Source organism: Streptomyces sp. NPDC001970 (assembly GCF_053594115.1).
Genome location: NZ_JBSFDW010000054.1, coordinates 1 through 42843, shown reverse-complemented (window position 1 = coordinate 42843; position 42843 = coordinate 1). Strand labels below are relative to the sequence as shown.

General features: G+C 68.9%; 41 protein-coding genes and 11 pseudogenes. 27 read left to right on the top strand and 25 right to left on the bottom strand.

From position 1 onward, the window contains the following. Positions 1–338: 338 nt before the first annotated feature. Positions 339–497 (bottom strand): annotated as a pseudogene (locus ACWCP0_RS38580) (IS701 family transposase); the annotation flags it as partial. A gap of 75 nt (positions 498–572) precedes the next feature. Between ACWCP0_RS38580 and ACWCP0_RS38575 the strand changes: the two are divergent. From ACWCP0_RS38575 to ACWCP0_RS38545, 7 genes and pseudogenes are all read left to right on the top strand, one after another. After that, the gene (locus ACWCP0_RS38575) at positions 573–812 is read left to right on the top strand and encodes a hypothetical protein (protein ID WP_451083396.1); all 240 of its coding nucleotides are present in this window, start codon (positions 573–575) and stop codon (positions 810–812) included. Positions 813–1030: 218 nt separating this feature from the next. After that, on the top strand, positions 1031–1729 hold the full coding sequence (locus ACWCP0_RS38570; protein WP_451083392.1) for a hypothetical protein: 699 nt from the start codon (positions 1031–1033) through the stop codon (positions 1727–1729). A gap of 158 nt (positions 1730–1887) precedes the next feature. Then, positions 1888–2130, top strand: coding sequence for a hypothetical protein (locus ACWCP0_RS38565; RefSeq protein ID WP_451083391.1), 243 nt, complete (start codon positions 1888–1890; stop codon positions 2128–2130). Positions 2131–2563: 433 nt separating this feature from the next. Further along, positions 2564–3495 (top strand): annotated as a pseudogene (locus ACWCP0_RS38560) (IS630 family transposase). A gap of 74 nt (positions 3496–3569) precedes the next feature. After that, a complete protein-coding gene (locus ACWCP0_RS38555) occupies positions 3570–3932 on the top strand; it encodes a hypothetical protein (RefSeq protein ID WP_451083390.1) in 363 nt (120 codons plus the stop codon). Positions 3933–4064: 132 nt separating this feature from the next. Beyond that, entirely contained in the window at positions 4065–4820 is a 756-nt protein-coding gene (locus ACWCP0_RS38550; protein ID WP_451083389.1) for a DinB family protein, read from the top strand. Positions 4821–4987: 167 nt separating this feature from the next. Further along, positions 4988–5335: a DUF7336 domain-containing protein gene (locus ACWCP0_RS38545; RefSeq protein WP_451083395.1), complete on the top strand. Its 348-nt coding sequence runs from the start codon at positions 4988–4990 to the stop codon at positions 5333–5335. On the opposite strand, the pseudogene ACWCP0_RS38540 reads toward ACWCP0_RS38545, so the two are convergent. Next, positions 5288–5428: pseudogene (locus ACWCP0_RS38540) on the bottom strand (IS5/IS1182 family transposase); the annotation flags it as partial. The gene ACWCP0_RS38545 and the pseudogene ACWCP0_RS38540 overlap by 48 nt on opposite strands. Positions 5429–5771: 343 nt before the next feature. Here ACWCP0_RS38540 and ACWCP0_RS38535 point away from each other — a divergent pair. Then, positions 5772–5975 (top strand): cold-shock protein, encoded by a 204-nt coding sequence (locus ACWCP0_RS38535; RefSeq protein WP_351236887.1) that lies wholly within the window; start codon positions 5772–5774, stop codon positions 5973–5975. Between the two features lie 100 nt (positions 5976–6075). On the opposite strand, the gene ACWCP0_RS38530 is transcribed toward ACWCP0_RS38535, so the two are convergent. Continuing rightward, the gene (locus tag ACWCP0_RS38530) at positions 6076–6243 is read right to left on the bottom strand and encodes a hypothetical protein (RefSeq protein WP_451083388.1); all 168 of its coding nucleotides are present in this window, start codon (positions 6241–6243) and stop codon (positions 6076–6078) included. Positions 6244–6389: 146 nt separating this feature from the next. Between ACWCP0_RS38530 and ACWCP0_RS38525 the strand changes: the two genes are divergently transcribed. Beyond that, on the top strand, positions 6390–7148 hold the full coding sequence (locus ACWCP0_RS38525) for a hypothetical protein (protein WP_451083387.1): 759 nt from the start codon (positions 6390–6392) through the stop codon (positions 7146–7148). Positions 7149–7747: 599 nt separating this feature from the next. Here the strand turns inward: ACWCP0_RS38525 and ACWCP0_RS38520 are convergent. From ACWCP0_RS38520 to ACWCP0_RS38485, 8 genes are all read right to left on the bottom strand, one after another. Beyond that, on the bottom strand, positions 7748–9199 hold the full coding sequence (locus ACWCP0_RS38520; protein ID WP_451083386.1) for an aldehyde dehydrogenase: 1452 nt from the start codon (positions 9197–9199) through the stop codon (positions 7748–7750). Between the two features lie 103 nt (positions 9200–9302). After that, positions 9303–10826, bottom strand: coding sequence for a GMC family oxidoreductase (locus ACWCP0_RS38515; RefSeq protein WP_451083385.1), 1524 nt, complete (start codon positions 10824–10826; stop codon positions 9303–9305). Positions 10827–11046: 220 nt separating this feature from the next. Further along, positions 11047–11880 (bottom strand): ABC transporter permease, encoded by an 834-nt coding sequence (locus ACWCP0_RS38510; RefSeq protein ID WP_451083384.1) that lies wholly within the window; start codon positions 11878–11880, stop codon positions 11047–11049. Then, a complete protein-coding gene (locus ACWCP0_RS38505) occupies positions 11877–12719 on the bottom strand; it encodes an ABC transporter ATP-binding protein (protein WP_451083383.1) in 843 nt (280 codons plus the stop codon). The genes ACWCP0_RS38510 and ACWCP0_RS38505 overlap by 4 nt, the downstream gene beginning before the upstream one ends. Next, complete coding sequence (locus tag ACWCP0_RS38500; RefSeq protein ID WP_451083382.1) at positions 12716–13792, bottom strand: ABC transporter substrate-binding protein; 1077 nt, start codon at positions 13790–13792, stop codon at positions 12716–12718. Before ACWCP0_RS38500 ends, ACWCP0_RS38505 begins: the two co-directional genes overlap by 4 nt. A 10-nt stretch (positions 13793–13802) precedes the next feature. Then, positions 13803–14177 carry a cupin domain-containing protein gene (locus ACWCP0_RS38495; RefSeq protein ID WP_451083381.1) on the bottom strand — a complete coding sequence of 125 codons (375 nt, stop codon included), beginning with the start codon at positions 14175–14177 and terminating at the stop codon, positions 13803–13805. Next, complete coding sequence (locus ACWCP0_RS38490) at positions 14174–14740, bottom strand: flavin reductase family protein (protein WP_385425152.1); 567 nt, start codon at positions 14738–14740, stop codon at positions 14174–14176. Before ACWCP0_RS38490 ends, ACWCP0_RS38495 begins: the two co-directional genes overlap by 4 nt. Continuing rightward, on the bottom strand, positions 14737–15525 hold the full coding sequence (locus ACWCP0_RS38485) for an IclR family transcriptional regulator (RefSeq protein WP_451083380.1): 789 nt from the start codon (positions 15523–15525) through the stop codon (positions 14737–14739). The genes ACWCP0_RS38490 and ACWCP0_RS38485 overlap by 4 nt, the downstream gene beginning before the upstream one ends. A 573-nt stretch (positions 15526–16098) precedes the next feature. On the opposite strand from ACWCP0_RS38485, the gene ACWCP0_RS38480 reads away from it, so the two are divergent. Together ACWCP0_RS38480 and ACWCP0_RS38475 are read left to right on the top strand one after the other, a co-directional pair. Next, positions 16099–17076: a PDR/VanB family oxidoreductase gene (locus ACWCP0_RS38480; RefSeq protein ID WP_451083379.1), complete on the top strand. Its 978-nt coding sequence runs from the start codon at positions 16099–16101 to the stop codon at positions 17074–17076. Positions 17077–17148: 72 nt separating this feature from the next. Further along, positions 17149–17526, top strand: coding sequence for a hypothetical protein (locus tag ACWCP0_RS38475; protein ID WP_451083378.1), 378 nt, complete (start codon positions 17149–17151; stop codon positions 17524–17526). A 295-nt stretch (positions 17527–17821) separates the two neighbouring features. On the opposite strand, the gene ACWCP0_RS38470 is transcribed toward ACWCP0_RS38475, so the two are convergent. Genes ACWCP0_RS38470 through ACWCP0_RS38460 form a run of 3 tightly spaced genes read right to left on the bottom strand, consistent with a single transcriptional unit; the run spans position 17822 to position 21695 of the window. Continuing rightward, positions 17822–18883 (bottom strand): carbon-nitrogen hydrolase family protein, encoded by a 1062-nt coding sequence (locus tag ACWCP0_RS38470; RefSeq protein ID WP_451083377.1) that lies wholly within the window; start codon positions 18881–18883, stop codon positions 17822–17824. Beyond that, on the bottom strand, positions 18880–21234 hold the full coding sequence (locus tag ACWCP0_RS38465; protein WP_451083376.1) for an oxidoreductase: 2355 nt from the start codon (positions 21232–21234) through the stop codon (positions 18880–18882). Before ACWCP0_RS38465 ends, ACWCP0_RS38470 begins: the two co-directional genes overlap by 4 nt. After that, entirely contained in the window at positions 21234–21695 is a 462-nt protein-coding gene (locus ACWCP0_RS38460) for an acyl-CoA thioesterase (protein WP_451083375.1), read from the bottom strand. Before ACWCP0_RS38460 ends, ACWCP0_RS38465 begins: the two co-directional genes overlap by 1 nt. A gap of 90 nt (positions 21696–21785) precedes the next feature. Between ACWCP0_RS38460 and ACWCP0_RS38455 the strand changes: the two genes are divergently transcribed. From ACWCP0_RS38455 to ACWCP0_RS38430, 6 genes are all read left to right on the top strand, one after another. Further along, positions 21786–22898 carry a cupin domain-containing protein gene (locus ACWCP0_RS38455; protein WP_451083374.1) on the top strand — a complete coding sequence of 371 codons (1113 nt, stop codon included), beginning with the start codon at positions 21786–21788 and terminating at the stop codon, positions 22896–22898. Positions 22899–22930: 32 nt separating this feature from the next. Then, positions 22931–23848, top strand: coding sequence for a fumarylacetoacetate hydrolase family protein (locus ACWCP0_RS38450; protein WP_451083373.1), 918 nt, complete (start codon positions 22931–22933; stop codon positions 23846–23848). Then, on the top strand, positions 23845–24630 hold the full coding sequence (locus ACWCP0_RS38445; protein WP_451083372.1) for a maleate cis-trans isomerase family protein: 786 nt from the start codon (positions 23845–23847) through the stop codon (positions 24628–24630). The genes ACWCP0_RS38450 and ACWCP0_RS38445 overlap by 4 nt, the downstream gene beginning before the upstream one ends. A gap of 101 nt (positions 24631–24731) precedes the next feature. Next, on the top strand, positions 24732–26348 hold the full coding sequence (locus ACWCP0_RS38440; RefSeq protein WP_451083371.1) for an AMP-binding protein: 1617 nt from the start codon (positions 24732–24734) through the stop codon (positions 26346–26348). 20 nt (positions 26349–26368) lie between these two features. Continuing rightward, positions 26369–27247, top strand: a complete 879-nt coding sequence (locus ACWCP0_RS38435; protein ID WP_451083370.1) for a PaaX family transcriptional regulator — start codon at positions 26369–26371, stop codon at positions 27245–27247. Between the two features lie 54 nt (positions 27248–27301). Then, positions 27302–27448 carry a hypothetical protein gene (locus ACWCP0_RS38430; protein WP_451083369.1) on the top strand — a complete coding sequence of 49 codons (147 nt, stop codon included), beginning with the start codon at positions 27302–27304 and terminating at the stop codon, positions 27446–27448. Between the two features lie 574 nt (positions 27449–28022). Here the strand turns inward: ACWCP0_RS38430 and ACWCP0_RS38425 are convergent. The 3 genes and pseudogenes from ACWCP0_RS38425 to ACWCP0_RS38415 all read right to left on the bottom strand — a co-directional run. Next, a pseudogene (locus tag ACWCP0_RS38425) lies at positions 28023–28297 on the bottom strand (hypothetical protein); the annotation flags it as partial. 180 nt (positions 28298–28477) lie between these two features. Continuing rightward, positions 28478–29167: pseudogene (locus ACWCP0_RS38420) on the bottom strand (nucleotidyl transferase AbiEii/AbiGii toxin family protein). A 2-nt stretch (positions 29168–29169) separates the two neighbouring features. After that, complete coding sequence (locus tag ACWCP0_RS38415; RefSeq protein ID WP_451083368.1) at positions 29170–29424, bottom strand: hypothetical protein; 255 nt, start codon at positions 29422–29424, stop codon at positions 29170–29172. A gap of 652 nt (positions 29425–30076) precedes the next feature. Here ACWCP0_RS38415 and ACWCP0_RS38410 point away from each other — a divergent pair. Further along, positions 30077–30451, top strand: a complete 375-nt coding sequence (locus ACWCP0_RS38410) for a hypothetical protein (protein WP_451083367.1) — start codon at positions 30077–30079, stop codon at positions 30449–30451. Between the two features lie 423 nt (positions 30452–30874). Here the strand turns inward: ACWCP0_RS38410 and ACWCP0_RS38405 are convergent, their stop codons facing one another. Then, entirely contained in the window at positions 30875–31150 is a 276-nt protein-coding gene (locus tag ACWCP0_RS38405; protein ID WP_451083366.1) for a hypothetical protein, read from the bottom strand. Positions 31151–31262: 112 nt separating this feature from the next. Here ACWCP0_RS38405 and ACWCP0_RS38400 point away from each other — a divergent pair, with 112 nt between their 5' ends. Further along, complete coding sequence (locus tag ACWCP0_RS38400) at positions 31263–31544, top strand: transposase (RefSeq protein ID WP_451083365.1); 282 nt, start codon at positions 31263–31265, stop codon at positions 31542–31544. Positions 31545–31624: 80 nt separating this feature from the next. On the opposite strand, the pseudogene ACWCP0_RS38395 reads toward ACWCP0_RS38400, so the two are convergent. After that, a pseudogene (locus ACWCP0_RS38395) lies at positions 31625–31947 on the bottom strand (transposase); the annotation flags it as partial. A 309-nt stretch (positions 31948–32256) separates the two neighbouring features. On the opposite strand from ACWCP0_RS38395, the gene ACWCP0_RS38390 reads away from it, so the two are divergent. The 4 genes and pseudogenes from ACWCP0_RS38390 (at position 32257) to ACWCP0_RS38375 (ending at position 35437) form a co-directional block, all read left to right on the top strand. Then, the gene (locus ACWCP0_RS38390; RefSeq protein ID WP_451083364.1) at positions 32257–32742 is read left to right on the top strand and encodes a DUF2975 domain-containing protein; all 486 of its coding nucleotides are present in this window, start codon (positions 32257–32259) and stop codon (positions 32740–32742) included. Further along, on the top strand, positions 32742–32963 hold the full coding sequence (locus tag ACWCP0_RS38385) for a helix-turn-helix domain-containing protein (protein WP_010981499.1): 222 nt from the start codon (positions 32742–32744) through the stop codon (positions 32961–32963). The genes ACWCP0_RS38390 and ACWCP0_RS38385 overlap by 1 nt, the downstream gene beginning before the upstream one ends. A gap of 457 nt (positions 32964–33420) precedes the next feature. Then, a pseudogene (locus tag ACWCP0_RS38380) lies at positions 33421–33536 on the top strand (IS6 family transposase); the annotation flags it as partial. Between the two features lie 461 nt (positions 33537–33997). Further along, a complete protein-coding gene (locus ACWCP0_RS38375) occupies positions 33998–35437 on the top strand; it encodes a dihydrolipoyl dehydrogenase family protein (protein WP_451083363.1) in 1440 nt (479 codons plus the stop codon). A gap of 81 nt (positions 35438–35518) precedes the next feature. On the opposite strand, the gene ACWCP0_RS38370 is transcribed toward ACWCP0_RS38375, so the two are convergent. Both ACWCP0_RS38370 and ACWCP0_RS38365 read right to left on the bottom strand, forming a co-directional pair. Further along, positions 35519–36427, bottom strand: coding sequence for a LysR family transcriptional regulator (locus ACWCP0_RS38370; protein ID WP_451083394.1), 909 nt, complete (start codon positions 36425–36427; stop codon positions 35519–35521). A gap of 53 nt (positions 36428–36480) precedes the next feature. After that, positions 36481–37101, bottom strand: a complete 621-nt coding sequence (locus ACWCP0_RS38365; protein WP_451083362.1) for a DUF7691 family protein — start codon at positions 37099–37101, stop codon at positions 36481–36483. Positions 37102–37237: 136 nt separating this feature from the next. On the opposite strand from ACWCP0_RS38365, the pseudogene ACWCP0_RS38360 reads away from it, so the two are divergent. Then, positions 37238–38402: pseudogene (locus ACWCP0_RS38360) on the top strand (PP2C family protein-serine/threonine phosphatase); the annotation flags it as partial. A 275-nt stretch (positions 38403–38677) separates the two neighbouring features. Here ACWCP0_RS38360 and ACWCP0_RS38355 read toward each other — a convergent pair. The 3 genes and pseudogenes from ACWCP0_RS38355 to ACWCP0_RS38345 form a co-directional block, all read right to left on the bottom strand. Continuing rightward, a complete protein-coding gene (locus tag ACWCP0_RS38355; RefSeq protein WP_451083361.1) occupies positions 38678–38809 on the bottom strand; it encodes a hypothetical protein in 132 nt (43 codons plus the stop codon). 51 nt (positions 38810–38860) lie between these two features. Continuing rightward, positions 38861–38941: pseudogene (locus tag ACWCP0_RS38350) on the bottom strand (RidA family protein); the annotation flags it as partial. Positions 38942–38960: 19 nt separating this feature from the next. Next, a complete protein-coding gene (locus tag ACWCP0_RS38345; protein ID WP_451083360.1) occupies positions 38961–39410 on the bottom strand; it encodes a winged helix-turn-helix transcriptional regulator in 450 nt (149 codons plus the stop codon). Between the two features lie 111 nt (positions 39411–39521). Here ACWCP0_RS38345 and ACWCP0_RS38340 point away from each other — a divergent pair, with 111 nt between their 5' ends. Both ACWCP0_RS38340 and ACWCP0_RS38335 read left to right on the top strand, forming a co-directional pair. Next, positions 39522–40250: a DsbA family oxidoreductase gene (locus tag ACWCP0_RS38340; RefSeq protein WP_451083393.1), complete on the top strand. Its 729-nt coding sequence runs from the start codon at positions 39522–39524 to the stop codon at positions 40248–40250. Positions 40251–40340: 90 nt separating this feature from the next. After that, positions 40341–40985 (top strand): FMN-dependent NADH-azoreductase, encoded by a 645-nt coding sequence (locus ACWCP0_RS38335; protein ID WP_451083359.1) that lies wholly within the window; start codon positions 40341–40343, stop codon positions 40983–40985. A 113-nt stretch (positions 40986–41098) separates the two neighbouring features. Here the strand turns inward: ACWCP0_RS38335 and ACWCP0_RS38330 are convergent. Continuing rightward, positions 41099–41509: pseudogene (locus ACWCP0_RS38330) on the bottom strand (transposase); the annotation flags it as partial. A gap of 817 nt (positions 41510–42326) precedes the next feature. Here ACWCP0_RS38330 and ACWCP0_RS38325 point away from each other — a divergent pair. Further along, positions 42327–42843, top strand: a pseudogene (locus ACWCP0_RS38325) (RNA-guided endonuclease TnpB family protein); the annotation flags it as partial.

Below are 42843 nucleotides of genomic sequence, written 5' to 3'. Positions count from 1 at the left end.
CGAGACGGCCAAGCCCTACCGCTGGACCTACGAGGGCACCCCGCTCAAGGCAGCCTGATCAACACCCTCCACGAACTTCCGCGGAGCAGCACTAGTACTCCAGTGCGACTTCGTGATCTATGTGCGGGGTGCACGGTGAGCGGTCGTCGGTAGTGGCTTCGCCGAGCGGTGGCCTGGTGGCACCTGCGCCAGTTTGACCAGTTCAGCAGCCTGGTGGGGGACGTCGGTGGGGGGAACGGGGCTGCGAGCAAGTAGCGGATCTCCGGGATGGTCAGGTGTATCGGCTCGAGGCTGCGGGCAGGGCGGTTCGGGTCGGCGGGCCGGGCCGGGGCTGTGCCGGCGGCGACGACGGCCAGGAAGGCCAGTGCGAGCATGGCGAGGGTTATGTGCCGGTGCCATGCCGTCCAGTGCCTCACTTGGTCGTGGTCCAGACCGACTTGGCCCTTGGCGGCCTCGAAGCATTCTTCGACGCTCCAGCGGGTGCCGGCCACGCGAAGACGGCGGCCTCTTCGAGCCGCATGAGCTGGGCGGCCCCACTGAGCTGCTCGGCGTGGCCGGTGTAGGTGGCCATGATGCGTTCGTCGATCCGGCGCTGGCCCGCCGGGTCGGGCTCGGTACGCCGCAGCTGGGTCGAGAGAGCCGATGTGGTTGTGGGGATCGGCGCGGTAGTGGTCGGCGGCGCGCTCGAGCAGCGGGCGCAGCAGCGGATGGTTCTTCTTGTTCGCCAGCAGCGGTTCCGTCAGCGCAAAGACGACACCGGGGGCGGGCTCGGTCCAGCCGAGCGCGGTGTCGGCGATTCCGCCGCACGGTGACGGGCCGTCAAGAAGCTGACGCTCGCGGATCCGTGCGCGGAGTCCGGGCAGCGCGGGAGCCGTTCGCGCGCGTGGTGCGTCCCCTTGTGCAACGGTGCGAGGAGGATTGCGTGTCACAGAGCGGGACCGCGAGGCGGACAAGACTTCGGCTGGCGAGGCAGCGACCGGGACCGGACCGGGTGCGGGCGCGGGAGCTAGTCGAGGAGCCGGAGGTCGGCGTGAGGTTCGGGCGGCTGAACCTCCTCGGGGTGGGTGCGGTCGTCACGATCGTGGTGTCCCTCGGCGGCCTGGTGGCGACGGGAGTCGGCACGATCTGGGGCGCCTTGGTGGCGGCGGACCAGTTGGAGCAGTCCAAAGAGCAGAACGAGGACAAGCAGCGCGCGCACGCATCGCGTGTCTCGTACTGGATCACCGGGAGAGTGGCGGGCGACACCCGGATCCATGTGATGAACCGGTCTCCGGATCCCGTGGACCACGTGCGGATCCACTTCACGGCCGGGGAACTCTCCGAGTACGAAGACGGGCGCCTGCCCGGCCACAAGGATGTGATGTTCTTCGTCGTGCTGCCCAATCTGCCGCCGTGCACGGAGACGGTCATCGACGGCAAGTCCCTCCAGTACGAGGAGGGCGAGACCACTGAGAAGCCAGGAATGTCGGAACCTCTGCGCTCCGACCACGCCAGCCCGGACTTGTACAACGACCTGCCCGGCGGCACGTATCTCCAGCTGCGAGGCCTGAACTTCGTGGACCGCAACGGACTGCCCTGGACCAGGATGGACGGCAAGCTGACCCAGGAGAATCGCCGGCCTGACTCCCTGGGAGGAGCGTGGACGGGAGTTGTGGTGGGCGAGGCCAAGGTGGTGGGCGAGCCCAAGATGCGGGCCGTCGAGGCCTGCGGCGACGACGCCAAGAGCTGACGCCCGCCCTGGCATGACGGGGGCCGGCGGCTGCAGGTCGGGCATGCCTGCGCCGCCGGGCCCACTGCCGTGTGTGGGCTGCCGGGCGGCGGGTGTGCTGTGGCTCGTAGGATCGCGCTCCGGCCGCGCAGGGGTGGTGGCCTGGGAGGGGCGGGGCGATGTGGGACGGGATCGAGTTGTGGCTGCGGAAGGTCGGCGGGACGCTGTTGGTCGGGCTGCTCGTGACGGGGTGGGGGCTGGCGAAGGTGCGGTGGTGGCTGCCGTTGCGGGTGGCGTTCTTCCTGGCCGGCGTCGGGCTCGTGGTGGCGTGCGTGGTCGAGACGTGGAGGCTGGTGCGCAGCCCGGAGTCGGCCGAGGCGCAGTTGGATCGCCTGGGAGCGCAGCGGGAAGCAGGCGACTGACAGGCAGCTTCTCCACGGGCACGCCCGCTTGGCGGCCGGCGTGTTCGACGAAGCCGTTTGGGCTGCACTCGGTTGCTTCCGTGCCGCCGAGGAGCAGCGCGCCGACCGGAGGGGCCGGAACAGACCCGGCGGCGTCGGGCAGCAGGGTCGGCCACAGTGAGCGGAGACCGCCTTCGGCCGGCGGACAGGCGGCATCGGCGTGGGCGGCGCATGCGAAGGCGAGCGGGAGGTTCGTGGTGCCCGCCAGGGCGATGACCGTGAAAGCGGCCGCGGACAAGGCGGCGCCCAGGTGGCAGGGCAACGGCAGGCCGCGTAGGTCGGCCAGGCGTCCGAGCACGGGCAGGCCGAGGGCGGGCGTGACGCCGTAGATGGTGGCGAGCAGGCTCGCGGTGGCCAGGGAGTGGCCGTCGCTTGGGCGGCGAGAAGCAGGGCGATGGGCACGATGCCGAGCGGCAGGCGTGAGGCGACCAAGGAGAACAGGAGGCGGGAGCAATATCGGTGCTGCAGCACGGCCCGGAAGGATGGCGGGGTGCGTGGCGCCGGTGGCGCGGGCGGGCCACGCATCTGTCCACTCGCGCACGGCTGGGCTGATCAGCGGTGGACGTTGGCCCGCGTGAAGACCCTGATCGGTCGGATGTTCCACGTCTCCTACACCGTGGAGGGCACGTGGCGATTGTTGAAGCGGCACGGATGGTCGTGGCAGCAGCCAACACGGCGAGCGATCGAGCGCGATGACGATGCGGTGGCCCTGTGGAAGAAGGAGGTCTGGCCGCGGGAAAGAGCATCGCGGCGGCCTGCGACGGATGGATCGTCTTCGAGGACGAGGCCGGTCAGTCGCTGACGCCGCCGCGAGCCAGGACCTGGGGCCGCAGGGGCTGCACCCCGGTGGTCCGCGTACGCGGCCGGGGCTCGGGCCGGGTATCGATGGCGGGCATGACCTGCTACAAGCCCGGCGAGCGGTCCCGGCTCTTCTACTCCGTCCGCGAGTACACCGGACGCAGGGACCAGCCCAAGGGCTTCGGCTGGCGCGACTTCCGCGACCTGCTGATCCGCGCCCGCATTCAGCTCGGCGGCCCGATCGTCCTGGTTTGGGACATCGTCCGCTTGCACCTGGCCAAGCCCCTGCGGGAGTTCATCGAAGCGAACGCGGACTGGCTCACGGTCTTCCAGCTGCCTACCTACGCGCCCGACCTGAACCCGCAAGAAGGTATCTGGTCGCTGGTCAAGCGCGACATCGGCAACCTCGCCGCCACTGACCTCAGCCAGATCACCCGCGCCGTGAAGCGCAAGCTCACGATGCTGCAGTACCAACCGGAGGTCATCGACGGCTGCCTCGCTGGCACCGGCCTGGTCCTGGACGCGTGACACGCCGGCCGGCTGAACGGCGATAGGTCGGGCGCGTTCAAAGCCAAATGTCGCTGGTCAGATACGGTGATGGGATGACCGAGAGCCTGCCTGCCGACGTGGCCGACGTGCTTGCGGCAGTCCTGAACACGGACAATCCGGTTCATGCCGCGCTCCGAAGGCAGGTTCCGCAGCTCAGCGTTCGAGCGCGCTGCACATGCCGGTGCGGTACCGCCTACTTCGAACTCGACACCAGCGAGGTGGAGCCCGCGCCCACCGGCCCCAGCACGGTCGTGGCGGCCGAAGCGCAGCTCGTCACCGAAGCCGGCGAGTGCCCCGGTGAGGTCCTGGTCTTCACGCAGGGCGGCTACCTGTCGTGGCTGGAAGTCTGTTCATGGAGCGACGACATCGAAGTGACACTGGCCGCCGCGCGTCACTGGCTGCAGACACGCTCTTGATCTCGAAAGGCCAGCGTTCAGCGGTCTCCGCGGCACCACCGACATCACGAGTTCAAGTTCAGTAGCCGGCACCCGCCTTACGTTTGCGTCCGGACCTCACGCGCCACCCGATCGATCTGGGACAATGGCGCGATGGCGGTGGAGTACACCCATACCGATGCGTTCCGCGGTGCAACCTTCAGGGACGCGGATCTCACCGGCGCGACGTTCCGCGACTGCGACTTGACCCAGGTCAGGATTGTCGGTTCGGAGGTCACCGACCTCCGGGTCTCCGGGCACGGCGGACGGGTCGGCAGGGTCGTCGTCGACGACGTCGACGTCACCGCCTTCGTGGGTGCCGAACTCGACCGGCGACACCCGGAGCGCGTGCAGCTGCGGGCGATGAGAACAGCCGACGACTACCGCGCTATGTGGGACACCGTCGAACGCCTCTGGTCGGACACCATTGCCCGGGCCGAGCGGCTGCCGGAAACCGCACGCCACGAACGAGTCGACGATGAGTGGTCCTTCGCCGAGACGCTGCGCCATCTCGTCTTCGCCGTCGACACATGGGTGGGTCGGATGATCGTTGCCGAGCCAATGCCGCACCACCGGTTCGGCCTGCCGCCTACGGACCATCCCAGCGCGGGCGCGCCGGAGCTGGGCATCGACCTCGAGGCCCGTCCGTCGTACGCCGAGGTGATGGCGGTGTACGCCGGCCGCAGGGCACGGATGCGCCGCGTCGTTGGGGCCGTGACCGACACCGAGCTGGAACGGATCCGCACCGCTGTGCCGGCGCCTGCCTGGGGCCTGGAGTCGCACTCGGTCGGCGACTGCCTTCGTGTGGTGATGGAAGAACATTGCGAACACTGTCGCTACGCAATGCGCGACCTCGCGCTGCTCTCGTAACGCAGTTAAGGCAAGGGGCCGCCCGGCCCGCCGCCGGACATCCCCACACGCAAGACTTTCAGTGATCTTCTAGGAGCTCTCGTTCGGATCTTGGTGGGGCATGCTCGGGCTGAAGTGATCGGGTGGGCGCGAGGCATGAAGGTGCTCGGAGGTAGCCTGCATCGGTGATGGTCTATCTGCTGTGGCACATCGGACATCAGAATGAAGCCGGTGTGGATGGGACCACTCTGCATGCTGATGGTGGGAGTGTGTTCATCGACGAGCGGGACGGTGACGATGCCAAGCTGCTCGGCGTCTATTCCTCCCCGGCCAAGGCCGAGGAGCGAATCCGTCGAGCGCGGCTCCTGCCAGGCTTCGCTGACGAACCGGAGTGCTTCGTCATCGATGACTACATGCTCGACGAGGACGAATGGACAGACGGTTTCGAGCCCGAGTTCCCCTTTGTCCGTGTCGCTCCGCCCCCGAGCTCACCGAGCCGACCACATGAAGATGCCTGCGATGTGCAGCCCAGCTAGGTAGATGGTCGCGGTCTTGTCGTACCGGGTGGCGAGGCCGCGCCATTGCTTCAAGCGGTTGATGCACCGTTCGACGGTGTTGCGCTGCTTGTATGTCGACGTTCGCGTAATGACGTCGGACACATGCACTCACCTCCTCGGCTGGGTACCCCAACCTGCCGCCGGCCCGCCGCCAGAAGTCGACGCGTGCCCTGGGGGCCCCGCACCACGGAAACGACCCGACAACCAGACGCTTTTGGCATCCACCACACGGAACGGCGACGACCCGGGCACGCGGCCGTGTAGCGTCGCTTCCAGCTGTCGTGGTTCCGAAGTCCTTTCCGCCCGTGAGCACGTGCACGGGCGGTTTTGCTGTTCAGCATCGCTGAGGACCCGGCGATCACCTCAGGCTTCCGCACGGTGCGGTAGCCGACATCGAGTCCCTTGGAGGGCGTGCATGGCCAGCGGAACCGTGAAGTGGTTCAACGCGGAGAAGGGCTTCGGCTTCATCCAGCAGGACGGCGGAGGCCCCGACGTCTTCGCCCACTACTCCAACATCAACAGCACCGGCTTCCGTGAACTGCGGGAGGGCCAGCAGGTGACGTTCGACGTCACCCAGGGGCAGAAGGGCCCGCAGGCGGAGAACATCACCCCCGCGTGAGCCAGACGCCTGTCCGTCCCCGCACGGGCGGGGACGGACAGGATTCGCGCCCGAACCCGGCGCGCTGCTTCACCCCTTGCGTGCCGGGCCGCGCACCCGGCTACAGCGCAGCCGCAGCCTTCTCCTCGGCCGGCGCGCTCTCGGCAGCAGGGCCGGGCACCGAGACTGTGCCGGTGTCGCTCTCGGACGCCGTGTAGAACACGTCTGTGCCCTGCTTGGTGCGCTCGGCCAGGCTCTTGGTGATGAGGGTGTTCAGTGCGTTGCGCACCAGCTTGGGGTTGGTGACCGCGCGCGCCAACCTTGCCCGTTTGCCACTGAAGCTTGACGACCACGTGGTCCGCGCCATCGAAGGTGGACAGGGTTGTCCCCTAACCTGGCGGCGCATGATGATGACACCGTGACCCGGGGGGATGCATGGACTCGTTGTCTTTAGTCTCGGCGGTCGTCGCCGTCTGCGGTGCGGCGGTTGCCGCGCTCTTCAGCTATTGGCAGCAACGCCGCCTGCGGTCATGGGAGCAACGCAACTACATGGACCGGTACGGGGCCTCCCTAGCGTGGGCCGCGTTCGATCTGCAGACCAGGCTCTACAACATCCTGCACGGCCACGTCGTCGACCTGGACTCCTCGCGCGGCGCCGGCTTCCTGACATCCTTCCTCACGCGGGGCACCGATCGCGAGGCCGACTTCGTGCGGCGCAGCACGGTCTTCGTGCTCGCCGAATACCTGGGCTGGGTGGAGATCCTGCGCCGTGACATCCAGTTCCTCGACCTTGGCCGGAGCCGCGTCAACACGCAGATCATGCTGCAGATCTCACAGATCGGCGCGAGCCTGGCCAGGATCGACACGGTGAGCAATGAGCTGCGCCTGTTCCGCGTCCAGCAGCGAGCTATCGGCGAACTGATGGTCCATCCCGATGGTGAGCCGGGTCGGCGCCGCTGCCTGGGCTACGCGGAGTTCTGCGCGAAGCTGGAGCACGACAACGGCTTCGCCGAGTGGTTCTCCGTCCTGCTGGCGGACATGGACCGGCTCGCTGCGGACACCGCCCCGGCCATCACTCGGCTGCAGGATCTGCAGACGCAGTTGGTCACGCTGATCGACCTGCTGGATCCGAAGAGGGCACGCTTCCCGCAGTTCCGGCTCGCCTTCGACCGCGACAGCCACACCCTGGGGTGAGCGCCGCGCCCACTGGCGCGACGCTCACGTGACAGGCTCGCACCCGCCTGACCTGGAAGGTCAAGGTCCGATGGCACGAACCCTGTAGTGGCCAATCTTCGATGGCAATCAGTGAATCTTCGCTGCCGACGTTGGTGAAGTCGGCGGTCAGCATCTGGGCGGCATACTGCTCCGGCTCGACGTGGCCGCCGACCGCGTGGCGCTCCAGCTGTTCGTAGGCCTCGTCGTCGACCTCGATACGGATTTCCCTGGCCATGCCCCACGATATCGGCAGCAGCCTGCGCGGGGGAGGGCAGGTCTGTGAACCGGACTCGCAGCGCGCGGGAGGCGCACGGGTGGGTTGGCAGACCCTCCACCACGCCCTCGACAACCCCCAACGACATCCGCGCCTACCGCGTCCGTGACGCGCGGCGCCGGGCTGCGCGCGAGGCTGCCGCCGAAGCGGCGGAGAAGGAGCGCCAGGAGCAGCTGCGCCAGCTGCAGGTGGCGGCGCGGCGTGATGAGGAGGAAAGGGCGGCTTTTCCGGGGCCAGCGTCTGCCCTGGTGTTCTGGTCCAAGGCGGTCGCCTTGGACCAGAACACCAGGGCCTGTGGGGTCGATCAGGATACTGCGTTGTAGATGGACTTGGATTGCAGGTAGGCGGTCAGGCCCTCTGGGCCGAGTTCCCGGCCGAGACCGCTCTGCTTGTACCCGCCGAACGGTGCGAGCGGGTCGATCTGGTAGCCGTTGACGCCGATCGTGCCGGTCTGGATGCGGCGGGCGGTAGCGGTGCCGCGTTCGGCGTCGGCGGTGTAGACCGCGCCGCCGAGTCCGTAGGCGGAGTCGTTGGCCAGAGCCACCGCTTCGTCGTCGCTGTCGAAGGGAATGACCGCGAGCACGGGGCCGAAGATCTCCTCCTGGGCGATCCGCATCCCGTTCTCGACGCCAACGAAGACCGTGGGCTCGACGTAGTAGCCCTTGGGCAGGTGGGCCGGGCGGCCGCCGCCCATGAGCAGCTTCGCGCCCTCGTCGAGGCCGGATCGGATGTATCCCTCGACACGATCGCGTTGGCGCTCGATCGCCAGCGGCCCGAACGTGGTGGTGGGATCGAACGGGTCGCCGGTCACAAGCCGGGCAAGGGTGTCGCGCAGGCCATCGCACACGTCGTCGTAACGGTCGCGGGCCACCAGGATCCTGGTGCTGAGCTTGCAGCTCTGGCCCGATCCGGCGAGGCTGACGTCGACGACCTGGGCGAGGAAGACGTCCAGGTCGGCGTCGTCGAGGACGACGGACGCCGACTTGCCGCCGAGCTCGAAGGTCCCCGGCTTCATGGCCTGGCCGCACTGGGCGGCGATCGCCCGGCCCGCCACCGTCGACCCGGTGAAGGCGACCTTGTTGACGCCTTCGTGGGCGACCAGGGCGGCACCGGTCTCGCGCCCGCCGGTGACGATGTTGACGACCCCGGCGGGCAGTGCGGCGGCTTCAGCCGCATCGGCGATGAATGCCGTGCTGAGCGACGTCTCCGGTGCCGGCTTGAGCACGGCCGTGCAACCGGCGAGCAGCGCGGGGGCGATTTTCATGTAGGCCAGGTTCAGTGGACCGTTCCACGGCAGGATCAGGCCGGCCACGCCGATCGGCTCCCGTCGTACGAGTGTGGTGCCGCGGGCCTCCTCGAGCGGGAAGGTCTCGGCCAGCGAGGCGTAGTACCGCAGGATCCCGGACGCGGCCCCGACCAGCTCGGCGCTGGTGGTGAGCACCACGCCGTTCTCGGTGGTGACGAGTCGGGCGGCCTGGTCGGCCCGCTGGTCGAGGCGGTCGGCCATCGCCACCAGGAACGAGGCCCGCTGGACCGGGGTGAGCGCGGCCCAGTCCGGCAGTGAGGCCCGCGCCGCCCGCACCGCGGAGTCGACGTCCTCGGAGTCGCCGTCAGGGGTGGACCCGATGACCCCCTCGGTCGCCGGGTTGACTTCGTGGATGCGGTCCCGGCTGTGGCTCGGCCGCCAGGCTCCGTCCACGTACATGGTTGAGCGGTCGGTGTCGATTTCCAACGGCGTGAGGCTGCTCTCAGTCATCGATTCCATTCCTTGCTGCGGGAGTGGGGAGTGCAGGGGGTCGGGGATCGGGTCGTGCCCGTGGTGGTGCCGGTGGTGGTGCCGGGGGCCGTGTGCGGGGCGTTCACTGTTCCGCTCTGAGCCACGCCGCGACGCGCTCGCCGATGACGACGCAGGTGAGGTGGGTGTTGGCACGGGGGATGTCCGGCATGACGGAGGCATCGGCCACACGCAGCCCTTCGATGCCGCGCACCCGGCACCGCTGGTCCACGACCGCCTCCGGGTCGCTGTCCGGTCCCATGCGCGCGCTGCCCGCCAGGTGGACGTAGTGCGAGACCGTGCGCAGGACCTGCTCGGCCGCGCTGTCGGCGTCCGCGAACCGCGCGTTCAGGTCCACCACGGGCAGCACCCGGCCGTCGTCGAAGGTCGCGCGACCGTCGTGGTGGGCAGCCAGTTCGGGGGAGGCGGCGAGGGCGCACAGGTGCCGCAGTCCCTCGGTGAGTCTGCGGATGTCCTCGGGGTCGGAGGCGAGGTTCAGCCGGATGTCGGGGGCGGTGTGCGGGGAGCGGCCGGCCAGCCGCAGTACGCCGCTGGAACGCGGCCGCATCAGGCTGGTGGCCAGGCGGAGGGCGGGCTGCGCGACCTGGTGGATCAGCAGGGTCTGCATGTCGTTGCGATCCGCGGATCCGGGGGCGGTCCACTGCAGCACCGTCTCCCAGTACGGTGCCGCCGCGTGTGCGGGTCCGTCCGTGGCCGTCAGGTTGACTGCGAGCTGCGCGTGGTCGAGCAGATTTGCCCCGACCCCGGGCAGGTCCGCCGCCACATCGATGCCGAGCGCGGACAGTTCCCCGGCCGGTCCGATGCCGGAGCGCAGCAGGATGGCCGGGGATGCCGCCGCACCAGCGGCAAGGGTTATCCGGCGGCCCGCCGCCTGCTCGCGGAAGCCGTCGCGCTCGAACTCGACCCCGGTTGCGCGGGTGCCGTTCAGCACGACGCGGTCGGTGACGCAGCCGGTCTTGATGGTGAGGTTGGGCCGGGAGCGGGCCCCGTTCAGATAGGCGAGCGATGTGGACATGCGCATCCCGTCGCGCTCATTGGCCGGGCCCGGCCCCGCGCCGGTGGAGTGGGGAGCGTTGTGGTCCGCCGTGAAGGGGTGTCCCAGCGTCAGGCAGGCGCGCAGGAACGCGGCGTGTACGGGGACGAGGCGGTCCTCGGCAGTGCGGTGGATCGGTGTGGGGCCGCCGGTGCCGTGGAACGCGGGATCGCCGCACGGGTCGTCCTCGATCTGCCGGAAGACGGGCAGGAGCGCGTCCCAGCCCCACTCGTCGTTGCCCTTGACAGCCCACTCGTCGTAGTCCTCGGGAAGACCACGCAGCGCGAGTGCGGCGTTCACCGCCGACGATCCTCCGGTCAGCCGGCCCCGCGGATACGGTGCGCGTCGGCCGGGCACGACTTCGGCCGTGTAGCCCCAGTCGTGGTCGAAGGGCACCCGGCGGGTCGCGAGGACGCCGGCGGGGGTCTGCCGCTCCGTCGGATAGTCCGGGCCGGCCTCGATCAGCAGGACTTGGCGGTCGGGGTCCTCCGAGAGGCGTGCGGCCAGCACGGCGCCCGCCGAGCCGGCCCCGATCACGATGTCGTCATAGACCATGTAACTTCCCTTCGGAAATCGCGGCCGGCCCGGACGGTCCAGCGCGCTTGTCGGTGCGGGCAAACGGCACGGGCGGGGACCAGGGGTGACGCGGAGTCACCGCAAGCGCCGGGCCTCGAAGGCCGATGTGCGGCATGCGGCGTCGCCGGGCATCCGTGAGCCGGTCGAGGGGAGGCGGCGGTGACCCGGCCGGGTGGCCTGGTCGGACGCTGGGGGCTGCTCAGCGCTGGCGACGCTGCCAGGGAACGGCGAAACGTTCCAGCAGGCTGACGCCTCCGTAAGCGAGCGCTCCGAGGAAGCCTGCGACCGCCATGACGGCCAGGCAGTCCTGGAGCGAGAGGATCTGCCAGGCGTGCCAGATGAGGTAGCCGAGCCCCTTGTTCGCGGCGAGGAACTCCACGGCCGTGGTCGACGTGAGGGCGAGTCCCACTGAGACCCTGAGCGCACCGAAGATCGCGGGCAGAACGGCGGGGAGGGTGATCCGCCGGTACAGGTCGAGTGTGCCCGTGTTGAAACTGGCGGCGACGTCGCGGTGGATCGGGTCGATGGAACGCACTGCGCCCATGGTGCTGATCGCTATGGCGAAGAAGGGAGCCAGGGTGATCTCGAGGACATTGGCTCGTTCGTTGAGACCGACCAGGATGAGGATGAGCGGGAACATGGCGATCCTGGGCAGTGGGTAGAGCAGGGCGATCACCGGGTTGAGGATCCGGTGGGCCGTGGTGAACAGGCCCGTGGTGAGACCGACGAGGATTCCTGCCGTGACGCCGATGGTCAGGCCGGCGAGGAACCGCAGGACAGTCGCCTCCAGGTGCGACAGCAGCCCTTCGTGGAGGAAGAGTTCGACCATGCGAGTGCCGACCGCGGTGGGTGGCGGGAGCACGCGTGCGTCGATGAGGCCGAGCCGGGCCGATGCCTCCCACAGGAGCAGCAGCACCAATGGGCTGGCCGCCGCCGACAGAAGGCGGCCTGTGCGCGAGGGACGGCTCGGCGTCCGGCCCGCGCGTGCCGCAGCGCCAGAGGCTTCGGCGGGCTTGGGGGCCAGGGTGGTCATGAGGCCTCCTGACCGGTTCCGCCGCGTAGGGAGACGACCTCTTCGCGCAGCGAGTCCCAGATCGTCTGGCGCAGTTCCACGAAGCGGTGGTCGTTGCGCAGGTCGATGGCGTTGCGGGGACGCGGCAGAGTGATGTCCACGACGGACTTGATGCGCCCGGGGCGCCGCGAGAGCACGACGACACGGTCACCGAGGGTGATGGCCTCGTCGAGCGAGTGGGTGATGAACACGACCGTCTTGCGTGTGCCGTCCCAGATGCGCAACAGGTCGTCCTGGAGGATGAGCTTCGTCTGCTCGTCGAGGTTGGCGAACGGTTCGTCCATCAGGAGCACTGCCGGGTCGTTGGCGAACGCCCTCGCGATGTTGACGCGTTGCTGCATGCCCCCGGACAGTTGTGCGGGGTAGGCCGACTCGAACCGGGACAGGCCGAGCGCCGCCACGAATCGCCGTGCTGTGTCCAGCCGTACCGCCTTCTTCACGCGCCGTACGGTGAGTCCGTACGCCACGTTCTCGAGTACGGTCATCCACGGGAACACGCCCTGGTTCTGGAACACCATGGAACGCAGCGGGCTGCGGCCGGCGTCCAGCGTCCAGCGCACCTCGCCGGTGGTCGGCTGCTCGAGGCCGGCGAGGATGCGCAGCAGGGTGGTCTTCCCGCAGCCGCTGGGGCCGACGATGCACAGGAACTCACCGGCCGTCACGGTCAGGTTGAGGCTGTCGAGGGCGGTCACCTCGTCACGTCCGTAGGCGAACGATTTGCGGACGTCGGCAATCTCGATGCCGTCCGTCGTGGTCCTGGTCTCGGGAGCGGCGTCCGCCAGCTGCTGACGGGCCGTCACCGCGAGCCGCCTGTTGCCGTACTGAGGGCTGTGGTGTCGACGAGTTCGCCGACCGGAATCTCGCGGGGGACCAGCTTCTCCCCGGACCAGAAGTCCTGGACCTTGGCCAGGCCCTTCTCGTCGACGGCCCCGTCGGGGGTGTAGTACATCAGCCCTCCTACCGCGTTGAGGGTTTCTTGCTTCTGCTTGGTCCACTTCGCCGCCAGCGCCAGGAGCTCCGGCGTCCATGAGCCGTGCGAGGCGTTCACCTCCTTGACCGCGCGCAGGTACGCGCCAAGCACCTTGCGGGCGTCGTCCGGGCGTTCGGCGGCGAACTTTTCGGACGCCGCGAGGAACGTCTCCTGGTACCAGGGGACGACGGAGTTGTATCCGAGCCACCGGACGCCGAGGCCCTCGACCTCGGCCAGGGTGGCGGCCGGCTCGCTGATCACCGTCGCCTCGACCGTGCGGTTGCGCAGGAACTCCACCGAGTCGACGGGGGTCCGCGCCCGGTGCTCCAGCTTTACATCCGCCGGCTCGACGCCGGCGCTCAGCAGGGTCTGCCGCATCAGGAAGTCGGCGGGATTGCCCTCTGCGGACCCGTCCACCCTGCGGCCCTCCAGGTCCTTCGGGCTGCGTATCTCGCCCGTGTCCCAACGGTCCTTGCGGACCACCAGCACGGAGCCGTCACGGTAGCCCTTCCGCGGTGCGGTCAGGTTCGCGAGCAGTTTGATCCTGAAGCCCTGGTCGTACTGGTTGAAGAGCGAGGGGCCGGAGACGGCCGGGCTCAGGTCGATGTCGCCTCGGGCCAGCAGGGGGATCTGGTTGTTCGCGGACCCCTGGTAGGTCGTGAGTTCGACGTTCACGCCGGCGTCGCGGAAGTACCCCCGGTCGATGGCGAGCATGATCGGCAGGTACTGGAGCTGGGCCGGGTTCAGGGCCAGTTTCACGGTGGGCCGGGAGCCTGACTCGGGGGCGGAGTCCGCCGTCCCGCAGGCGGATACCGTCGCGACCGCCGTCGTCATCAGCAGGGCAAAGGCGATCGGGCCGGCGTGGCGGTTGCGTGCGACAGGTGTGCTGCGTCCAGTGAACACGATGGCCCTCCTACCTCTCGAATCTGCTGCCGGCCACGTACGGCGGGTCGTAGATGACCAGGAAGACGAGGTCGTCCTCGCCGGTGTTCACGAAGCTGTGGACCTTGCCCTTGGGCACCTTCACGATCGTCCCGGGCACCAGGTCCGCGGTCTCGTCGGCGACCTGTACGGTGCCGGTGCCGCGGATGAAGTAGAACGCGTGGTTGTAGGGGTCCCGGTGCGGCTTCGAGCTGCCGCCCGGGCCGATGAGGCCCAACTGCGCGCTGTAGAGGTCCGTGTAGTCCTTGTCGATCACGCTCTCGCTGAACGCGAAGCCGACGCCGGGGACACGGGGGTTGTCGAGCTTGTTCCAGACGATGTCATCGGGTTGGAGTATGTGGCTCACCGCTTCGTCCTTTCGGGCCGGGGCACGTCGGCCGCACCGATCGGCGCACCGAGCTGGTGATAGGTCGAGTTGTGGCAGACGAGGGGCGCGGCGCTCTCGATGGCGGCGGCGCCGTGGTCCCGTACGTGGCCGACGAAGATGGTGTGGTCCCCGCCCTCGTACTCGGCCCACTTGGCGCAGACCATCCACACGAGGGCGCCCTGGATCACCGGGCAGCCCAGCCGGCGGGTCATGGGTACGTCGAGCTTTGCGGGACTCCACGGCCGTCTGGCGTAGAAGTCCGCGATCGGACCCTGGTCCGCGCTGAGGACGCTGATGCCGAAGGTCCCGTCCGACTGGGCGAGCAGCCGGTGCATCCTGCCGGGCTTGTTGACGCTGACGGAGCAGAGTTGCGGCTTGAGCGACACCGAGGTGAAAGAACTCGCCGTCATGCCGTAGACGCCGTCCCCGTCGGCGACCGTCACCACGGCGACACCGCTGGGGAAATGGCGCAAGGACGTGCGGAATCTCAAGAGTTCCTGCTCGTCGGGTTCGTTGGCTTCCGAGGGTGCCTGTACTGTCATGATCCTCTCCCATCAAGGTTCCACTCCCGGTCGTGCGGGGTGGCGAGCAGCGTGCCGTAGTAGTTGCTGATGGCCGCGCCCACTTCGATCAGGCGGGGAGCGATGGACATTGCGCGGTCGGCCGGGAACCGGGTAGGAGGCCCGCCGATGCCCAGGGCGCCGACGGCCTGTTCGATGCCGGCCCGCACCGGAACGGCGATGGTGCAGACATTGGCCTGGGGATCGGCGACGATCGCGAACCCCTGCGCCCGGACGGTGGCGAGCACATCCTCGATGACAGCGGGATCGCCGGGCGAACCGGCGTTCGCCGCCGACTCCATGGCGATGTCGATGCGCTGCTGCCGCGGCAGCCAGGCGATCAGGCACTGGCCCAGCGAGGAGGAGAGCGCCGGAGTCCGGTCGCCGATTCCGATGCGCGGCTGCACCAGGTGGCGGGCCGGAATCCATTCCACGTGCATCACATGCGCGCCGTCGAGGACACCGAGCGCGATGGTCTCCCCTACTTCGGCGGCGAGCTCCTGCATGTGAGGCTTGGCGAGTTCCCGCAGCCGCAGTCGGCGCAACGGGGCCTGGCCCCACTGGAAGAGCCGCAGTCCCACCCGGTAGGAGCGGTCGGCCGGATCCTGCTCGACGACGCCGGCCTCCGACAGAGCGCCCAGCAGCCGCTGCACCGTCGAAGGCGCCAGCTCGAGCTCGCGTGCGAGCTCGTTCACGCCTGCCGTGCCGGATCGCGACAGCTTCTCCAGCACGGCCATGGCTCTGGCGACCGATTGAACTCCTGACAAGACCTCAACCTCCATTCCACGATGCGGCATGGCCGTCCCGACAGATAGAATATTACGCAGGCGTGACGGTCGTCGCAATACCTCTATGCGGTTGTCGCGAGGCAAACTTGCTTCCTCCGTGCGGCGCCCGCCTGGCGGGCAGGGGTTGTGGTGGCCGGCTTGCAGTGAGAGCGGAAGTCGGGGTCCCGGGCGGGATGTAGCGCATTCTTGACTGTCGCCATCAAGGCCGCATACTTGGCTCATCGGGTCGCGCGGGAGCCGTTCGCCGCAGTGTCGGCGGATGCACGGCTCACGCTCTGCGGGACGTCGGTCCCTCCCGCCGGGACGACTTCCCCGAGTTGCCGGCCGGAGTTCACACTCACCCGGCTCGATGATCCGAACCTCACCACCCTCACCGCCGTTGCGCTCTCACGCGTCCGCGCACGGATCCCGGGCGACGCCGCAGATGCCGTGGCTCCCCGCGCGCAATGCCATGGGGACCACAGCCCGTAGGCAGTGGCATACAGAGGGCCTGCTCGCCATGGAGAGACGTCTCTCCCGGCATCAAGCCCGCACTCATCGAGGAGTTGACCAATGACCGACGGGACAGATACGCGACGGATCCGAGTCCGCGTCGCCGATCGGCGAGAGGCCGCGGACGATGTCGTCCTCCTGCGCCTGGAGCCGATGGACGGCAAGCTCCCGGACTGGGAGGCGGGTGCACATCTTGACCTGGAGCTCCCCTCAGGACTGACGCGGCAGTACTCCCTGTGCGGCGACCCCCGGGACACTCGGGCGTACACCGTGTGCGTGCAGTGCGAGCACCAGGGACGCGGAGGCTCCCTCGAGGTCCATCGCGCACTGCGGACCGGAGTCGAACTGTCCGTGCGTGCGCCGCGTAACCACTTCCCGCTCGTGCCGGCGACGTCTTTCGTCTTCGTCGCGGGCGGCATAGGCATCACACCGATCAAAGCGATGATCGACGAGGTGGACCGCAGGGGAGCGCAGTGGCGCCTCGTGTACGGCGGGCGCGGCCGCAGTGCGATGGCCTTCGCCGGTGAACTCGCCGCCCACGGCCCCGGTCGGGTCCACCTGGTCCCTCAAGACGAGGAAGGGCTGATCGACGTCGCCGGCCTCGTGGCCACCGTGGAGGACGGAGCCCATGTCTTTTGCTGCGGCCCCACCGGGCTGTTGGCCGCGGTGACCGAGGCGTGCACCGCTGAAGGGCTGTCGGACCGCCTGCACATCGAGCGGTTCAGGGCCACCGAAGAGCCGCAGACGGGCCTCCGCGCCGGGGCGGCCGATGTGGGGTTCGAGGTCGAGATGCGCGCATCCGGCGTGACGGTCCAGGTCGGTGCCGGGCAGAGCATCCTGGAGGTCGTCCGCACGGTGCGCGACGACATAGACTTCTCCTGCCAGGAGGGCTACTGCGGCACCTGCGAGACCAGGGTGCTGGCGGGGAAGCCCGAGCACCGCGGGAGCCTGATGTCGCCCGAGGAGCACGATGAGGAGGGAACCATGCTGATCTGCGTGGGACGCTCCCGGTCGGAACGTCTGGCACTGGACCTTTGAGACTGGCGGCCCTCATGCCGGACATCCGCCGCGACGTCTCGGTCTGAAGGCCGCACTCGGCTGCCGCCGGCGGTGCACATCGAACGAGCCCCGGTCTGCGTACCGGGCGATATCGACGCCTACGCCGTCACCGTCGGCACCGTGGCCGGGATGCTCGTCGACATCGACATCGACATCGACATCGACATCGACATCGGCATCGGCTTCCGCTTTCGACGGGCGTCGTCGCCGGCGCCGGTCGCGTCCCGGCGGCTGGCGGGCACCGAAGCCGCGCCACGCCCGGCGACGCCCGACCTGTTGTTCGCGGCCTTCTCCGCGTCCCGGCCCGCCGGATCACCGCGCATCGCGCCGGCCCTGTCTCACCTCCGCCCACAGCTTCTCGAACTCCTCCGAGAAGACTCACCGTGTGCGGCTGGTCCTGTTGCCTTTGAGGGTCCTCCGCGGGCCTGACCACTTTCGGCTCGTCGGCCTCGAAGTACGGCCACGACCATTGTCCTTGACGCGGAGCCAGACCTTGGCAAGCTGGGTGTGCGGACCGTGTCGCGTCGGACCGCGGGACGTGTCTGCGGACCGTGACTGTGCGCAGGCGCCGGCAGAGCAGTGGCGCGGCCCGCGCATGAAGCGGCTGTCGCCGCGTGGGACTGGTGCCTGTTCCCGTCCGGCTCGGGGCGGAAACAGGCACCAGGACCGCGAACGGGAGACGGTCGCGCTGCGACCGCTGACCGCGCGCCTGGCCCCCCGTCCTTCAGCTGGACTCCGGCTCCTGCGGAACCCGCGGATCGCCGCCAGTCTCCAGGCCGAAGGGCGCGACCGATTCCGCAACCGGGTACGGTTCCTGGACCAGCGGCCGCAGCGGCGACGTGTTGTGGTGCAGGCGGAAGACGTCGAAGCGGTTGTAGTGGCCGATGATGTCATGCATCTGCTTGGGCTGGATGCACTTGGCGAGATCGACCTGCCCGTAGACGATGCCCTCCTCGTCGACGAGGGGCTCCGTCACCGGCTGCCCGTCCGGACCGAAGATGCCGGAGAGGGCGCTGCGCGGCCGGCGCATCATCTTCGCGATCTCGGCGCTGTCGCCCGCGGCCACCTCGATCATCTCGTCCGTGATCGTCGAACAGGACACGATCGAGAAGATTTTCCCCTCGAAGCTGTGCGCCGCGGTGCGAATGGCGATGGCCTGCGACATGTCGTAGTCCGCCGGCGCGACCGGCAGCGAGATGTAGTTCGCGACATGGACGAGCTCTCCCTGCGCCAGCAGAGCGAAACGAGCGAGGGTGTTGGTGTTCTCCCCGCAGGCCAGGACCCCGAGGGGACCGACAGGTGTCTGGTGCACCTGCACGGAACTGCCGTCCCCGCCCGTCCAGGTGAGCTTCTCCGCCCAGGTGGGCACCAGCTTGCGGTGCACCCCGAGGAGTGAGCCGTCCGGACCGATGGTGAGCACCGTGTTGTACAGGACGCCCAGACTGTGCGCGCCGCGTTCGTTCACGCCGATGACGACCGTGGTTTGCGTGGCTGCCGCGGCGGCCCGGAGCGTGTCGACGTGGGGGCCCGGGACGTCGATCGCTGACCGGTACAGCTGCTCGTACCAGGGTGAGCCCTGTACGGGGTTGAGCGTCCAGTTCCAGTAGGGATAGCCGGGGACGAACACCTCGGGGAAGGCGATCAGCCGGGCACCGTTGCCGGCCGCCTCGTGGATCAGCGCCACGGCCTTGTCCACCGTGGCGGAGGTGTCGAGATATACGGGCGCCGCCTGGACCGCGGCGGCGGTGAACGGCGTCAGATCCTCCAGGACGCGCTGCATGCTCATGATGATGGGGTCCTCTCTGAAGCGGCCGGGCGCCAGCGCTGGTGGATGTCGGGTATCGGCTCGGGACGGAGGGTGAGAAGGGGACGCTGCCGGCCGACCAGAGGCGGGGGAGTGCTGCCGGGCCGCAGGTGGTGCGGCCAGCGCGCGGCGGGGCCGGTGTACTGTGCGGCCGCGGCCGCGTGCAGCGTCCAGGCGGGGTCGTGCAGCTGGGCACGTCCGAGCGCGACCAGGTCCGCGCGGCCCGCCAGGATGGTGGTGTCGACGTCGTCGTACGAGGAGTACCCGCCGACGGCGATGGTCGGCACACCGGTTGCGGCACGGATACGCGCTGCGAACGGCGTCTGGTAGGTGCGGCCGTACGCGGGACGCTCCCACGGCACGACTTCGCCGCTGGAGACGTCGATCGCGTCCGCGCCGTGCGCGTGCAGTTCGGCCGCGATCGTGACGGCGTTCTCTACGGCCGTCCCGCCCTCGGCCCAGTCGACCGCGGAGATCCGCACGATCAAGGGCTTGTGGTGCGGCCAGCTCTCCCGTACGCGGTCCACGACGTGCAGCGGGAACGCCAGCCTGCCGCCGAGGTCGCCTCCGTGGCGGTCGTCGCGGTGGTTCGTCAGCGGGGACAGGAACGACGAGAGCAGGAAACCGTGTCCCGCCTGGATCTCCAGGACGTCGAAGCCGGCGGCATCGGCGCGCACGGCCGCGGCCGCGAACTCCTCGGCGACACGCTCGAGGTCCGCTTCGGACATGACGTGGGGGGCGGGGTGATCGGCCCAGGCGTCGTCGGAGGGACCTTCGGTGCGCCATGCGCCGTCGGTCAGCGCCCTGCCCAGCGGTCCGCGGTCCGGCACCTCGGTGGAGCCCTTGCGACCGCTGTGGCTGAGCTGGACCCCGATCGCCGCTCCGCTGTGGCTGTGCACCAGATCGGTGATCCGGCGCCAGGCCGAGGTGTGCGCGTCGTCCCACAGGCCCGGGCAGCGTGGCGTCACCCGCCCGCGCGGGCTGACCGCCGTCATGCCCGTGAGGATCAGGCCGGCGCCGCCGAAGGCCGCACTGCCCAGGTGGATCAGTTCGGTGTCGCCGACCGTGCCGTCGGCGTCCGCCGCGTAGGAGGCGACGGGCGCGGCCACCACGCGATTGCGCAGTTCGAGGCGGCCCAGCCGGAAAGGCTGTAGCAGGGGAGGCGCGGTGTCCCGGCGACCGAACCAGCGCTCCAGCCGAGCCGCGTAATCGGCATCACGGGAGCGCAGATTGTCATGCGTGACGCGGCGGCTGCGGGTGAGCAGATTGAAGGCGAACTGCTCTGGCTCCTGGCCGACCGAATGCTGGATCGCCTCGAACCACTCGAGGCTTGCCTGCGCTGCGCGTTGGGTGGACTCGACGACGGGCCTGCGGTCACGCTCGTAGGCCTCGAGCATGCCGGGCAGATCGTCGCCGTCCGCCTCCAGTGCGGTGACCAGGGCGAGCGCGTCCTCCATGGCGAGCTTGGTGCCGGAGCCGATGGAGAAGTGAGCGGTGTGCGCGGCGTCGCCGAGCAGCACGATGTTGCCGTGCCGCCAGGTGCGGTTGCGTACCGTGGTGAACTGCACCCACTTGGAGTTGTTGGTGAGCAACCGCTGCCCGCCGAGGTGGTCCGCCAGCAGTTCCGCGCACCGGGCCACACTGGCGTGGTCGCTCTCGCCCGGGCCGAAGCCGTGGGCCGCGAGGACGTCGAATCCGGCCGCCCGCCACGTCTCCTCGCCGACCTCGACGATGAAGGTGGAGCGGTCGGAGCTGAAGGGGTAGGCGTGGACCTGCAGCGGACCGTGCGGCGTTTCCGCCACGATGAAGGTGAAGGCTTCCAGCGCCCGGTCGGTCGCCAGCCACATGTACCGGCAGGACCGCACGTCCAGTGAGGGCTGGAAGACGTCGGCGAACTTGGCGCGGGTCGCGGAGTTGACGCCGTCGGCGGCGATCACCAGGTCGTACTGGCCCGACAGCTCGTCGGCGGGCGGTGCCTGGGTGCGAAAGCGCACGTCGATGCCGAGGTCCGAGCACTGCTGCTGCAGGATCTGCAGCAGCCGCTTGCGGGAGATGGCGGCGAATCCGTGCCCGCCGGACGTCTGGACCCGGCCGCGGTAGTGGATGTCGATGTCGCTCCAGCGGGCGAACTCTGCTTCCACGGCGGCGAAGATGGTGGGATCGGCTCTCGCGATGCCGTCCAGGGTCTCGTCGGAGAACACGACGCCGAAGCCGAAGGTGTCGTCGGGGGCGTTGCGCTCCCAGACGGTGATCTCCCGGGACGGGTCGAGCTGTTTGGCCAGGGCGGCGAAGTACAGGCCGGCCGGTCCCCCGCCGATGACGGCGATGCGCATCACTTCGTCCTCTCGGCAGTGGTGGTGAGGTGTTCGCCCAGTGCCTTTCGCACTTGCTCGGGCCACGGGGTGGCCGCGGGCGCGTCCGGTTCGGCGTGGGCGACGACGAGGGTTCCCTCCGCGGCCATGCCCTCGCGGCCGCGGACTTCGAAGGCGTACGTCAGCGATGTGCGGCCCAACGTGACGACGCGCAGCCGGGTGGTCACCGTCTCGCCGAACCAGAGCCGCGCGCGGTAGTTGACTTCGTGGCGCACCCGGGGAGTCCGGCCGAAGAGCCAGTCCAGACCGCGGCCCCGCAGCAGTTCGGCTTCTGCCGCCTCGACCCAGCGCAAGACGGCGGAATGGTGCTGATGGCCTGAGGCGTCGGTGTCGTGCCATTCAACCCGGTGGGTGACGAGGACTTCCGTAAGCGGGGAGGGTCCTGACTGCGTGGCGGGCAGTTCCGGATCCAGTGCGTTCATCTCTTCCTCCAGCCTCTTGACACCGGCGAACGTATATCGTGATTATGACGGACGTCAAGAATGCGGAATATCGCAAGGAGGCCGGTGACCATGACGTACAGCGACGACATCCTGGGCCGTGCACGAGTGGGCGAGACGCCAGAGCTGAAGGCGTATTACCACCGGCTCGCCGACTACGAGGCCGGAGCGCTGTGGACGGTCGCGAACGAGATCGAGCCGTGGTACCCGCAGCCGAAGTCGGTTCCCACGCACTGGTCGTACGCGGACCTGCGCCCTCTGGTGCTCGAATCCCTGGACCTGGTCAGGGCCGACGATGCGGGCCGCCGTGTCGTCATGCTGGTCAACCCGGGCCGCAAGGACATCTCCGCGGCCGTCGGCATGCTCTACACCGGACTCCAGGTCATGGGGCCCGGCGAATCCATGACCGCACATCGCCACCAGGCAGCCGCACTCCGCTTCGTGGTCGAGGGCCAGGGAGCCTGGACCGTTGTCGACGGACAGAAGCTCAAGGTCGGCCCGCGCGACTTCGCCATCACGCCCAACTGGACGTGGCACGAGCACGGGAACGAATCCGACGACGCCCCCGTCATCTGGCAGGACGGCCTGGACATCCCCTTGGTCAACGCGCACGACGCCGGCTTCTACGAGGTGCACCCGAACCTCCATCAGGAGCGCGGGCGGGTCGTGAACTCCTCACTGCTCACCTACGGCGCCGGCGAGCTGCGCCCCTACGGCTTCGCCGACGGCTGGACCAAGCCGTACTCACCGCTCCTCGCCTACCCCTGGGAGCAGGCACACTCGGCGCTGCTCAACGCGGCCAAGGCCACCGACGGCTCCCCCTACGACGGCGTCATCCTCGAGTACAGCAATCCCCTCACCGGTGGACCGGTGATGCCCACGCTCGGCGCACACCTGCAAATGCTGCGTCCCGGCGAGGCCACACAATCGCACCGGCACACCGGCTCGGTGGTCTACAACGTCGCCAAGGGCAAAGGCCATTCGGTCATCGCCGGACGGCGCTTCGACTGGAGGGAGGGCGACATCTTCTGCGTCCCCTCCTGGGCCTGGCACGAGCACGCCAACGCCAGCGGGAGCGAGGATGCGGTCCTCTTCTCCTTCAACGACTTCCCCGTGATGCGCTCCCTCGCCTTCTGGCGCGAGGAGGCGTACACGGACAACGACGGCCACCAGCCCACGACCTGACCCCCGTGCACACACCACGAGAAGGAGGACACATGCTGCTGGTCAGCTACACCCGGGACGGCGATCCCGTCGGCCGACTCGGCGTACAGAGCGGCGACACCGTCATCGACGTGGCAGGACTCGCCTCCGAAGCCTGCGCAGACCTCCCGGGCCTCGGCGCCGCCCCCACGTCCGTGCTCGACCTCATCCAGGCGGGACCCGACGCGCTCGCCACCCTGGGCCGCCTGCTGACCTTGCCCGTACCGCAGACGGCACAGCACCCCTTGACCGAGGTGACACTGGAGGCGCCGCTGCGCCCGGGCAAGATCATCGGCGTCGGTCTCAACTACACGGAGCACGTCGCGGAGTCCGCGCGGACCCTCGACACCGACAAGGAACTTCCGCAACGGCCCGTGCTGTTCAGCAAGCCGGCCACCGCCGTCACCGGCCCCGGCAAGCCGATCCTGCACAACGCGGATCTGACGTCCCAGCTCGACTGGGAATGCGAACTCGCCGTGGTCATCGGCAGAACAGCCAAGTCGGTCCGGCCCGAGGACGCCCTTCGGTACGTGTTCGGCTACAGCATCATCAACGACATCAGCGCCCGCGACCAGCGACGATCCGGACAGTGGTTCTACTCCAAGGGGCAGGACTCCTATGCGCCGTTCGGTCCCGCGATCCGCACCGCCGACGACATCGCCGATCCGCACGATCTCGATCTGTCCCTGCGCGTCAACGGCGAAGTGAAGCAGAAGGGCAACACCCGGCACATGCTGTTCCGCATTCCCGACCTCATCGCCGACATCAGCGCAGGAGTGACGCTGGAGCCCGGTGATGTCATCGCCACCGGTTCACCGGCCGGAGTCGGCGCGAGCTTCACGCCGCAGCAGTTCCTCACCCCCGGCGACGTGGTCGAGGCGACCATCGAGTCCCTCGGCACCCTGCGCAACCCGGTGGTGGACGCACGATGAACCAACGAGCCCGCACCTTCCGCATCGGACAGATCGTGCCGAGCTCCAACGTCACGATGGAGACCGAGATACCCGCACTGTTCCGGGCCCGTGAGTCGGTCGCACCGGAGCGGTTCACCTTCCACTCCAGCCGCATGCGCATGAAGCACGTGGTCAAGGAGGAACTGGCCGCGATGGACGCCGACTCCGGCCGGTGCGCGGCCGAGCTGTCGGACGCCCGCGTCGACGTACTGGGATACGCCTGTCTCGTCGCGATCATGAGCATGGGCCACGGCTACCACCGCGCCTCCGAAGACAAACTGACCGCGATCACCCAGGACAACGGCGCGCCCGCACCGGTCGTCACCAGCGCCGGCGCGCTGGTCGGCGCACTGCACACCATGAAGGCCCGCTCGATCACCCTTGTCGCGCCCTACCTGAAGCCGCTCACCCGGACCGTCGTGGACTACATCCGCAACGAGGGCATCGAGGTGGGCGACCACACGGCGCTGGAGATCCCCGACAACCTGGACGTCGCCGCCCACGACCCGCGCGCCCTCATCCCCATCGTCCGCACCCTGGACCACAGCGATGCCGACGCCGTCGTGCTCTCGGCCTGTGTGCAGATGCCGTCACTCGAATCCGTGGAGATCGTCGAGCAGGAACTGGGCAAGCCCGTGCTCTCCGCCTCGATCGCGACGGCCCACCAGATGATGCGGGCTCTCGGCCTGCCGGCCATCGCCCCCGGCGCGGGCCACCTGCTGTCCGGGGCTTACCAGGATGCGCCGCCGCCGTCCCGCTGAGCCGCACCACGCTGAACGTGCACCACGGCTGCCGCTTCCCCGGCGGCGGCCCGACACTTTCTCCTCGCGTCCCCGGACACTCCCTGGAAGGGAGCCCCGCCATGCAGCTCTCACCGTCCGCGCACCGCGACACGTTCTGCCGCGACCACCTGCCCCCCGTGTCGCAGTGGCCGGAATTCCGTTTCGATCTCGCTGAACTGCAGTATCCCGAGCGTCTCAACTGCGCCGAAGTGCTCCTCGACGAGACGATTCGGCGGTACGGGGCGGACCGTCCCGCTCTGCGCACGCCGGACGAGACCTGGACCTACGGCGATCTGCAGCGGCACACCAACCGGATCGCTCAGGTGCTCGCCGAGGACCTGGGCCTCGTACCCGGCAGCCGTGTCCTGCTCCGAGGCCCGAACACCCCTTATCTGGTCGCCTGCTGGCTCGCCGTCGTCAAGGCGGGCGGAGTAGTCGTGACCACCGTCCCGCTGCTGCGCGCCAAGGAACTGGTATCGCTGATCGAGCTGACCCGGCCCACGCTCGCCGTGTGCGACCACCGATTCGCGGACGAGATGCGCGCGGCGGCCGGTGACGCTCTTTCCGTCCTGTACTACGGCAATGACGGTGATCCGGCCGACCTCACCGTTCGGGCGTCGGGCAAGAATGGGCAGTACACCGCCGTCGACACGGCCGCCGATGATGTCGTCCTGCTGGGGCCCACGTCCGGTACGACGGGCCGGCCCAAGGCCACCATGCACTTCCACCGGGATGTGCTGGCCAATGCCGACACCTTCTCCCGCCACACTCTCAAGCCCACGCCGGACGACGTGTTCACCGGCACCCCGCCGCTCGGCTTCACCTTCGGCCTCGGCGGTCTGGTCGTCTTCCCCCTCAGAGCAGGCGCCTCGGCACTGCTGCTGGAACGGACTGCTCCCGCCGATCTCGCGGACGCGGTCGCCGAACACGGTGCCACTGTCCTTTTCACCGCCCCCACGGCCTACAAGGCCATCCTCAACGCAGGCCGGGCCGACTCCTTGAAGAACCTCCGCCGGTGCGTGTCAGCCGGCGAGCATCTTCCGCTGCCGGTGTGGCAGGAGTTCGAGCAGGCGACCGGGATACGCATCATCAACGGCATCGGCGGTACCGAGATGCTGCACATCTTCATCTCGGCGGCCGACGACGACATCCGTCCCGGCTCCACCGGCCGGGTGGTCCCGGGCTTCCGCGCCACCATCCTGGACGCGGACGGCAGACCCGTGCCTGACGGAACCCCCGGTCGGCTCGCCGTCCAGGGCCCGACCGGCTGCCGCTACCTGTCCGACGAACGACAGATGGTCTACGTCCGGCACGGATGGAACATCACCGGTGACGTCTACACACGGGACGCCGACGGGTACTACTGGTTCCAGGCGCGCAACGACGACATGATCATCTCCTCCGGCTACAACATCGCCGCCCCGGAGGTCGAAGAGGCGCTGCTCGCCCACCCGGACGTCGCCGAGGCGGCCGTCGTCGGTGACCCCGACCCCCAGCGAGGATCCCTCGTTCACGCCTTCGTCGTTTTGAGGGAGGGCATCGAGGCGGGCGACGGGAAAGCGACCGAACTCCAGGCGTTCGTGAAGAGCACCATCGCCCCCTACAAGTACCCGCGGGCCGTCACCTTCTGCGCCGAGCTGCCCAAGACGGCCACCGGCAAGATCCAGCGTTTCCGACTGCGTACGAAGGCGAACTGAACGGTTGGTACGGTGGTCGGATGACCAGTACATCCGTGGCCGGTGAACTGTCGGGCGAGGGCACCCTTGCGCAGACAGACCAAGGGACGGCGTCCGTTTCCCCGCGAACCTTCATCGTCACGGTGTACGGACTCTACGGCCGACGGCACGACGGTTGGCTCTCCATTGCCTCATTGATCGCCCTGCTCGGCGACCTGGGAGTCGACGAGCAGGCCGTTCGCTCCTCCATCAGTCGACTCAAGCGGCGCGGCATCCTGGAAGCGCGTCGCCAAGACGGTCTCGCAGGCTACGAACTCTCCCCGGAAGCACGCGAGATCCTCCAGGAAGGAGACGAACGGATCTTCCGGCGGGAGCGCCCCTCTCTGGCCGACGGGTGGGTGGTCGCGGTCTTCTCCGTGCCGGAGTCGGAGCGCAGCAAGCGACACCAGCTCCGCTCACGCCTGTCCGGCATGGGCTTCGGCGCGGTCGCGCCAGGGGTGTGGATCGCACCGGCCCATCTGTACGAGAGCACCACGGCCATGCTGGGACGCCTCGGTCTGACGGAGTACGCCGACCTCCTGCGCTCCGATTACCTGGCGTTCACAGCGCTTCCCGAGAAGGTGCGACAGTGGTGGGATCTGGACGAGCTGGACCTGCGGTACAAGACCTTCATCGCCGCCCAGCAGCCCGTTCTGGAGCGATGGCAGCAGCAGCCGCAGGCCGATGACGCCACGGCATTCGCCGACTACATCCGCGCGCTGACCAGCTGGCGCAGGCTTCCCTACCTGGACCCGGGCCTTCCCACCGAAGTGCTACCCCAGCACTGGGCGGGCCTGCGGGCCGCCCATGTCTTCTTCGCACTGCAGACCGAGCTCGAGGGCCGCGCCCACGCGCACGTCGCTCGCACTCTCAAACCGTGACCTTGCCCTTGCCGACAACCTCATCTGTGCAGCTCAGGCCGCATGTTGGTACTCGTGGATGTGCACAGTGCGGGTGCGCACCTCCATGACGAACAGGGCATGCTGGCGCTGCAGGCCGACCGTGTCCACATGGAACAGGTCGGTGGCCAGCAGTCCATCTGCCTGAGCCTTGAGGACGCGGACCACTTGCCGCGCGCCTGATGGCGGCGCGGCGCCGGTCCGAGGCCGGCTGCGCGTACGATCCGCCGGACTGTCGACGCGCTGACCTTGTGCCCCCCAGGCGCCGCAACTCGCCGTGCACACGCCGGAAGCCCCACCGCGAGTTCTCGGCTGCGAGCCGGATGCGCAGGTCGCGCAGGTCGTCGGGTACGGGTGGGCGTCCCGCGGACGGCGGCTGCGTCCACTTTTCCTTGACCAGACGGTGGTGGCAGGCGAGTAGGGTGCGCGGGGAGACGATGCGGTGGCCGCGCAGTGCCCGGGGAGTAGCCTGGCCAGGGCGGCGAGCAGTGCCCGGTTCGGCCAGCTCGGTTTCGGTGCGGCGACCTGGCGGCGCAGCACTGCGACCTCATGCCTCAAGATCAGCATTTCCACCTCCTTCGCTGCGGAGGATCGACACAGCAGAACAAGCCACGCGAAGATCCGCGTGGCGACCAGATAGAGCATCCGTACGAGCACACCTACCGATGGTGCCGTACCGCCGCCGAGACGAGATGTCCCAGGTCACGGGCTGTGCAGCCATTTTGGAGCCGTACGGGCCTGATCAACGAGTACAGATACGCAGAATGAACCTGCGGTGCCAGGCCAGTAGTGTCCCGGCGTGATCGGGAAGACTTCGCGCCAGCGGCGACGGGGTATCAGGCTGGAAAGTGCGGCCAGCCAGAACCGGTCCCCGGGCTCGTAGCGGACCGGGCCAGCGATCTGACGGCGCAGCACCGCGTTTTCATGCCGGAGTACAAGCAACTCGGCGTCCTTGGCGGTGTCGCGGCCCAGCAGCACCCCAGGGACGGACAACAACCGGCGGACCACCTTGTACAGCAGCGAAACCATCACGCGGACATGGTCCCGGCCGAGACCGCTGTACCATCCCGACCTGCGGCGATGACGTACGAGCCCCACAAGGTATGTGGCATGACCAGCCGCGATGAGTTTCCGAACGGCACACGTTCGCTGCGAGCCAGCCGGCCGGGAGCCTGGCACGGCGTCGCCCGGCGTGTACAGCGGCCCCTCCGCTCAGAGAGCGTACGGGGCGTCGTCGCCGTCGGCGTGGGTGCCTTCGGCGAGGCGCTGGGCGAGGTCGTCGAGCCACTCCTGGGCCCATGCGCGCAGGGCGGTGATCTGTTCGGTGGTGAGGCCGTAGGTGGTGAACTCCGTGTCGCTGACCCAATTCCAGGGTTTCGAGGCGGTCGTGGAGTTCGGTGAGGTCGAATTCGTCGGGGTGGCGGGCGCCGAGGTTTTCCAGGTCGGCCGGCGGTGTAGAGGTTGCGGGCGGCGTGGACGTCGATGAAGTCGCGGGGCAGTCCCGGTCGGCGAGCGCGCGGACCTTGGTACCGATCAGGTTCTCCAGCGCGAGTACAGGGCCGACGTCGAGGACGACGGGCGGCCGCCACAGGGCTTCCTTGAGTACGTCGACTTCGCAGGCGTGGCCGCTGGTGGGGTCGGCGGCCAGGAAGCGGGCTTTGAGCGGCTGGATGTCGATGACGGTGATGTCCCAGCCGCGGGCGGTTAGCCCGCCGGTGAGCGTGGTGATGATCTCTTGCATCGGGGCTGGGTGGACGGTGGCGAAGTCCAGTCCTGGCTGGGCTGGTGTACCAGCCCGTGCGCCTGCACGGCGTAGCCGCCCATCAGCGCCAGCCCGTATCCGCTCCCCAGCTCCAGGGCATCGGTGAGCAGCCGCCGGTGGTGCGAGGGGACCTCGTCCAGATTCACGCTGCTGCAGCCGCCGATGCCGTCGTGGCCGTCATGCGCAGCTGGGGGAAGGCGTTCTCCCAGGCGGTGCGGACGCCGCGGCCGATCATGCGGCGCAGCCGGGGCCAGTGCTCCGTGTCGCACGTGACGCGGTCTTCGTACGGGACGGGCGCTTCATCACCTCGGCCGGTATCACCACCGGCATTGACCTGGCGCTGTCCCTGGTCGAAGCCGGCTTCGGCGCGGACATCGCGCGCGCCGCGGCCAAGCACCTTTTCGTGTTCATGGCCCGCCCGGGCGGCAGCCCCAGTTCTCGGTGCGGCAGAGCGCAAGCAAGGTACGGCGCGGACTCCGCTTCGATCTTGGCGGCTGAGAGGTCCGACTCTGCCTCTCGGAGGTCCAAACCTGCCCGCCCAGCGCTGGCTCGGCTACCGGACAGCGCCGTTGCCCTGGGGCAACGGCGCTGGGAGCAGTCATGTGTTTCGGTCACCACGTCCTCGTGGTGGCGGTGAGGGCACCGTGGGCTGCCTGAGCGCGTGAGAGGTCCCCGCCGAACGCCCCGGCATGAGCGGCTAGGAGTCGGTGAGCTCTGCCTCAGTCGAGCTGGCGAGTTCGAGCCGCGCCGCATCCCGATCGCGCCGTCGGGCGCCGCGCGTACGACGGGATCGACGCAGCGGGTCCGATGCCGGGGACAAAGCGGGTCCGTGCGACTCCGCTCCGTGGGGAAGGGGACCTCGCGCATGCACCGTCGCCATCCGGTTCCGTCGGCCGGACATCCGCCACGACACGGATCGCGCTGTGCACATCCTCGTCACGAACCCCACACATCTCGATCAGATGTTGGCTAGTATCTGGCCACGCCGAACCAACGCCGCCTGGCCCAACATGCCGACAGGACACAGCAGTTCGAGGGGGAGGAACTCCATGAAGGCCGTCACACGAGCCGTGGCTCTCACGATCGCCACCACCGCCGTCGTCGCCCTGGGAAGCACCGGCACCGCTCATGCCCTGCAGCGCACCTGCGCCGTCAACGGCGCCTACTGGTGGCTGCCGGACACCTGTCACACATACAGCGTCGCCGCCAACCCGTCCGGCCACTTCGTCGACATCGGCATCTGGCCGTACCAGGGGTGCAAGTTCAGCTGGAAGGTGCGCGACATCGCCAACAACGTGGTCGTGCGTGCCGGCCAGACCGGCAATCACAACGAACGCATCTACGGCCTCTACGGCTACTACAAACTCGAAGCCACCAAGATAGGCAACGGCTGCGGCGGCGACGTCAGCATCGACAACACCTGACCGCTTCGCGCGACGACGTCGTGCACGACCGAGGTGGAGTGCGCACACGGAAGGGTGTGCTCTCCGCCTCGGGGAACCGCGGCTCCGGCACACCGGGACCGCAACGTGCCGTGCCCGCCGGGCGGTGAGGGCGAGCCACGAGCCCGAGGAAGTCGAGGACGGTACCGGCGCGGGATGCGGGCCAAGGAGGTCTGCGGGGCGGTCGGGCTGGAGCCGGACAGCCACCACCGCTCACGAGAGAGCGCGGTCCCGATGACGGCCACACTCACCACGAGCGGCCAGGCCTCGCGGCGCCACCGTCCTCGGCGCTGGCGCCGGGATCCTCGCCCAGTTCCTCCTCTGCTGACAGCATGACGCCTCCTCTCGCCTACGGGCAGGAGGGGACGCTTTCGTCATCCCGGGGGCAGGTCCGGTCGGATGCTGCTACGCGCCGGGGCCCCACGTGATGACCGCGTCAGATCGGTAGGCGGCGAGCCCGCTGCTGGGGCGGTCGAAGTCCAGGTAGAAGTACTCGCCGTCCGGGACGTTGGTGTCCGGCGTCCCCCATGTGTTGGCAGAGATCCAGATACCCGGGGTGTCACACCATTCCTCGCTGTAGCAGACGGCCACATGGGTGCTGACATTGGGCTTGACATTGATGTCGTTGCAGCGGGATGTGGTGGGGCCAGCCCAGTCGGGAACTGCCGGCCAATCGTTCACGGGGGACGTCTTGTAGCTTATGGCGCCGCCGTAACAGGTCACCTGGGCTCCGGCAGGTGCTGCAGTAGGGCGTGTATCGAAAGTGGATCTTGATGTGAAATGATCTTGGTTCGTGACACGTGGAGATCTGACGGACGAGCAGTGGGCTGTGCTGGAGCCGCTGCTGCCGACGGGCAAGAAGCCGGGTCGACCGCCGATATGGACCCGGCGGCAGCTGATCGACGGCATACGGTTCCGCTTCCGCACCGGCATCCCCTGGCGGGACGTGCCCGAGCAGCACGGGCCGTGGGCCCGGGTGTACGACCTGTTCCGCCGCTGGCAGCGTGACGGCACCTGGCAGCGGATCCTCACCCGGCTCCAGGCCCGCGCAGAGGCGAAGGACCTGATCACCTGAGACCTCAACGTCGACTCCACCGTCTGCCGGGCCCACCAGCACGCCGCAGGGGCGAGGAAAAAGTGCCCCCATGGTTCTCGTCAAGCGGTAGCCGAGGTGGGTGGCTGGTAGAAGGTGCCGTCGTGGAGCATGGCGAAGAGGACGTGGATGCGGCGCCGGGCGAGGCAGATGATCGCGGCGATGGGTGTTTGCCTTCCCGTCGTCTTCTGTCGTAGTAGGCGCGTGAGTCCGGTTGTGACAGGGATGCGAAGGCGGCGAGATGGAACGCCCGTTTGAGCTGTCGGTTGCCTCGCCGGGATGGCTGTTCGCCGCGGATGGACGAGCCGGATTGGCGGGTGGCGGGTGCAAGCCCCGCGTAGGCGGCCAGGTGCCCAGCGGTGGCGAAACCGCTTCCATCGCCGACATCGAACCGGGCCTACCTGCGACGCCGCGGTATCCGCTGCACCATCCCGGACAAGGCCGACCAGGCCCGCAACCGCAAGAAACGGGGGCTCTCGCGCAGGGCTTCGGCGTAGTCGGGTGGCGTCCGATTTGTGCTCAAGCGAGGCCGACTTCGACAAGATCAAGACGGCTCGCGCAACCGCCATGCCATGGGAGGGGGCGGCGGCGTCCCGTCACGGTGCGAACCCGCCGGCGCACCCGCCGCCCCAGCTCTTGCTTCACCTATCGAGAGTCGATAGATTCCCATCGTAAGTCGATGGAAGGATGGATCATGGGAAAGCTGACAGTGGGTGCGCTGCGCGCCGTGCTCGCGGTGGTGCTCGCCGGCACCGTGTTCGTACAGGCATTGATGGTGTGGGCGTTGGCCACCGACCCGGAGGACGGGTCGCTCCCTCTGACCCCGCTGCGCGTGATCACGATCCTGGGCATGGTGTCGGCCCAGGTAGCCCTGGTCTGCGTATGGCGGCTGGTGGCGATGGTGCGACGCGGAACCGTGTTCTCCCACGCCGCCTTCCGGTACGTGGACGTCGTGATCGGCGCGATCGTGGCGGCTGCCCTGTTGTGGTTCGCGGTCACGGTCCTCAATGCGCCGGGCCAGCGGGACGACCCGGGCGTCACCGTCATCATGGGCGGGGTTGGCGTGGCCATCCTGGGGGTCGCGCTCATCGTGCTCGTGCTGCGGATACTGCTCGCCCAGGCCGTCGCGCGCGACGTCGAAGCGGCGCAGATGCAGGCCGAGTTGGACGAGGTGATCTGATGCCGATCGCCGTCGACATCGACGTGATGCTGGCCAGGCGGAAGATGTCCGTGGGCGAGCTCGCGGACCGCGTAGGGATCACGCCCGCCAACCTGGCGGTACTCAAGAACGGCCGCGCCAAGGCGGTACGCTTCGCGACGCTCGCCGCGCTCTGCGAGGTGCTCAAGTGCCAGCCGGGCGACCTGCTGCGCTGGGAGGCCGAGGACGCCGCCGGCGGATGACGTGCCCCAGGGCGGACGTGAAAACGCCTGGCACCACCGGACCCTTGACACGGCACGTGGACCGCATGGACGTGGATCGCCGATCTCCCGCAGCACCGTCCCGACCCCGTTGGGCAGATTCCGGTTGACCTGCACCGCACCGTCCCTGTCGACGATCGTGCGAACGTGCCCCCACCGCAAGCCCCGTCCTTCCAGCGCGGAAGGGCGGGGTTCGTCGTTGGGCGGGCTGCCAGGGCGAGGCGCCCCTCCAGCGTGGCTGGTGTGCATTCTGAGGAACGGCCCCGTCCTTTCGTTCTCGCCGGGCATTGTTGGGGCTGCTATACCGAGGCGGGTTGCGTCCTGAGGAGTGGTGTAGCGGGTAACGTCGCGTGGGCACTGTCAACTTGGTTGGTGAGCCGAGTACCTGGGACGATGCTCAGGTCTTCTGCGGGGTCGAGGAGCTGATGCCCGCCCGCGGGTGATCGTCTCGCACGAGACGATCCGGCAGTGGTGCGCGAAGTTCGGCCCGGCCTATGCCCGCGAGCTGCGGCGGTGCCGGCCGAGGCCGGCGACACGTGGCACCTGGACGAGGTCAGCCCAGCTCAGCCACCTGAAGCGAAACGGGGAGGTTGGTAGCGGTTACCTTCGCCGCCTTCAGCTCCTCTTTGGGCGTGGCAAATCGGCGCAGACATCACCGTCGCCTGTTTGACGGGTGGCGCATCAAGCGCCGGGCCGGCACTTGCTCAACTGGGACAGATCGGGTTGCGGAGCCCGAATCTATGAAGGTGAATGGTCTCCGACATCGAAACCACCCGCGCGGAGTTCGCCATGCGGTCACCTTCAGGCAACGGTTGGGCGTTTCAGGCCATCTGCCCTATCGAACTGCAGTCATCCGGTGAAGTCGCAGCTCCCGGCGGGGCTGACGGCCTTCGGTCCCCCCGGCCGGCCGGAACGGCCGAGCACCGCGGCCGCGGGGAGGTGGGCCTGGACAACCGCGCGCGCCCTCCCCTGAGAATCCAAGCCCGCGAAACCCGAGAAAGACGCAGGAAACAGCTGTGAACGACACCCACCGCACCTACGACGTCGTCGTCATCGGTGCGGGCCCCGTGGGCGAGAACGTGGCCGACCGGACCCGTGCTGCGGGGCTCAGTAGCGTCATCGTGGAGCGCGAGCTGCTCGGCGGCGAGTGTTCGTTCTGGGCGTGCGAGCCCAGCAAGGCGCTGCTGCGGCCGGTGCTGGCACGCGCCGACGCCCTCCGCGTACCGGGACTGAGGCGGGCGGTGGACGGGCCATTGGACGTGGCAGCCGTCCTCGCGCACCGCGACGACATCGTCAGGCGCTGGCAGGACGACAACCACGTCGCCTGGCTGGAGTCGGTCTCTGTCGACCTCGTACGCGGCCACGGCCGCCTCGACGGACCCCGCCAGGTGGTGGTGAGCACCCCCGACGGCGAGACCGTGCGGCTCAGTGCCCGCCACGCGGTCGCCGTCTGCACCGGCACTGGCCCAGCAATGCCGGACCTCCCCCATCTGGACGACATTCGTCCCTGGACCAACCGTGAGGCGACCAGCGCCGACCGTGTGCCCGGTCGTCTCGTCGTGGTCGGCGGCGGCGTGGTGGCCGTCGAAATGGCCACCGCCTGGCGCGCCCTCGGCGCTCAGGTGACCATGCTGGTCCGCGGCAGCGGGCTGATTCCCCGCATGGAGCCGTTCGCTGGCGAGATGGTCGCGGACGCGTTGCGTGAGGCGGGCGTCGACCTGCGCTTCGGAGCCTCCGTCACGGCCGTGACACGGGAGGAAGGAGCCGACGGGGAGGCACGCATCACCCTGGCGGACGGCGGGCAGCTGACCGCCGACGAGATTCTGTTCGCGACCGGCCGGGCCCCGAGTACCGGCGACATCGGCCTGGAGACCGTCGGTCTCGCTCCCGGCGACTGGCTGACCGTCGACGACACCTTCCGGGTCAGCGCCGTCACGGACGGATGGCTCTACGCCGTCGGCGATGTCAACCACCGCGCCCTGCTGACGCACCAGGGCAAGTACCAGGCTCGGATCGCGGGCGCCGTGATCGCGGCCCGCGCCCACGGTGAACCAGTGGACGACAGCAAATGGGGCGCACACGTCGCCACCGCCGACAGCGAAGCCGTGCCGCAGGTGATCTTCACCGACCCCGAGGTCGCCGCCGTCGGCCTGACCACACGGGAAGCGGAGCGCACCGGGCGCCGGGTCAAGGTGGTGGACTACGACATCGCCCGCGTCGACGGCGCCGTCCAGTACGCGAAGGGGTACCGCGGCAAGGCTCGCATGCTGGTCGACACCGACCGCGGCACCGTGGCCGGGGTCACCTTCGTCGGCCCAGGCGTCGCAGAACTGCTGCACTCGGCAACCATCGCGGTCACCACCGAGGCGCCGGTCGAACGACTCTGGCACGCCGTCCCCGCCTTCCCGACGATCAGCGAGGTCTGGCTACGGCTGCTGGAAACCTACCGTGGGTAGGCGAGCGGTTCGCAGCACAGCCCGAGGTCGTTTTCTCCCGCCTTCATCCCCTATGTGCGCGAGTCCGGCGGCCGCACCTGGCTAATCTCCCGCTCCTCGGGATGCCGTGTCGCGCCCGGCCAGTGCGGCCTCTCCGGTCACGGTGAGAGCCGTGACCAATTCCTCCAGGTCGGCTCCAAGAGGGGTGTCGCAGTCCCAGACGGCCTCATAGGCGACCTCGACGGGTGCCCCGGCCTGGAGGAGGGGGCGGCAGCTCGTGTGCTCGTGTGTGATCTTGGAGCGAGGCAGGAGTGCTGCACCCAGGCCCATCGCCACCCACTCGTCCACCGCCCGGAAGCTGGCGGCTTCGCCAGGGTAGGCACGCAGCGCCACGTCGTGGCTGTGGAAGAGTTCGGTGGTGAAGGTGGTCAGTCCGCAGGTGCTCGGTCCGGGGATGTAGGCGGCGTCCGCTCCGGCCTTGAGTTCGACCGGGCTGTCGTCCCCGGAGGCGGCGGGGTCGATCACGACCACCGGTTCACGGGCGATGATGCGGTGCCGCAGGGTGGGCATGCCGGGCACGGCGGGGACGAGCACGATGTCCAGCCGGCCCGCCTGCAGGCCGGCGCGCAGGGGGTCGAGGTCCGCCTCCCGCAGGACCAGGTCGCGTGGACGCTCCAGGGTGCGGGCGGCATCGAAGGCGCGGGCGACGAGTTCGGCCGCGATCAGGAGTGACACACCCATGCGGATCGTTTCCGTGACCGGACGGGCCAGCCGCTGGGTCTCGGCGGCAAGCACCTCGAGGCCACTGAGGACGTACTCGATCAGGGGCAGGATCCGTGCGCCGTGCTCGGTGGGCCTCACCCTGCGCGGTGAGCGGTCGAAGAGCTTCACGCCGAGCTCCTCCTCCAGCCGGGCGACGCCGCTCGACAGGGCCGGTTGCGTCACCCCGTAAGCCCGAGCGGCGGCACTGAAGGACTTCGTCCGGGACCCGACGGCACCGGGCGGCCCCAGGACCGCAGCGATTCGGTGGATGGGGCGGCCATCCGGTCGCCCCATCCACGACTTCAGCAGCGGAAGCCGATAACGCCGAAGCCGGGCCGTGCCTCTGCGTGCCGCATCCAGTCGAGGCACTGCATGACGGCCTCCACGACTTCGGGCTCCAGCGGCGGGGCCTGTCCCGACTCGTCGACCGCGCGCTTGGTGGCCTCGAACTGCTGCAGTGCCTGGGCGATGTGATCTGGCGTCCACTCGCCGCAGCCCGGTGTGAAGGTGTACGGCAGTGGAGCGGGCGGGTCGCCGTGACTAAAGGCGGCCACGGACACGGCGGTGATGCCCAGAGCCTTCAGACCCTGGTCGACAACTGACAGCCAGTCGCCCCTGTGCGGTGTGAAGCAGTCGTTGGGCAGGAACACGCCGGTAAGCGAGCACATCCGCTGGTAGGCGTAGCCGTACTGGAAGGAGTGGTCCCGGTTTTCGCTGAAGGGCCCGCCGTGGATGACCGCGCGCAGTGCCTCGTCTGCCGTGGGGGCGCCCTGCCCGATCGCGTGGCTGTGATAGTCGTCGTCGCGGGCCAGGTCGTCCCCGAAGTTGCTGCGAATCACCTCCAGCAACTGGTCATCGCCGGATCCGACCAGGGCGCGCGTAGCGGCCACGTTGAGCAGATAGACGCTCAGAGAAGAACTCATCAGACAAACCTATGGGAAATCGCTGACACTGCTGCGTGCGGCCGCTGACCGGCGCAGGACCAGGAGTGTCGGGCGGCCGGTGGAAGCGTGGCTGGGGTAGAGGTCTGAGGATAGCGATCCCAGCAGTGGTGAGGTTCTGTCGGACTATGCGGCGGTCTTTCGCGCGTTCCCGGGTCCGACGCTGCTCCTGACGCCGGATCTGGTCATGGTGGATGCCAATCAGGCGTTCCTGGACAGTTCCGGCCGCTCCCGGGAGGAGCCGGTGAGCCGTTCGGTGTTCGACGTGTTCCCGCAGGACCGGCAGGACCCGCAGGCGCCGGGCAACCGTCTGCGCGCGTCCGTGGAGCGGGTGCTCACCACGCGGAAGCCGGACAGTATGGCGCTGGAGCGGTACGAGGCTCAGGTGCCCGGCCGGCCAGGGCACTTCGAGCAGCAGTCCTGGAGCACGGTCAACGCGCCGGTCCTGGGCCCAGACGGTCAGGTCGTTCTGATCATTTCACGGGTGGCGGAGGTCAGTGCTCTGGTCCGTGCCCGTGCCGTTCCGCAGAGCGGCAAGAAGCTGAGCGACGAGGAGGCCATGACAGCTACGCTGCTGGCCCGGTCCCAGGAGCTGCAGGAGATCAACGAAGGACTGCGGCGCGCTCACGCGCGGGAAAGCGAGATCGCCGTGAGCTTGCAGCGGGCCATGCTGCCAGCCCCCATGCAGTGACGTTGCGGTGCGCTACCGGCCGGCCACCACGCTGAATGTCTGCGGCGACTGGTACGACTTCTTCGAGTTCGGCCCCGACCAGCTCGCGGTCGCAGTCGGGGACGTGGTCGGCCACGGCCTGACCGCCGCCGGTGTCATGGGCCGGCTCCGCAGCGCGCTGAGCACCGCCGTGCACGCAACAGGCAGCCCTGCCCGCGCCCTGAAAGCACTTGCCTGCTATGCGGTCTCCGTCGAGGACGCCGTGGCGACCACCGCCGTCCAGACCCTCATCGACAGGACCACCCGCACCATCACCTACAGCCGCGCCGGCCACCCCCCGCCCCTGCTGCTCGGCCCCGACGGACGCACCGTCGAGGTCTTGGACGAAGCAGCCGATCCGCCTCTTGGGGCATGGGAACCTGAAGCGGTCAGAACCCAGGCCACACTCTCCTATCAGCCCGGCGCCACCCTGGTGCTGTACACCGACGGGCTCATCGAACGCCGCGGCGAAGACATCGACACCGGACTTGCACGCCTCACCCAGAATCTGGCCCATCACGGCCGCCTCAGCCCCGAACCACTGGCCGACGCCCTGATCGCGGATCTCCAACCACTCCACAACGGCCCTGTTCGTCTGCTTACCGAATGTCGTCCGGTAGGTGCTGGTCGTGGTCATCGGGCAACCAGACCGGCTCGCCGCCGTGCACGCGGACCCGCACGGGGTGTGGGCCTAGCGGAAGACGCGGGTCACGTGAGGCTTCTCCTGTGGTTCGGTACGACCGCATAGACGGAGTGGGGCGCGTGTCCGTTGCACCCGCCGCAGGGCGCGGCGGGGTGCGGCTCAGCAGGCCGCGTCGTCGGCGGCTTTCGCCGCAGCGTTCGCATTCTTCAGCGGGCCGTCCACTGGTCTTGGTACTTCCGTCCCTTGCCGAACAGGGCCTTGGTCTCCTGACCGACCTTGGTCTCAGCAGCGGTCAGCTGGGCCGTCGTCGAGCACGCTTCCCGCCTCGGCATCGACATGGAAATCGTCCAACGTACCCCTGGAATCAGGGGATTCGCCGTGCTGCCGAACGCGCCGGCGGCAGTGAGAGCAGTCTGCATGTTCTCGATGGCTCTCAATGCCTGGCCCGCGTAGTCTCCGATCGCTGCCGTGGGCCGTCGTCGTTCTGATTCATGACACTCCCCCTCGTTCTGCGGGGCTTCGCTTGGTGGCTGTGTCGAAGCGGGCCCGGTTCTCCCGGATCTCGTCGTGGTGGATGCCGGCCCAGTCGATCAGGGACACCACGATGTCGTGCAGGGTGAGGCCCAGGGGGGTGAGGGCATACTCCACGCGCGGCGGCACCTCGGCGTAGGCGGTGCGGGTGACTAGTCCGTCGCGATGCAACTGCCGCAGGGTGAGGGTCAGCATGCGCTGGGAAATGCCGGGGATGCGGCGCAGCAGGTCGGTGTAGCGCAGCGGGCCGTCGTCCAGGGCGGCGATCACGAGCGCGCTCCACTTGTCGCCGGCCCGGTCCAGGATGTGCCGGATGATCTCCCTGTTTTCCACCGGCCAGCGGGCGCAGGGCCCCGAGAATGCTGCGGTGTCCGTCTTGCCTGCGACCTGACCTGCGGTTGTGTCCATGGCGCACATTCCCTTCCGGTCGCACACACGCATGTGCCTTTTGTATGGCCTTCCATACTGGTCCATCATGGCGCTACATCCAAAGCGTAAGTATTGGAGGTGCCCGCCGTGATGGTGGAAATCTGGTCCGACCTCACGTGCCCGTGGTGCGGTCTGGCCAACCATCGTCTCGACAAAGCCGTGGAGCGGTTCACCCATGGCGGCGACATCGAGCTCATCCACCGCTCCTTCCCGCTGGACCCCGACCTGCCGAGCAGCCCCGCGGTGCCCACCCGGCAGATGCTGAAGCAGAAGTACGGGCTGGACGACGCCCAGGCCGAGGCGTCCACCAGCCGGGTCGAGGTGCTGGCCGAGCGCGAGGGGCTGAGGCCCTACATCGTGCTGGACAACAAGAAGGCCAACACCCAACTGGCCCACGAGTTCCTTGCCCATGCCACCGCCCAGGGCAAGCACACGGAGGCGTGGCACCTGAGCTTTCGCGCCTACTTCGGCGAAGCCCGCTCGCTCTTCGACATGGAGGCGCTGCTCGAACTGAGCGACGAACTCGGCCTGGACCGAGACGAGACCCGGCAGGCCCTGGTGGAGCGCCGTTTTCGGCAGCAGGTCCAAGACGAGGCCCGCCGCGCCAACGCCCTCGGCGCCCGCGGGGTGCCCTTCCTCGTCATCGACGGCCAGCACGCCATCTCCGGTGCCCAGGACACCGACACACTCCTCGGCGTTTTCCAGCAGGTATGGGACGCCGCCCACCCGCAGCTCGTCCAGACCCCGGCCGGGGACGCCGAGGGGGTCTGCGGCCCGGCCGGATGCGCGCTGCCCGGCGATCACGCCGCCCGTGGCTGACCCGCGCTCTGGTCCGCTGCACTCACAGCTCGGTGGGTCGCACGAACCGCGGCCCTCCGTCCATCACCCCGTACAAAAGGGATCGTTCTCATGTCCTACCTGTTGCACCTCGACTCCTCCTCCATCGGTACCGCTTCGGTCTCCCGCCAGGTCGCCGACTCCTTCCGGGACGCCTGGACGGGCGAGGTCGTCCACCGGGATCTGGCCGCCTCACCCGTGCCGCACCTGAGCGCGGCGGGCGTCGCCGCCCAGTTGACCGACCCCGCTCAGCACACTGCAGAGCAGGCCGCAGCTGCCGCCGTTCAGGACGAACTCATCGCGGAGTTCCTCGGGGCGAGTGCCTACCTGTTCACCGTGCCGATGTACAACCGCACGATGCCGTCGGTGTTCAAGGCCTGGCTCGACCAGGTCATCATCGTCGGCCGGACCATCAGCCGCACCGGCGTAGCCCCCTCCGCCGGCCGCCCGGCCGTGGTGATCTCCGCCCGCGGTGGCGGCTACGGCCCCGGTACCCCCAACCACGGCAAGGACTTCCTCGTCCCGACCCTGGAGTCCATCCTGGGCGACCCCGCCTACCTCGGCCTCGACGTCACCACCCTCGCCCCCGAGCTGACCAAGGCCCCTGTCGTCCCGGCGCTCGCCCACCTCATCCCGGTTCACGAGGCCTCCCTGGCCAACGCTCACGAGCAGGCCCGCATACACGCCGAGAAGATCAGCCAGCAGCTCGCCCCCTGACTCATCCGGCACCGCCGCCGCGGTGGGGCCGACACAGCCCCACCGCCCCCAGGCGTTGCGGTACTCGTGCGGGTCCCAACCCCTTCCCAGGACAGCACACGGCGGAGACCCGGCGACGTGAGCCCCTTCGCGGTGAGCGAGAGGACCATCTCCTCCAGGGCGCCCGTGCTGCGCGCGTACTTCGCCAGCAGGCTCGAGTGGAAGGTGCCCAGCCGGTCCCGCGGTACCTGCACCGTCACGGCGCCGACCTCCGTCATCACCTTCCTCGGCCGGTAGCCATTGCGGACATTGCCGCCCGAGCGGGAACGGCGGCCGCCGGTGCGGCTGGCTTCCTCCGCGAGGTGCAGGTCCACTTCCGCCTCCACGGCGGCCTGCATCAGGTGCCGGGTCAGCTCGACCAGCAGCCCGCTCTCGCCCATCAGCTTCAGCCCGCCGTCGCGGACCCTGTCGGCGGCGAGCTCCGCGAGCTCGTCCATCAGCCGGGGGCTCAGCCCGTGCAAGGCGGCCGCCTGGCGGCTCGCCATCGTCGTCTTCGATGCCACCGGCACCGTCAACGCCACTGTCCAGCACCGCAACCGACACGCCGTCAGCGTCCTCGAGCAGGTGACCATCGTCCGTGACCATCAGGGGTCCCTTCTGAGCGGGTGCCCACCTGATTCGTGACACTCCCGGACAGGGCGCTCGCCGCGATGCGACATAGGTCGTCAGGCAGGCCCGCGAGGTCGGGATCCTGCGACAAGACGACGCGTCCGGCGCTCGTCCGCTGGGGCACCGGTGGCCATCGAGACGCCGATGCGGAGAGCTTGGGGCGCGTCTGGCGACGAGGCGGCCGCGATGCTCGCTGCGGCGAACCGAGCGGACCCGTGCGGTCGGCTCGGTTCGCCGCAGGAAATCGCCGAGAGGGTCGCATTCCTGATGCCGGCGGAGCCGCGTATGTCACCGGCCGGCACATCACCGTCGCCGGCGGCAGCGGTCCGGCGTCCTGACGGTGGAGCGGTCGGTCACAAGGCGGCGCGCCGCTCATGTCCCGCGCTCCGTGATCGCTGCGACGGATTCATCGGTATGAAGACCTAACTTAGGGCGTTCTCGCAGGTGGGGACGGGTGCCGGGTGACTGTGAGTGAGTAGCTGACGTGGTTGGGGGCGGGGGGCTTGTCGCGTTTCTTGATGTCGAACGTGTTCTTCGACGGCTTCTTCACCTGATTTCTCCCAGGAGGCCCCGGCCTTCAGGCCGGGGAGGAATGGGTCCTTGGAGCGGAGCCGCGAAGCGGCGGAGATCTCTGCGCATTGGTCGTGACCTGTGCTTTCGGCTGTTGTCAGTGGTGGCGGTTAGGTTGAAGGGGTGAAGGTCGTGGTGCAGGTGAAGCTGTTGCCGTCGCCCGAGGTGGGGGCGGCTTTGGCGGCGACCTTGCGCGTGTGCAACCGGGCGGCTGATGCCGCATCGGTTTTGGCGTACGAGCGCGGCGCCACGTCCCGTAACGAGTTGCAGAAGCTGGTCTACGCCCGTCTCAAGGCGGAGTTCGGGCTGGCTGCCCAGCCGGCCGTCCGCACGGTGAAGAAGGTCGTGGACGCCTACACCACGTTGCGTGCGAACATCCGGGCGGGGAACCTTGGTCCGGCCGGTTCGAAGCGGCGCAGGCGTGCGGAGTCGAAGCCGGTCGTCTTCCGCCCCGATGCGGCCCAGCCCTACGACGACCGGATCCTGTCGTGGCAGCACGACGCACGGACCATCAGCATCTGGACCGTGGCCGGGCGGATCAAGTCCGTCCGGTACACCGGGCACCCTGCCCAGTTGGCGATGCTCGAGAAATACCGGCGGGGCGAGTCGGATCTCGTGCACCGGGCCGGCATGTGGTTCC

What these genes read in the sequence shown, in the direction of transcription:
- ACWCP0_RS38575 (WP_451083396.1), top strand. Translation starts at nt 573, where the DNA reads ATGCGTTCGTCGATCCGGCGCTGGCCCGCCGGGTCGGGCTCGGTACGC.
- ACWCP0_RS38355 (WP_451083361.1), bottom strand. Translation starts at nt 38,809, where the DNA reads ATGTCGATGCCGAGGCGGGAAGCGTGCTCGACGACGGCCCAGCTGACC.
- ACWCP0_RS38465 (WP_451083376.1), bottom strand. Translation starts at nt 21,234, where the DNA reads ATGCGCATCGCCGTCATCGGCGGGGGACCGGCCGGCCTGTACTTCGCC.
- ACWCP0_RS38450 (WP_451083373.1), top strand. Translation starts at nt 22,931, where the DNA reads ATGCTGCTGGTCAGCTACACCCGGGACGGCGATCCCGTCGGCCGACTC.
- ACWCP0_RS38335 (WP_451083359.1), top strand. Translation starts at nt 40,341, where the DNA reads ATGTCCTACCTGTTGCACCTCGACTCCTCCTCCATCGGTACCGCTTCG.
- ACWCP0_RS38455 (WP_451083374.1), top strand. Translation starts at nt 21,786, where the DNA reads ATGACGTACAGCGACGACATCCTGGGCCGTGCACGAGTGGGCGAGACG.
- ACWCP0_RS38535 (WP_351236887.1), top strand. Translation starts at nt 5,772, where the DNA reads ATGGCCAGCGGAACCGTGAAGTGGTTCAACGCGGAGAAGGGCTTCGGC.
- ACWCP0_RS38525 (WP_451083387.1), top strand. Translation starts at nt 6,390, where the DNA reads ATGGACTCGTTGTCTTTAGTCTCGGCGGTCGTCGCCGTCTGCGGTGCG.
- ACWCP0_RS38490 (WP_385425152.1), bottom strand. Translation starts at nt 14,740, where the DNA reads ATGACAGTACAGGCACCCTCGGAAGCCAACGAACCCGACGAGCAGGAA.
- ACWCP0_RS38365 (WP_451083362.1), bottom strand. Translation starts at nt 37,101, where the DNA reads ATGAGTTCTTCTCTGAGCGTCTATCTGCTCAACGTGGCCGCTACGCGC.
- ACWCP0_RS38410 (WP_451083367.1), top strand. Translation starts at nt 30,077, where the DNA reads ATGAAGGCCGTCACACGAGCCGTGGCTCTCACGATCGCCACCACCGCC.
- ACWCP0_RS38385 (WP_010981499.1), top strand. Translation starts at nt 32,742, where the DNA reads ATGCCGATCGCCGTCGACATCGACGTGATGCTGGCCAGGCGGAAGATG.
- ACWCP0_RS38460 (WP_451083375.1), bottom strand. Translation starts at nt 21,695, where the DNA reads ATGAACGCACTGGATCCGGAACTGCCCGCCACGCAGTCAGGACCCTCC.
- ACWCP0_RS38390 (WP_451083364.1), top strand. Translation starts at nt 32,257, where the DNA reads ATGGGAAAGCTGACAGTGGGTGCGCTGCGCGCCGTGCTCGCGGTGGTG.
- ACWCP0_RS38515 (WP_451083385.1), bottom strand. Translation starts at nt 10,826, where the DNA reads ATGGTCTATGACGACATCGTGATCGGGGCCGGCTCGGCGGGCGCCGTG.
- ACWCP0_RS38345 (WP_451083360.1), bottom strand. Translation starts at nt 39,410, where the DNA reads ATGGACACAACCGCAGGTCAGGTCGCAGGCAAGACGGACACCGCAGCA.
- ACWCP0_RS38520 (WP_451083386.1), bottom strand. Translation starts at nt 9,199, where the DNA reads ATGACTGAGAGCAGCCTCACGCCGTTGGAAATCGACACCGACCGCTCA.
- ACWCP0_RS38445 (WP_451083372.1), top strand. Translation starts at nt 23,845, where the DNA reads ATGAACCAACGAGCCCGCACCTTCCGCATCGGACAGATCGTGCCGAGC.
- ACWCP0_RS38470 (WP_451083377.1), bottom strand. Translation starts at nt 18,883, where the DNA reads ATGAGCATGCAGCGCGTCCTGGAGGATCTGACGCCGTTCACCGCCGCC.
- ACWCP0_RS38440 (WP_451083371.1), top strand. Translation starts at nt 24,732, where the DNA reads ATGCAGCTCTCACCGTCCGCGCACCGCGACACGTTCTGCCGCGACCAC.
- ACWCP0_RS38340 (WP_451083393.1), top strand. Translation starts at nt 39,522, where the DNA reads ATGGTGGAAATCTGGTCCGACCTCACGTGCCCGTGGTGCGGTCTGGCC.
- ACWCP0_RS38510 (WP_451083384.1), bottom strand. Translation starts at nt 11,880, where the DNA reads ATGACCACCCTGGCCCCCAAGCCCGCCGAAGCCTCTGGCGCTGCGGCA.
- ACWCP0_RS38545 (WP_451083395.1), top strand. Translation starts at nt 4,988, where the DNA reads ATGGTCTATCTGCTGTGGCACATCGGACATCAGAATGAAGCCGGTGTG.
- ACWCP0_RS38565 (WP_451083391.1), top strand. Translation starts at nt 1,888, where the DNA reads ATGTGGGACGGGATCGAGTTGTGGCTGCGGAAGGTCGGCGGGACGCTG.
- ACWCP0_RS38435 (WP_451083370.1), top strand. Translation starts at nt 26,369, where the DNA reads ATGACCAGTACATCCGTGGCCGGTGAACTGTCGGGCGAGGGCACCCTT.
- ACWCP0_RS38550 (WP_451083389.1), top strand. Translation starts at nt 4,065, where the DNA reads ATGGCGGTGGAGTACACCCATACCGATGCGTTCCGCGGTGCAACCTTC.
- ACWCP0_RS38555 (WP_451083390.1), top strand. Translation starts at nt 3,570, where the DNA reads ATGACCGAGAGCCTGCCTGCCGACGTGGCCGACGTGCTTGCGGCAGTC.
- ACWCP0_RS38480 (WP_451083379.1), top strand. Translation starts at nt 16,099, where the DNA reads ATGACCGACGGGACAGATACGCGACGGATCCGAGTCCGCGTCGCCGAT.